The sequence below is a fragment of the Sporacetigenium mesophilum DSM 16796 genome (assembly GCF_059569055.1).
Genome location: NZ_JCANUR010000010.1, coordinates 1 through 57,671, shown reverse-complemented (window position 1 = coordinate 57,671; position 57,671 = coordinate 1). Strand labels below are relative to the sequence as shown.

Below are 57,671 nucleotides of genomic sequence, written 5' to 3'. Positions count from 1 at the left end.
GTGTTGGAACCCAAACTATTTCTTTTTCCTTTATCTCTTGTAATTGTTCTTTTGTAATAAAGTATCCATGTTCTATAGTGTCAACTCCACAACTTATAGCCATATCTATTCCTCTTACTGAATTCACATGAGCCATTACAGGTAAGTTGTTATCTTTTGCAAGTTTCACAATATAATCTAATTCACTATATTTAAAACCACTATCTCCTACCTTTTTATATTCATCAAAACTAACAATACCACTTATTATTATCTTTAAGTGATCTATTTTTTTATTCTTTAATTCTTTAAACAAGCTTTTGAAATCGTCTATACCCGTTACTCCTTTTCCCAAGAAACTTCCGTAATATCCCTTTTTATATACTCCATACAAAGGGGTTTTTAGTGTTATACCCTCTTCTTTAGCTATATCTCTTGCTATATATGATATACCTAAATTATCGCCTCCATCTCTTAATACAGTTATCCCTCTATTTTTATATTCTAAAAGTACATTTTTTATATATTTTTTTGTATCTTTCATTAACTCTTCTCTAGACTTTTTAAAGTCCATTCCATTTAAAGACATATGAACATGACAATCTATCATATAAACACCTCTATAATAAGAAATTTGCTACAATGTCCTTAATATAAATAAAAGGCTGCATTAAATGCAGCCTTTCGTTTTTATTTAAAATTTATAGAATTCGATATTATTAATACCATCCTCTTAATTTCATAGCATCTGCTATTCTCTTAATAGACATCATGTAAGCAGCAGTTCTCATATCAACACCGTGCTCAGTTTTTAAGTTCCATATTTCTTCAAATGCTTTAACCATTAATACTTCTTGCTTTTCTTGAACTTCTTCAAATCCCCAAGAGTATCTCATTAAGTTTTGTACCCACTCGAAGTAAGAAACTGTAACTCCACCACTATTAGCTAATATATCTGGAACTAATATTATTCCTCTTTCAGCGAATATTTTATCAGCGTCTGGAGTTGTAGGTCCGTTAGCACCTTCAGTTACTATTTTAGCTTGTACATCAGCTGCATTAGCTCCAGTTAATTGGTTTTCTAATGCACATGGCATTAATATATCTACTTTCATAGTTAATATATTTTCATCAACCTTTGTTGCTTTTGGATATCCTATTATACATCTCTTATTTGTCGCAGCATAAGCAGCTAAATCTTTTACATCTATACCATCTTCATTGTATAATGTAGCTGTATGGTCAGATATTGCAACTACTTTAGCTCCCATTTCTTGTATGTATGTTGCAGTGAAAGTTCCAACGTTACCAAATCCTTGAACAGCTACTGTAGCGTCTTTTAAATCTAATCCTGTTTTCTTAGCAGCTTCTCTTGCCATCATAGCTACACCATATCCTGTAGCTTCATTTCTTGCTAAAGAACCGTAGAAATCAACTGGCTTTCCAGTGAATACTCCAGGAGCAAATTCTCCTGTTACGTTTGCATATTCATCAACCATCCAAGCCATTATTTGACCATTAGTGTTTACATCTGGAGCTGGTATATCTTCTTTTTCTCCTATTACTGGAGCTATAGCTTTTGCAAATCCTCTAGATATTCTTTCTAATTCTGCTGTAGAATAATCTGCTGGATCTATAGCCATACCACCTTTACCACCACCGTATGGTATACCAGTTACTGAACACTTGAATGTCATCCAAGTAGATAAAGCTTTTACTTCATCTATGTTTACATCTGGATGGAATCTTAAACCACCTTTAAATGGTCCACAAGCGTTATTATGTTGAGATCTATATCCTGTAAATGATTTTACAGTTCCATCATCCATTTTAACTGGGAATGATACTTCTAATACTCTCATTGGGTTTTTTAATATTTCGTAAACTGCTGGGTCTGCACCTAATTTATCACATGCAGTTTTAACTTGAATTCTTGCAATTTCAAATGGATTTAATTGTTCAGACATTTTTAAAGCCCCCTTTATATATTTTGTCGCTTAACGACATCTAATTTTAAGCCCCTGAAAACGATTGCTAACGTCTTCGATTAGATTATATCATATTTTGTCATAGTGTGAATAGATTTTTTTTAAATTAGTTTGATTTTATTTTAACGCATTTTATTTAAGTAAATGTCGATTTTTGTCACATTCATTAAAGTCATTTGACTTATTATATTATGTATACTTTTTTGAAGTGACTCACAATTTTTTGCTATATCGCAACTTTTAATATCTATATTTAAGCTTATCTCAATGTCCTGCTTTATATTATTAATGTTTATATTGTTTATCTTGCATATATATTCATATTTACTTATTTCATAGCTAACAATTTGTTTTATTGCAGAAGATGTTATATAGTATTTGCCCATATAGCTAAAAGTAGGCCTAACTACAGTCTTTTCAACTTCTCTTGTCTGTTGATTATTTTTACTTTTTAAAAATAGCTTTATAGGATTTGTAGTTATTCCAAAAAAACTTTTCTTTACTTCTAATGTCGGTACAGGGATTATGTGGTTTCCTTCCTCTAGCCTAGATTTCTTCGCTCCTTCTATTTCTTCTATTGTAGCTATATCATATATACTTATTTCTATATTTATAGGCCCTAATTCTAACCTATTTGCTATTTGATTTACCATCTTTTTAGAAGTACCTATTAATAATATTTTTTTAATACCTTGTGATTTTATTATTTTTTTTACTTCTTCTTTATGTTGTTCATTGTCGAATATTGCCCTTCTAACAGCTTCCATTTTAGTATCTGCCTGCTTAGCTGACTTTCCACCTAGTATCTTATTTTTATGTATTAATATTCCATCATCAATTATGTATTCTATATCATTTTCATATGCTACTTTTATGGCTCTATAACTTTTACCAGTTCCACTAGGGCCTACCAACGCATAGACTTGCATAATATTCCTCCTCTTTAGAACAAAAAACTATAGTATATATTTCTATATATACTATAGTTTTTCATTTATTTTATTTAATTAAATTTATTTATTATTATCGCTTAGCGGTTCGCTAAGACTTTTTATCTTATTCAATACTCTATCTTTTTCCAATCCTTCTAAAATAGTAGGTCTATAGTCATTTCTAGAGTTTATAGAAGATATAGAGCAAGGAATTATATTAGGTTTAGATGTTTCTGTTAATTCATTTTCATGGAAAGTAAAGGTTTGCTGATATATAAATGTATCCTTGTCTTTTGGATTTTTGTTACCTCCAAAAGAGAAATTTCCTAAACTATATGCTATAGTTTTTCCTCTATATTGTTCTATCCCTTGAACTACATGAGGATGCCCTCCTAATACTATATCTGCACCATTATCTATTACATAGTGAGCAAAGTCTTTTTGTGCTTTTTCTGGATAGTATTGATTTTCATTTCCCCAATGAAAAAATACTATAGTCATATCTGCATTTTCTTTCATATAATCTAAGTCACTTTTTATCTTTTCTAAATTTTCTTTAGTATAGTACTCCGGCCATCCCTTATAGCCTAACATCCCTACCTTGACGCCTTTTATATCTACTATGTCTTTTTCATTTAAGCCAAAATAGCTTATATTGTTTTGGTCTAATATATTTTTAGTGTCATTAAATCCTTTGTCATAATAATCATTAGAATGATTATTTGCCAAATTTGTCGCCTCTATGTCTCCTTCCTTTAGTATATTTACATATGAAGGATCTCCTTTAAATGCAAACTGTTTAATTTGAGCCTCGCTAGACTTAGTTAATGGACCTTCTAGATTTACTATTGATAAATCATCATTTTCAAATATAGATCTTACATTTTCAAGAAAGTATGTGAAATCTCCATTTTGTTTCTCAAATTCTTGATCAAAACTTCCATAATAAGATCCGCCTTTATAATTTCCCATAGTTACATCACCTGCAGCACTTATTGTTATGCTAACTGGCTTAATATCTTCTTTTTTATCTTCTATATGTGTCTCTTGTTTTTTTGCATCAGCCAATCTATCTTCCTTAAGTTTTTTATTAAAATTTACTATTGTAAAATAACATATTCCTACCAACGATACTATAACTAAGCACACGAAAAATAACCTAAGTTTATTTGTTTTTCTCATATAAATATTCTCCTTTATAACTCTATGACCTATAGTATCTATTATAGATAATTGTGTTTTATAATTAAATTACAATTTTGTAATTTAATATAAAATAATTTTTTCGATTTGGTAATATAATTCCATTGTTATTTATTAAAAGTTTTGTTATAATGATAGCGAATAAAAATTTTTATTACTAAGGAGGAATTTAAAATGTCTTACATAATATCAGATGCTTGCATAAGCTGTGGAGCTTGTGAACCAGAATGTCCAGTTAACTGTATAAGTGCAGGAGATGACAAGTACCTAATAGATGAAAATGTTTGTATAGAATGTGGAGCTTGTGCTGGAGTTTGTCCAGTAGATGCACCTCAACCAGAATAATAATAAAAAAGCTACCTACTTTGTAGGTAGCTTTTTTAATTTTCTTCGCTCATTAAATAAGATAATGTAAATAAACTTTCTGTTAGATTAACATTTTCTACAACAATATCTTTTGGAACTTCTAAATCAACAGGTGCAAAATTCCATATACCTTTTATACCTGCATTTATAAGCTTTTCAGCTACTTGTTGTGCTCCGTGTTTAGGTATACATAGAACACCTATAGTTATGTCATTTTCTTTTATATAACTTTCTACGTTTTCTATATCTAATATTTCTAAGTCTCTCATTTTTAGACCAATCATTCTTGGATTTATATCAAAAAGGGCTTTTATCTCATACCCAGACTTTGTAAATCCAGCGTAATTTGCTATAGCATGACCTAAGTTCCCCGCACCAATAACTATAGTGTTATACTTTTTATCTAATCCTAATATTTTGCTTATTTCTCCGTGCAATTCTTCTACATTATATCCATATCCTTGTTGACCAAAGCCTCCAAAGTTATTTAAATCCTGTCTAATTTGAGATGCTGTAAATCCTATTATCTCACTTAATTCTTTTGAAGATATTCTATATATCTCTTTTTCTAATAAATCTCTAAGATATCTGTGATATTTGGGCAGCCTTCTTATTACTGCCATCGATATGTTCTTGTTACTCATACTTAAAGCCTCCCGTCAGAATATTAACATAATTATTATATTAAAAAATATAACAGATATTATTTTATTGGTCAATCATTATTCTATGCAATTACAACCTTGATTATATTGTATCCAAATATTATAATTTAAAATAGCCAAGGAGGTATAAAATGATAATTTTAGCATGTAATAACTTAAATAAAAGTTTTGGCATAGATACTATACTAGAAAATATTAGTTTTACTGTAAATGAAGGTGATAAAGTAGGAATAATAGGAGTTAATGGTACAGGTAAAACTACATTATTTAAAATACTATCTGGAGAATATGGATACGATAGCGGAGAAATCTATACTTCTAAAAATATAGAAATAGCATACCTACAACAAAATACAAACTTCCAATCATCTAATAATATATTAGATGAAGTTTTAGAAGTATTTAGCGACCTCACGAAAATGGAAGAATATCTTAGACAGTTAGAACTTAAAATTGCTGAAGAAAGTCAAAAAAACAATTCAAATATTCTTCAAAATCTTATGGATGAATACTCGAATAAATTAGAGTTATTTTCAGAGCAAAATGGATACGGTTATAGATCTGAAGCAAAAGGCGTTTTAAGAGGATTAGGATTTAGCGAAGAAGACTTTTCTAAGCCTATTAATATACTTTCTGGTGGAGAAAAGACAAGAGTTCTTTTAGCAAGGTTGCTTTTAAAGAAGCCTAACTTACTTCTTCTTGATGAACCTACTAATCATCTAGATACAGATGCCATAGAATGGCTAGAGATATTTCTTAAGCAGTACAAAGGCACTGTCCTTATAATATCCCATGATAGATATTTCTTAGATCAAGTAGTAGGTAGGATATTTGAAATACACAATAAAAAACTAAAGACTTATAATGGTAACTATACAAATTTTATAGGATTATCTCAAACACAACGAGATATAGAATTAAAAAAATATGAAGATCAACAAAAAGATGTAAAAAAACAAGAAGAATCCATTCAACAATTAAAGGCTTTTGGAAGAGAAAAACATGTAAAAAGAGCTCGTAGTAAGGAAAAGGCCTTAGATAAAGTAGAATTAATAGATAAACCCGAAGAGTATCGCAAAAAATCAAAAATAAAGTTTGACCCTGCAGTAATTAGCGGCAATGATGTACTTCAAATTAGAGACTTGACTATGGCATATGGGACTAGAATATTGTTTAAAGATATAAACTTAGATATATATAGGGGGGAAAAAGTGGCATTAGTAGGTGCTAATGGTATAGGTAAATCTACATTGTTCAAGATAATAACTAATGAAATAACCCCTTTATGCGGAGAAATAAATTTAGGAGCTAGTGTAACTGTTAACTATTTCCACCAAGAACAAAAAACTCTAAATTTAGACAATACAATAATAGATGAAATATGGGCTGATAACCCTAGGCTAACTCAAACTACTATAAGAACTATGCTTGGAGCATTATTATTTGAAGGTGATGATGTATTTAAAAAAATATCTACTTTAAGCGGTGGAGAACGTGCTAGAGTTGCTATATTAAAACTTATATTATCAAAATCCAATTTATTATTACTTGATGAGCCTACAAACCATTTAGATATAGATTCTAAAGAAGTATTAGAGGATGCCTTAGTAAATTATAGTGGTACGCTATTTGTTATATCTCACGATAGATATTTTTTAAATAAAGTTATAGATAAAATACTTGTTTTAGATGAACTTGGAATTACTGAATATCACGGAAACTACCATTACTATACAGAAAAGAAAAAACAGTTAGAAGAACTTAGCCAGCCTACAGCATTAGAAGAAAAGACCAAAACGCAAATAAAAGAAGAAAAAAGAAAAGAAAGAGAAAAAAGAGAAGAAGAAAAGAAGCTTAGAATGAAAAGGCAAAATATTGAAAAAGAAATCATGGAAACAGAAGAGAAAATTGAAGAATTGGATAATCTTTTGTGTAACGAAGAAATTTATTCTAATCCAGACAAGTCTAGAGAAGTTAGTCAAACTAAATCTGAGCTTGAGCAAAAATTAGAAGGACTTTATGGGAAATGGGAAGGGCTTATTGAATAATAAGCTCTTTTTTATACTTAATTTGTTTTTACTTGATAATCTAATCAAATATGTATTATATTGTATAGATGAACTAAATAATATTAAACTGTTGGAGGTGATGTGGTGCAAAATATATTATCATGCAATGAGGAAAATAAAAAGTTCTATAAGGCATTGTTTTTTTTATGTATACCAATAATAATTCAAAACCTTATATCTAACTCAGTTAATGTTATAGATACAATTATGGTAAGTAATTTAGGGGAAAAATCTATAGCTGCAGTAGGTGTGGCCAATCAATTTTTCTTTTTATTTGCAATGGTGACTGGAGGTATATTTAGCGGAACAGGTATATTTATATCCCAATTTTATGGCAAAGGAGATTACAAAAATATAAAAAAAGTAACATCTTTATCAGTTACTTTAGGCTTAATATTTGGCTTATCTTTTGCAATTCCTGCTATATTCTTTCCAGAAGTTATAATTCATTTTTTTACTTATGATGAAACTGTTGTAAGTTTATGTTCGTCTTATTTAAGGATAGTAGGTTTTTCTTATCCTTTAACTTGTATAAGCCTTGCTTTTTCCAATGGTTCAAGAAGTATAAGAAATCCTAAATTAGGAATGACATGTAGTGTGGTAGCTATTGTATTTAACACTATGCTTAACTATATGCTTATATTTGGTAATTTTGGGGCTCCAAAACTCGGTGTCTCAGGTGCTGCTGTTGCAACCCTTATTGCTAGAGCTATAGAATGTTCTCTTATAGTTTCATATGTATACTTTTATAAAAAAGATTATGTTTTAAAGTTTAACCTAGAAGATATTAAGAGTATAAATAAAAGCTTTATAATTTCATTTTTCGATAAAAGTTCTCCTGTAATATTAAATGATGCAACTTGGGCATTAGGAACTGTTTTATATTCTGTAGCCTATTCAAAGGTAGGTACTTCTGCAATAGCAGCTAGCCAAATAGCTACTAGTGTCCAAAACTTTTTTATAATGACATCTGTATGTATAGCAGTAGGAAGTTCTATTATGATAGGTAATGAGTTAGGTGCAAATAATAAGAAGGTTGCGATAGATTATGCTAAAAAACTTTCAGTACTCATATCAATAGTTGGTTGTGTATTTGGTCTTATTTTATATTTAAGCATACCTTTACTTCTAAAGTTATTTAATGTAACTAATAATTTAGAGGGTGACATAAGTAAAATATTCATTGTCATGGGATTATTTATGGGGCTTAGGGCATTTAATACATTCCTTATCATAGGAATGCTTAGAAGTGGCGGAGATACTAAATTCTCCTTATTCTTGGAATTAGGGTGTATGTGGTTAGTTTCAATACCTCTAACCTTCTTAGCTGCATATAAAGGTGCTCCAGTATATATCTTAGTATTAATTAGTTATTCAGAAGAAGTAGTTAAATTTATATTTGGAATACCTAGAGCAATATCTAAAAAATGGGCAAATAATATCGTGGAACACATGTAAAATTCGCTTTGCTCAAGTTTATATGTTAGTTATTAAAAAAGGTATCTCAATTGAGATACCTTTTGAAACTAATTTAATTTATCTAATATACTTTTTATATCATTCTTTAAAATTGATAATTTGTCACTAGAAGAGTCTTCTGCATTATCAGATACAGCTAAATAAAACTTTAATTTAGGTTCTGTTCCTGAAGGTCTTATAGCTACCCAAGAATCATCTTCAAGTATATATTTTATTACATCAGATTTTGGAAGATTATCTATTCCAAGACTATAATCTTTAACTTCTTTTACATTTAATCCGCCTATATTTTCTAACTTATTTTCTCTAAAGTACTTTATTATCTCTTTTATTTTTTCCATTCCTTCTATGCCTTTTAATGTAACAGATATCATATCTTCTTTGTAATAACCAAACTTATTGTATAACTCTATAAGTCCTTCATATAAACTCATATTTTTAGAATTATAGTAAGCAGCCATTTCTGATATAAGCATCGAAGCTACAACTCCATCCTTATCTCTAGCATGAGTACCTACTAAGTATCCATAACTTTCCTCATATCCCATTATAAAAGAATATTCATTAGTTACTTCAAATTCTTTTATCTTATCTCCTATAAACTTAAATCCAGTTAAAACATTTAAGCAATCTACATCATAATGCTTTGCTATTTTGTATCCTAATTCAGATGTAACTATAGTTTTTATTATAGTTCCATTTTTAGGCAATTCATTTTTTATTGATAAATTTTCTAGTATATAATTAGCTAATAGAGCACCTATTTGGTTCCCTGTTAATAATACGTATTCTCCACTATTATTTCTCACTGCTACCCCAACTCTGTCACAGTCTGGATCTGTTGCTATAACTATATCTGCATTTTCGCTTTTAGCTAACTCTATCCCTTTATTTAAAGCTATTTTTTCCTCTGGATTAGGGTATTGTAGTCCTGCGAAGTTAGGATCTGGAATTGCTTGCTCTTCTACAACAATAACATTTTCAAATCCTATTTCTTTTAATACTCTTCTTATAGGTATATTTCCAGTTCCACTTAATGGAGTATATACAATTTTAAACTCTTTTCCAACTTTATTTATTATATCTTTTCTCAGCGATTTCTTTTTAACTTCTTCCATAAATGCACTATCTATTTCTTTATCTAGAACTTGTATTAATCCATTTTTTATACCTTCTTTTTCATCTAAAGTTGGTATTATACTATAATCAGTTATACTGTTAACTTCTTCTATTATATCTTTTGCTATATGAGGCATCACTTGAGCTCCATCTTCCCAATATACCTTATATCCATTATACTCAGGTGGATTATGACTTGCTGTTATAACTACTCCTGCTATCGTATTTAAATGTCTTACTGCAAATGACAATTCTGGAGTTGTTCTTAAATCATCAAATATATACGCTTTTATTCCACAAGCGGCTAAAGTCTTTGCAGTTTCCAAACAAAACTCTCTTGATTTATGTCTATTGTCGTATGCTATTACTACTCCTCTTTTTTTACCTTCTTCTCCAACATTCTTTATTATATAGTTAGAAAGTCCAAAGCTTGCTCTTCTAACAGTGTATTGGTTTATTCTATTGCTACCAGCACCTATTATTCCCCTTAATCCTGCTGTTCCGAATTCTAAATCCTTATAAAATCTTTCTCTTATTTCTTTTTCATCTTCTTTTATATCTAATAGTTCCTTTTTTGTAGTTTCATCAAAGTAATCATTTTCTAGCCATATATTATAGCTTTCTATATGTTTCATATCTCTACCTCCAACACTAGTTATATCAATTCTACTATTTTAAATGATTTTCCTTTTATTATCAACTCATTGATGTTTTCTTCTTTATTAGAAAACAGATTTTTTATAGCATTGATGTTATTAATAAAAGTTAAATTTAAATTATAGCTATGACCACTTCTGTTAAATACAACTAGTATACGTTTTTCATTAGTATATCTTATATAAGAAAATACATTAGGATCATTATTCAAAAACTTAGTTTTTCCTTCTATTAAGACTCTGTGTTCTTTTCTTAAATGTATAAGTTTTTTGTAAAAACTAATTAATTCTTGATCTTCTTTTCCCCAAGGATATGTTCTTCTATTGTCTGGATCTTTTTCTCCACAGATCCCAGTTTCATCTCCATAGTATACATATGGAACCCCTTCAAATGTCATCTGTAGTGCTATAGCCATTTTAAATAGATCTCTATCTTCATTTAACTCACTATTTAATCTTCTAACATCGTGACTTCCAAGTATATTTAAATTTGATTTAAACTTTTCCTCAGGATAATTTTCCATTATTTTCATAAATTCATTATACATATAATTAGAATCTTTCTCTCCTTTTAGGAATGATAGAACTAAATCTCTAAATGGATATCCAGTTACACTGTCTAATTGATTTCCTAAAAGATAATTTCTTCTTGTTCCATAACTTATCTTATTAGAGGCATCTTCCCAAACTTCTCCAAATAAAATAGAATCTTTATCTATTTTTTTTATCTCTTTTCTAAATTCTTCTATAAACTTAGAAGGCAATTCATCTGCTACGTCAAATCTCCATCCTTTTATTTTAAGATTCATCCATTTTTTCAAAACACTGTCGTTATTATATATAATATAATCCATGTATGACGGGTTTAATTCATCTACATTAGGCTGTGCTTTTATGCCCCACCAACAATCGTATTTATCTGGATAATCCTCGAATTTATACCAATCATAATACTCAGATTTTTTTGATTCATATGCTCCAATAGAGTCATAATTTTTATATTTATTAAAGTAGATACTATCATCTCCAGTATGACTAAATACTCCATCTAGTATTACTGATATATTCCTTAACTCACATTCTTGAATAAATTCTTTAAAAATTATTTCATTACCATACATTGGATCTATCTGCTTATAATCTCCTGTATCATACTTATGGTTACTTACAGCTTTAAATATTGGACTTAAATATATTATTGTAATGCCCAGGTCTCTTAGGTAGTCTAATTTCTCAGTTATTCCCTTTATATTTCCTCCATAAAAGTCCCATCTTATTATGTCTCCTTTGTTGTCTTTTATATACATAGGTGTATCGTCCCAATTTGCATATATAAAACTATTTGACTTAGGATTATCTACTTTTCCATTTTTATTTCCATTATTAAATCTATCTACAAATACATTATAAAGTATGCCTTCCCTGAACCAATTAGGAACTTTCTCATCTTTGTAAATTGTTAACTGATATAAATTTAAGTCATTTAAAGATTGGCACCTACGAACTCTTCCATCAATACCATTTTTCCCATAGTAATGCATTTTTTCATTTTCTTCTATTACTTCAAAATAATAAAAATATAAATTTTCTTTATCACTTATCTTGAAGTTTAATTTAAAATATCCATCATACTTTTCCATTTGAAACTTTTTAATTTCTTTTATAACTTCTATATTTTCGTTTATAATATTTTGATTATCTTCAATTAAAACTAAGTTTATTGATTTAATAATAGAATTATTTATTCTTACCTTTATACCTATATTCTCATCAATTTTTACAGCTCCAAATGGATATTTAAAATCCTCACTCCATGAATCAAAGCTTATTAAATTATTCATTTGTTTCCCCCCTTTTGAACATCTCTTATGTCGTCACTCCAAAATTACTTATGTTTTTATACCATATGTCATCTGCATATTCTTGTATAGTTCTATCAGTGGAAAATATTCCTGATTCTGCTATATTAATAAGTGCCATCTGATTCCATTTGTGCTTATCTTGATACAAGTCACCTATATTTTGTTGTGCTAATCTATAGTCATCAAAATCTCTCAAAACAAAAAACTCATCGTTATAGGTTATAAGCGAGTCGTATATCTCCTTACCTTCTATTCCTATTGAAGGTATAAAACCATTTATAAGGTCATCTATGGCTTTCTTTACATTGTTATCGGATATATACACATCTGTAGATGAATAACCTCCATGCTTATAATAGTCTAGTACTTGTTCTGATGATAATCCAAATACAACTATATTCTCATTTCCCACTTGTTCATATATTTCTATATTAGCTCCATCCATAGTAGCTAATGTAATTGCACCATTCATCATAAATTTCATATTACTAGTTCCTGAAGCCTCTTTAGTTGTAGTAGATATTTGCTGACTAACATTTGCAGCTGGTATTATCTTTTCTGCTAATGAAACACCATAATTTTCTATAAATACTACCTTTAATTTATTTCTAGCTATAGGGTCATTATTTATTTTTTCCGCTAGGGAATTTATAAACTTTATTACACTTTTCGCAAAGTGGTACCCAGGAGCTGCCTTAGCTCCAAATATAAATGTTCTTGGTTGCATTTGTATATTTGGGTTTTCAAGTATTTGATGATATAGATGTAATATATGGAGTGAATTTAGAAGTTGTCTTTTGTATCCGTGAAGTCTCTTTACTTGAACATCGAATATAGATTCTTCGTTTATTATAATATTATTTTTATTGTATATTAGTTTCGCAAGATCCATTTTATTTTGTTGCTTAATCTTTTCAATTTCTTGTATTACAGTTTTATCATTTTCATATTTTCTCAAGCTTTTCAATTCCAATGTATTAGTTTTCCATGATTCTCCTATTAGTTCTGTAATCAAATTAGATAACCTTGGATTTGAAAGCATTAGCCATCTTCTATGTGCTATACCATTAGTTTTGTTGTTAAATTTATCTGGTGTATAATAATAAAAGTTGCTAAGTACTTGTTTTTTTAGTAATTCTGTATGTAACCCAGCAACTCCGTTTACGCTATAACTACCTAAAATTGATAAATTAGCCATATTTATATAATCATGTGATATTACAGCCATATTATTTACTTTTTCTTGTTGATTATAATATTTTCCTAACAATTCCATACAATGTCTTCTGTTTATTTCTTCTATTATCATGTACATTCTAGGTAAAATATTTTTAAACATATCTACAGGCCATTTTTCCATAGCCTCAGCCATTATTGTATGATTTGTATAAGATATAGTATTTCTAGTTATATCCCATGCTTCATCCCATCCAAGACCTTCTTCATCTATTAAAATTCTCATAAGCTCAGGTACACATAAAGACGGATGAGTGTCATTTATATGTATCCCTATTTTTTGTGGAAATTCTTTAAATGAAAGTTTTGAAACTTTAAATTTCCTTACTATACTTTGAACTCCAGCTGAAACTAAGAAGTATTCTTGCTTTAATCTAAGTAACCTTCCTTCATGATTAGAATCATCTGGATATAAAACTTGAGATATAGCTTCTATATCGTATTTATGTTGTAGTGCTTTTTGATAAGAACCAGACATTTTTTTAGCGTCTTTTAAGGATAAATCAAAATCTTCTCTAGGTATTTCTGCACTCCAAAGCCTTAGTGTATTTATTGTTTCATTTTCATAACCTATTATAGGTATATCATAAGGTATAGCCATTACTGGAATATAATTTTTGTGAATAGCCTTTAATTTGTTATCTTCATTTATTAATTCTATATCTCCACCAAACTTTACTATTATTGACTTATTTGGCCTTCTTACTTCCCATGGATAATATCCTTCTTTTAACCAATACTCAGGCATTTCCATTTGATATCCATTTACAAATTTTTGTTCAAATAAACCATATTTATATCTTATACCACATCCATGACCTTTAATTCCTAATGAAGCCATTGAATCTAAAAAACAAGCTGCTAATCTTCCTAATCCGCCATTCCCAAGGGCAGGATCTACCTCTGAGACTTTAATTTCTTCAAAATTCAACCCAAGTTCTTCTACCGCTTCTTTTACTGTATTTTTAATACCTAAATTTAAAAGATTCGAACTAAGTTGTCTTCCTAATAAAAATTCAATGCAAAAGTAATATACTTGCTTTCCTGTCTCTTTATTTATATTAGCTTCAGCCCAATCCTTTGATATATAATCCTTTATTACACAAGATAATGTTGTGAAAAGTTGTTCATTTGTAGCCCCTTCAATTGGCTGAGCATATAGACTGTACATTTTGCTCTTAAAATCATTTTTGAATTCTTCTTTATCTAAATTAATCAATCAATACCCCCCTTTCTATATAACTATAGAATAGTTAATTTGATTTTATATTTTCATAAAGCTTTATATATTCTCTTGCAGATCGTTCCCAACTGTTATCCTTATTCATTGCATTTTTCACTATATCATTCCACTTTTTCTTATCATTATATATTTCTATAGCCCTTTGTATGGCATCAAACATCTCATGAGCATTATAATTTTCAAAACTAAATCCGTTACCTTCTCCTGTATACTGATTATATGGGTCCACGGTATCCTTTAGGCCTCCTGTCTCTCTTACTATAGGTAAAGTCCCATACCTCATAGCTAGCATTTGCCCTATGCCGCAAGGCTCAAATAAAGATGGCATTAAAAACATATCTGAACCTGCATAAATTTTTTGAGCTAAAGCACTATCAAACATTATTCTAGAAGCTACTTTATCTGGATAATTCCATGAATGATAGTTGAACATAGATTCATATCTTTCATCTCCTGTTCCTAAAACTACAAGTTGTAGTTTTTTTCCTATTATCTCTGGCATCATATATGATATTAGATCCATTCCTTTTTGAGATACTAATCTAGATACCACTCCTATTAATGGAATATCCTCGTCTACTTCAAGAGCCATTATTTTTTGTAATTCGATTTTATTTTTTGACTTATTTCCTATAGTGTCAAAATCATAGTTTATATATATATTTTCATCTGTAAGAGGATTGAATATATCATAATCTATTCCATTTAATATGCCCTTTAATTTGTATGAATGTTGTTTTAATAGACCCTGAAGCCCTTCTCCATAATATTCCGTTTGTATTTCTTCAACGTATGTAGGGCTTACTGTTGTAATCACATCTGAGAATACAATTCCAGATTTCATAAAATTTACTCCACCATAAAATTCTAGGTAGTCTTCATCTAAATACCAATTTGGTAATGACAATACATCACTAAGAACTCTTCTTGGGAATACTCCTTGATATTGTAAGTTATGAATTGTAAATACAGTTTTTATATTTTCAAATCCAGTTCTATGTCTATAGTGTTCATTTAGTAGGGCAGGTATTATACCTGTGTGCCAATCATTACAATGCATTACATCAGGATAAAAATCTATTCTAGATATAGTTTCTAACACTGCATTACAGAAAAATGTAAATCGTTCTGCATCATCTCCATATCCATATAAATATGTGTATGGACCTTCTCTTTTAAAATAGTATTCATTATCTATAAAATAAAATATAATTCCATCATGCTCTAGTTTATATAATCCACAATATTGGTTTCTCCAACCTACATTTACATTAAATATAGCTACCTCTTCCATTTTTTCCTTTAAATAATTTGGTATGTTCGCATATTTAGGCATTATTACCCTTGCATCAATACCTTCTTGTTTTAGAGCTTTTGGTAAAGCATAAGCTACATCCCCTAGGCCGCCTGTTTTTGCAAATGGCCAACATTCTGCTGTTACAAAAAATACTTTCACAAACATACCCCCTTAAATCCTTGCATTTTTATCAACTATAATAGGCATCTTTTTATCACCTTTTAACTCTTTCCCCTCTGAAACAATTACATTCTTATCAAAAACTACATTGTCTAACCTAACATTTCTTCTTATTATTGAGTTTTGCATTATTATTGAATTTTCAATAACGGCGCCTTTTTCCACATTAACTCGTCTAAATAATATGCTATTTTTAACAGTTCCTTCTATTACACATCCATTAGATATAAATGAATTTTCCACCTCTGCATCTGATGCATAAAATGTAGGAGGTTCATCTTTCACCTTTGTTAATATCTTTCTATCTGAATAAAATAATTCTTCAGAAACATTAGTTTTGAGAAAGTCATTATTAGCTTCAAAGTAAGATTGTATAGAGTTTATACATTTTAAATATCCACCAAACTTATAACCTCCTAAACTAAGATTATCTACATTACTTGCTATTAAATCATCAATAAAACTATATTCACCCGTTGATACCGCTTCATATATAAGATTTAAAAATAAGTCTTTAGACATAACATACATTTCCATAAATATGTTACAATCTTTCTTCGATCCATTATTATTTCCTATACTTATAACAGTCCCTTTTTCATCTATATTTAATGTACTACATTTTATAAAATCATCATTTGCATTATTTACTTGTTTGTAAACCACTGTTATATCATGATTAGATTTTTTGTGTTGCTCTAATATATCTTTGTAATTTATATTACAGACCATGTAACTTGGAGATATTAATACATACTTTTGTCTACTTTTTTCTATATAGTCTATATTTGAAAATACATTGTATATATCACCCTTTTTCATACCATAAGAATTATTTTTCGACCTATTTTCTGGGCTAAATAGGAAAAGTCCATCAATTTTTCTATTTAAGTCCCAATGCTTTCCATTATCCAAATGATCTATTAATGACCTATGTCTATCATCTGCAAATATCCCTATATTCTGTATCTCTGAATTTACCATATTTGATAATGCAAAATCTATGATACGGTATCTTCCACCTATAGGTATAGATGCTACAGGTCTGTTATAAGTTAACTTATTTATATAACTTCCTCTTTTATTTAAATTTATTATTCCCATACACTCTTTGTTCATTTTTTGTCCCCCTTAAGCTAACTCAGTTTCCATAGATAGTTCTTGTTTTTCCCCTATAACGGCTATTTCTCCATTGCCACTATCTATATTGCAATTATCCTTTATAACAGCTCCTTCTCCTATCATAGCCTTATTTATAATAACATTTTTACCTATTTTTACATTTGGCATTATTACTGAATCCTTTATTATACTTCCTTCTCCTATACGAACTCCATATGATATTACCGAGTTTTCTATATCTCCTAATACAATAGATCCATCAGTTAAGATTGATTTATTCACTTTAGAATTTTTGCCTATGTATTGTGGTGGCATAGCCAATCTGTCAGTATATATCTTCCAATCTGAATCATATAAATTAAATTTGTTTTGTGTATTTATTAAATCCATATTTGCTTGCCATAAGCTATCTATAGTCCCAACATCTCTCCAATATCCTTCAAAAGGATAAGCTACCATATTTATTTTATCTTCTAACATTTTTGGAATTATATCTTTACCAAAATCGTCATAAGGTATTTCTTTACTTTCACCTTCTAATAAATATTTTCTTAATAGTTGCCAATCAAATATATATATTCCCATAGAGGCTAGATTACTTTTTGGATTTTCTGGCTTTTCATCAAACTCATATATTTTCCCATCAGATTCCGTATTCATTATCCCAAACCTAGATGCTTCTTCCCAGTCAACCTCTATTACTGCAATTGTAGCCTTTGCATTTTTCTCCTTATGATATTCTAGCATCTTGCTATAGTCCATCTTATATATATGGTCGCCTGATAAAACTAAAAGATATTCTGGATTATATCTATCAATAAAATGCATATTCTCATAGATAGCATGTGCTGTTCCTCTGTACCAACTTCCTTCTTTTTCCCTTGTATATGGCGATAATATGGATACCCCGCCATTTTGTCTATCTAAATCCCATGGGCTTCCTATTCCTATATGAGAATTTAGTATCAATGGTCTGTATTGAGTTAATACCCCTACTGTATCTACCCCTGAGTTTGAACAGTTACTCAATACAAAATCTATAATTCTGTATTTCCCTCCAAAAGGAACTGCTGGTTTTGCTAAATTCTTTGTAAAACTTCCTAGCCTTGATCCTTGACCCCCTGCCAATATCATAGCCATCATTTCTTTTTTTATCATATACTAAAATTCCCCCTCTACGTCATCTTTCATTTTATCTTCGTTTATATCTATTCCCTTTATAAATGTAACCCCCAATGGAGGTACTTTTATCGTTATTGAATAATCTTTGTTATGCCATTTTTGTTTTTGTGAATATAATTTAGATTCATTCATAATTTGTCCTGATCCCCAGTACTTCTCATGGTCACTGTTAAATACCTCTTGATATACTCCCATATAAGGAACCCCTATCCTATAGTCATAATAAACTACAGGAGTAAAGTTTATCACTGCTATTATAAAGTCTTTCTTATTTTTTCCTATTCTCATAATAGTAAATACACTTTGTTCATTATTATGAGGGTCTATAAAATCAAATCCACTATTGTTGTAATCTATTTCATATAAAGCTTTTTCATTTATATATAATTTATTTAGATCCTTAACGTAATCTTGAATTTTCTTATTTTCTTCTTGTAATAGTAGTTCCCAGTCTAAACTATATGCATATCTCCACTCTAAGTATTGTCCAAATTCACTACCCATAAATAGAAGCTTCTTTCCAGGATGAACAATCATATATGAATATAGGAGTCTGAGTCCTGCAAACTTTCTCCATTTATCTCCAGGCATTTTATCTATTAAAGATTTTTTGCCATGTACAACTTCATCATGTGAAAGTGGTAGCACAAAGTTTTCTGAAAAAGAATATGTAAATGAAAAAGTAATTAATTCATGATGATACTTTCTATATATGGGATCCATTTCAATATATCTCAATGTATCATTCATCCATCCCATATTCCATTTATAATTAAAACCCAATCCGCCTTTATATGTAGGTCCTGTAACCATCGGCCACGAAGTAGACTCTTCTGCTATGATAAGAGGGTTTTTAATATTTTTGAAAATAACTTCATTAAATCTTTTTAAAAAGTCTATAGCCTCTAAATTTTCTCTTCCTCCGTATTTATTTGGTTTCCAATGTCCTATGTCATAATCTAAATAAAGCATACTTGCAACAGCATCTACTCTTATTCCATCTATATGAAACTTTTCAAACCAAAATAAAGCATTTGATATTAGAAAATCTTGAACTTCTGGTTTTCCTAAGTCAAAGTGTGCTGTACCCCATCCTATATTCTCAGCTTTTGTAGGGTCTTCATATTCGTATTGAGAAGTTCCATCAAATTTATAAAGTCCATGGTCATCTTTACAAAAATGACTATAAGCAAAATCTAAAATTATTCCTATACCATTCGTATGACATATATCTATAAATTCCATGAAGCCCTTTGGGGTTCCATATCTACTTGTTACGCTATAATATCCTGTAGTTTGATAACCCCATGACTCGTCTAATGGATGCTCAGTTATTGGCAATATTTCTATATGGGTATAACCCATATCTTTTACATAATCTATCATTTCATGAAGTTCTTCAAATTTAAAAAATTCTCCATCCCATTTTCTTTTCCATGATCCTAAATGAACTTCATATATATTTATAGGTTTTTCATATATATTATCTTTTTCTCTACTCTTCATCCATTCAATATCATTCCATTTATAGCCCTCAATATCATATACTATAGAAGCGTTATTAGGCCTTTTTTCACTGAAAAATCCATATGGGTCAGATTTCATTCTTGATACTCCATCTTTCCCTATAACTTTATATTTATATGCAACACCTTCATTTATATTCCTAATAAATATATGCCAGTTGCCGGAATCTATCTTTTTCATTGGATGAGAGTTTTTATTCCAATTGTTAAATTCTCCAACTAAATATACTTCTTTTGCATTAGGCGCCCACACAGTAAAGCTTACCCCTTGTTTATCATCGTTATCCACTAAATGAGCCCCCATAAAATCATAAGATTTAAAATTGTTTATTTTATTTGTTTTCATAATTTATCCCCATCTTTTCTCTATGTTTATCCCGTGATACATAAAGGTATTATAATATATACCTTCTGTCGAAAAAAAATATAACGTGCGAAAATAATTAATAAATTTTTGTTGAAATTTAAATTTTAAAAAAATTCGCAAAAAAGCACCCATATTGAATGGGTGCTACTGACCTAATTTTAGGTTTGATATTGCGTTTAAACTCATATCATGAGTTTTTCCTTTTATATAGTTATAATATCCTGCACAACCTATCATAGCTGCATTATCGGTGCATAAATCTATAGGTGGATATTTTATAGCTATATTTTTATTACTTCCTAACTCTTGTAATTTTTCTCTCAATCCTGAGTTTGCTGCAACTCCTCCAGCTAAAACAACTTTATCATATCCTTTTTCTAGTGCTGCTTTTATAGCTTTATTAGCTAATACTTCAACAACAGCTTCCTGAAATGATGCAGCTACATCTTCTACTACTATTTCTTCATCTTTCATTTTTTTAGAGTTTATATAGTTCAGTACAGATGACTTTAATCCGCTAAAACTAAAATCATATCCATCATTTATATAAGCCCTTGGAAATTCTATTGCATTTTTATTTCCAATTTTAGATAGTTTATCTATTATAGGTCCGCCTGGATATCCTAAGTTCAAAGCTCTAGCTATTTTATCAAATGCCTCACCTGATGCATCATCTCTAGTTTTTCCTAATATTTCGTAGCTACCATAATCCTTAACTTCAACTAAATGGGTATGTCCTCCAGATACTATTAAACATATAAATGGTGGTTCTAACTTTTTATCTTCTATGTAATTAGCACTTATATGTCCTTCTATATGATTAACTCCTACTAAGGGTTTACCTAGAGTATAAGCTAAAGCTTTTGCAGTAGATAATCCAACTAGTAATGCTCCCACTAACCCTGGTCCATATGTCACAGCTATATGGTCTATATCATTAAAACATACATTAGCCTTATCTAAGGATTCTTGTACTACCATATCTATATTTTCTATATGTTTTCTAGAAGCAACTTCAGGAACTACTCCTCCAAACTTTTTATGTAATTCAATTTGAGTAGATACTATATTCGACAATATTTCTCTACCATTTTTTAAAACTGCTGCTGAGGTTTCATCGCAGCTAGTTTCTATAGCCAAAGTTATTATATCTTTCATAAATACACTTCCTTTTTTATAAATGTTTCCACATTATAAGAGCATCTTCTTTATTGTCACTGTAGTACTCTTTTCTAACACCAGCTAACTTAAAACCATACTTTTTGTATAAATTTTGAGCTACAATATTGGATACTCTAACTTCTAAAGTCATAGCTTTTATTTTATTTTCCCGACATTCATCTATAAGAGATTTTACTATTTTATCCCCTATTTTTTGACCTCTATATTCTGGGCTTACAGCTACATTAGTTATATGCGCTTCATCTATTACAAACCAAGCTCCAACATAACCAACTACCTTGTCCTCTATCTGTGCAACTAAATACTTTGCTAACTTATTTTGTATTTCTTTTTTAAATGATTCTTTGCTCCATGGGTCTGGAAAACAAGATTTTTCTACGTTATATACTCCATCAATATCTTCAAGTTTCATATCTCTTATAATTAAGTTATTGTTCATTTTGCTGCATCCTCTTCATTTTTTCATCGTATTGGACTTCTGCTTGAGATTTTCTTATATACATTGGATTTATAGTATAACAATTATGGACATCTATTTTGTTATTATATTTATTAATAGCTAGTTGACATAAGCTACTTGCTCTAGATATATTATTTGAACTAGGTGCTATATTTATATTTTTTGCATTTTCAATTTTTTCTTTATATAAACTTATAGCTTCTCCTAATAATATTACTTCTTCAGGTCCATTTTTTGCATTTTCTATTAACTCATCTATAGAAATTACATTTATATCATCTTTAGATATAAGTTCATTATTTTCCCATGAATAACTGTTAGTATATACTTGATTTCTTTGGGCATCAATTATAGGGCATATAGTGTATTTAGAAAAGCTCATATTAAATGCTAACGATTCTAATGAGTTCACTCCAACAATTGGTATGTTTCTAACATGGGCTATAGCCTTTGCCGTTGACATCCCTATTCTAAGTCCTGTAAACGACCCTGGACCAATGCAAACTCCTATTAAATCTATTTCTTCTATTTTCATATCGCTTAAATTAAACATTTCTTCTATCATTATCATAAGCTTTTGAGAATGAGTTTTCTTAGTATTTATAGTATATTCTGCTATTAATTTTTCATTTTCCATTATTGCAATACTAGCAGCTTGTGAAGATGTATCTATTCCTAGTACTTTCATTATTTTAACAGCTCCTTAACAATGTCTTCATATTTATATCCTTTTGGATTTAAAGTCATTTCTCGTCCATTTTCTTTGTATTTAATATCTATATATAAATACTCATCTGGAAGTATATCCTCAATTAAATTTGCCCATTCTATTATACAAACTCCATCTGAATTTATGTACTCATCAAACCCTATATCGTACATTTCATCACTACTTCCTATTCTATATACATCAAAGTGATATAGTGGAATTCTTCCTTCATATTCATTTACTATTGTAAATGTAGGACTTGTTATATAATCACCTATCTCTAATCCCTTAGCTATATTTTGCGTTAATGTAGTTTTTCCAGCACCTAAATCTCCTACTAAACATATAACACTTTTTTTGCTTAATAACTTTCCTAATTTATATCCTATATCTTTTGTTTCTTCTTCATTTTTTAAATATATTTTAAACATTTAACCATCTCCATTATAAAGATTAACTATACTATTATATTATAACCAATTACTATAATAAAGCTTTACAAAATAAAAAAAGCGCTTTGAGCGCTTTTTTTATCCTTTTCTTAATATATATTCTACTTTTTTATATACAAGTACTACTATTATAGACATTAAAATTCCTTTTATTATATTAAACGGTGTTACCATCCACATTATATAAGTAGCTAAATCTACTACTTTAGGATTTAATGCACTTCCCATGCCTATTATAGCTTCAAGTGGCATAAAGTTTGTATAGAATGGTATTAATATAAAGTAATTAGCTATTGCTCCTACTGCAGTCATAAATATAGTACCTACTATAAGACCTATTATAGAACTTTTTAAGCTTTTACCTTTTCTGTATATAACCGATGTCACTAATACAAATGAACCACCGATTAAAAAGTTAGCTAATTCTCCAACTCCACCTGTTGTAGAATTTGTTAAAGCTTGTAATATATTTTTTATAAGTTCAATTGTTATTCCAGCAACAGGCCCTAATGCCATACCACCTAATATAGCAGGAACATCAGATATATCTATCTTTAAAAAATCTGGAAAGATTGCTGGTATTGGAAATTGTATAAACATAAGAACATAACATATTGCTGATAGTACAGCCACCTTTACTAAAGTTGGTGTTGAAAAGAATCTAGTTTGATGTTGATTTGTTGTGCTTTGCATTGTCAATTCCTCCTAATTTAAATTTTATTAGAAAATAAAATAAGTCCGAAGATAAATCTTCGGACTTTTGTTTGCAATCAATATAAACACATAATTATAAACATTATAATTATTAATAAAACTATAATTATAACAATAACCATGTATTTAATCCTCTTTCATCCAGACTTTACTGTCGGCCTTGGAATTTAACCAAGTCAGCTACATAGTAGCTCGCGGGCTATACCGCCGGTCGGGAATTACACCCTGCCCCGAAGATTATCTTTATTTACTTTTCTTCTTCTATGATTATATTCTATACTGAATAAGACTATTCGTCAATTAAAATTTTTTATATACTATTTTTCCGTCTATTAATGTATATTCTACGTAGCTTTGAACATCTAAAGGTTCATTATTCCATATAACTATATCAGCATCTTTTCCTACTTCTATAGATCCAACTCTGTCTTCTATTCCTAAAACTTTTGCAGGATTTATAGTTATAGATTCTATAGCCTTTTCTTTTTTCATACCATGCTTTATAGCAATAGCAGCACATACAGACAAATAGTGAACAGGTATAACTGGATGATCTGTCATTAAACATACATCAAGTCCTGCGTTAGATAATATTCCTGCAGTATCAAATGTTAAATTTCTTAATTCTATTTTTGATCTTTCAGATAAGCTTGGACCTACTACAACAGGGTATCCTTCTTCAACTAATTCATCTACTATAAGATGCCCTTCAGTACAATGGTCTAACGATAATCTTAGATTAAATTCCTTTGCTATCCTTATAGCCGTAAACATATCATCGGCTCTATGAGCATGGACTTTAAACGGTATTTCTCTTTTTATAACAGGTAATAGTGATTCCATTTTTATATCGTATTCTGGTTCTTCACACTCTTCATCTTCATCTTCTTCAAATGCAACCATGTCTTCTAAATAAATCTCTGCTTTTTTAAGAGTTTCTCTTAAAAGTGCAGCTATGGCCATTCTAGTTTGAGGCATTTTTTCATCTCTTCCATATACACTTTTTGGATTTTCACCAAAAGCTATTTTGGAAGCAACAGGGTTTTTTATAATCATTTTATCTATTCTCTTGCCATGAGTTTTTATAGCTATACATTGCCCCCCCATAACATTGGCACTTCCAGGAGTAGTACATACAGATGTTATTCCTCCAGATACAGCTTCTTCAAAAGTTCTATCCATAGGATTTATCCCATCTATAGGATTTAAATGTGGCGTTATTGGGTCTGTTTCTTCGTTTCCATCTGCACCTTCAAATCCCATACCATCTTCCCATAAACCTAAGTGTGTGTGTGCATCTATAAATCCAGGGTATATATCTTTTCCTGTAGCATCTATAACTTCAGCATCTAGTGGGGCTACTATATCTTTTCCAATTTCAACTATTTTGCCATTTTCTATAAGAATATCTCCATGTATAATCCCATTGGTCACTGTATTAATAATCCCATTTTTAATAAATAACATTTCAACCCTCCTGATTTAACTATGAATACTAATATTATAACATATATACATAATGTATTATCTTATATAGACTTCATAGATAAAGCTACTCTTTGTTTATTTAAATCTACAGATATTACTTTAACATCTACGATATCTCCTATAGATACTATATCCATAGGATTTTTTACAAATTTATCACTCATTTCTGATTTATGAACTAATCCATCATTTTTAATTCCTATATCTATAAATGCACCAAAATCTACAACATTCCTAACTGTTCCTTTAAGTATCATACCATTCATTATATCTTCTATTTTTAATACATCACTTCTAAATACTGGCTTCATACCTTCTTCTCTAGGATCTCTACCTGGTTTTTTTATTTCGTTTATAATATCCTTTAATGTAGGTATACCTACATTAAGTTCTTTGCTTAAGTTTTCTATCCCTACCTTATTAATTTCAGAATCTATATCTTTTATATTTTTATTTGATATATCATCTAATTTATATCCTAGTTTTTCTATTAATGTTTTGCATGTATCATAACTTTCTGGATGTACTCCTGTAGTATCTAGTGGATTTTTAGCATCCGATATTCTCATAAATCCTGCACATTGTAAAAATGCTGAAGGCCCTACCCTTTTAACCTTTTTTAATTGAGCCCTTGAAGTAAATACTCCATTTTCTTCTCTATAATCAACTATATTCTTAGCTATAGATTTAGTTATCCCTGCAACATATTGAAGAAGTGAATAAGACGCCGTATTTAAATCTACACCTACACTATTTACAGCATCTTCTACTACTCCAGATAAAACTTCCTCTAACCTTTTTTGGTTTACGTCATGTTGATATTGACCTACTCCTATACTCTTAGGATCTATTTTAACAAGTTCTGCTAATGGGTCTTGTAGTCTTCTACCTATTGATATGGCACCTCTCAAAGATACATTTATGTCTGGATGTTCTTCACTTGCAAGCTCTGATGCGGAATAAACTGAAGCGCCAGCTTCACTTACTATTATATATTTTACTTCACTATCAATTTCTTTTAACATGTCTGCAGCAAATATTTCAGACTCTCTTGAAGCTGTTCCATTTCCAATGGCTATAATATCTACTTTATATGTTTTTATTATATCGATAAGTTCATTTTTTGCTTTTTCTACATTATTTTGAGGTGCTGTAGGATATACAGTTGTAGTATGTAGTAGTTTCCCATTTTCATCAACCACAGCTATTTTACATCCAGTCCTAAAAGCTGGGTCAAATCCCATTACAACTTTATTTTTTATAGGAGGCTGTAATAATAAGTTTTTAACATTTTTACCAAATACACTAATAGCTCTTTCTTGAGCTATATCTGTTAAATAAGTTCTTATTTCTCTTTCAATAGATGGATATATAAGCCTTTTATATGAATCTTCTATAGCATTTTTTATAAATTCTTCACATTTTTTGTTTATATCTTTTATGTATCTTTTATTTATATTTTCTATTATTTTATCATTGTTAATTTCCATTTTAACTTTTATGTATTCTTCTTTTTCTCCTCTATTTATAGCAAGTATTCTATGAGGTGCCATAGTTTTTATATTTTCACTATAATCATAATACATATCGTAAACTGACTTTTCATCTTTAGAATTTTTAGTATTTATTACTCCCTCATTTAAGGCAAGATTTCTTATATACTTTCTAACATATGAATCTTCACCTATTATTTCAGCTATTATATCAGATGCACCTTTTATAGCATCTTCAAAAGTATTTACCTCTTTTTCAGGATTTATATATTTATTTGCTTCAGTATATATATCTATATTTTTGTTTAATACATCTAGAGCTAAAGTCTCTAGTCCTTTTTCTTTTGCAATAGTAGCTCTAGTTCTCTTTTTAGGTTTGAACGGTGCATATATATCCTCTATTTCTTGAAGTGTAGCCGCTTTTTCTACATTAGTTTGTATATCTTCATTTAATTTTCCCTGCTCTTTTATTAATCTAATTACATCTTCTTTTCTACTTTTTAGATTTCTTAGATATGTGAGTCTATCATATAATTGTCTTAAGACTACATCACTAAGTTCACCTGTTACTTCTTTTCTATATCTAGCTATAAAGGGTATTGTATTTCCTTCATCTATAAGTTGAATAGTGTTATCTACTTGGAAATCCTTTAAGTTAAATTCACTTTTTAATATATTATTTATATTCATAACTTCCTCCTATTACAAATTTAAAAATGGGACTTAAGAATACTCTCTTAAGCCCCATTTAAGCTATTTTTTACTCATCTTCAGATACTCATTAATAAATAAGTCTATATTTCCATCCACAACAGATTGAACACTACCTATTTCAGCATTAGTTCTATGGTCTTTTACTAAGGTATATGGTTGAAAAACATATGATCTTATTTGGCTTCCCCATGCTATTTGAGAATATTGACCTTGTAGGTCTTCTATTTTTTCTTTTTGCTCTATTTCTTTTATTTCTATAAGTTTTGCCATAAGCATCTTCATAGCTCTATCCTTGTTAATGTGTTGCGATCTTTCGCTTTGACATTGAACAATTACTCCAGTTGGTATATGTGTTATTCTAACTGCAGATTCAGTTTTATTTACATGCTGGCCACCTGCACCAGAAGCCTTATATGTGTCTATTTTTAAATCACTAGGATTTATATCTATATTTATACTGTCATCTAATTCTGGAATAACATCTACTGATGCAAAAGATGTATGTCTTTTCCCAGATGAATCAAAAGGAGATATTCTTACTAGCCTATGGACACCTTTTTCACTTTTTAAATATCCATAGGAGTTTAATCCTTCTACTAATATAGTTACGCTTTTTATCCCTGCTTCAGGATCTGCGATAATATCTAGTGTATTGACCTTATATCCTTTTGATTGTGACCATCTATCATACATTCTTAGAAGCATTTTTGCCCAATCTTGAGCATCAAGTCCTCCTGTTCCTGCATGTATAGATATTATGGCATTATTTCTGTCGTACTCTCCATTTAAAAGAGTTTTTATTTTAATATTACTTATTTTGTTCTCTAATTGTTCTATAGATTCAATTACTTCTTTTTCTAAAGATAAGTCGTTTTCTTCTTCTGATAGCTCCATAAGAACTATTATATCCTCTAGTGAATTTTGTAAATCTTTATATTCATCTAAGGTATCTTTTAACGACTTATTTTCTTGAAGTGTTTTTTGTGCCTTTTCATTATCGTTCCAAAAATTCTGATCGCTCATCTCATTTTCATAGGTTTCTATTTTTTCAGTTATAGTTTCTATGTCAAAGAGAAGCCCTCAATTCTTTTATACTGTCGTTCATAGTATCTATTTTTTGTCTATATTCTTGTATATTAAGCATACAATACCTCCAGATGCCTTATTTGCCACAACATTTTTTGTATTTTTTGCCACTTCCACAAGTACATAGCTCGTTTCTTCCTGATTCATCTTCTTTTGTTATAGTTTTATTAACTGGCTGATCTGATGCATTAGAAGATAGATGATCTACATCTATAACTTGTTTTCTTTGCACAGGCTCTTCTATTGTAAAGTTAAATAGATATTTAATAGTCTCATCTTGTATAGACTTAGTCATAGCGTCAAACATATCAAATCCTTCTAAAGTGTATGCTCTTACAGGATCCTCTTGACCTATTGCTCTAAGACCTATACCTTGACGTAACTGATCCATAGCATCTATATGATCCACCCAATGAGAATCTACTACTTGAAGAAGTATAACTCTTTCTATTTCTCTCATTCTATCAGAACCTATTGTGTTTTCTTTAGCTTCGTATATTTTAATAGCTAAATCTAATATTTGTTGTTTTATATCTTCTCTAGAATAATTATCTAAACTTTCTATTTCTATACTTCCCTTTGGTAAGAATGTTTGATAAAGGTGATTTTTAAGATCCTCTAAACTCCAAGAAGATTTATCTTCTCCCATGTATACATTTAGCGCATCTTCTATTGTGTTTTCTATCATGTTTTCTACTTGTTCTTTTAGGTTTTCACCTTCTAATACACGTCTTCTTTCTGCATATATTATCTCTCTTTGTTTGTTCATAACATCATCATATTGAAGTACGTGTTTTCTTATGCCAAAGTTCTTTCCTTCTACTTTCTTTTGAGCATTTTCTATTGATCTAGATAGTATTTTATGTTCTATCGGCATGTCGTCTTCCATACCTAACTTATCTACAACACCTAATACTCTCTCAGTTCCAAACAGTCTCATTAAATCATCTTGTAAACTTATATAAAATCTTGAATTACCTGGGTCTCCTTGACGTCCAGCACGACCACGAAGCTGATTATCAATCCTTCTAGATTCATGTCTTTCTGTACCTATTATAGCAAGGCCTCCAGCTTCTCTAACCTTTACTTGTTCTTCTTCAGTTTGTTTCTTAAATTGTGTATATAATTTTTCGTAAGTTTCTCTGGCTTTTACTAATTCTTCATTTTGTAAATCTTCTTCGTCTTCTAATGGATTAGCTACTTTATATAAAACACTTTCATCATATCCAATTTTTTTCATTTGTTTCTTTGTTAAGAACTCTGGATTTCCACCTAGCATTATATCCGTACCACGACCAGCCATATTAGTAGCGATAGTTACAGAACCTATTCTACCTGCCTGAGCTATTATTTCAGCTTCTTTTTCATGATACTTGGCATTTAATACCTCGTGCTTTACTCCTCTTTTCTTTAACATAGATGACAATAATTCAGATTTTTCTATAGATACAGTACCTACAAGCATAGGTTGTTGTTTTTTGTTTCTTTCTACTATTTCTTCTACTACTGCTTTAAACTTACCTATTTCGTTTTTATATACAGCATCTGCCACATCATTTCTTAGAATAGGCTTATTTGTAGGTATTTGAACAACATCCATTTTATATATAGATCTAAATTCTTCTTCTTCTGTTTTAGCTGTACCTGTCATCCCTGATAACTTTTTATACATTCTAAAATAATTTTGGAATGTTATTGTAGCTAACGTCTTAGACTCTCTTTGAACTTTTAGTCCCTCTTTTGCTTCTATAGCTTGGTGTAGCCCTTCAGAGTATCTTCTACCAAACATAAGTCTTCCTGTAAATTCATCTACTATAACTATTTCGCCATCTTTATCTACATAATCTACATCTCTTTTCATTATCTTATGTGCTTTTAAAGCTTGATTTATGTGATGAGATAATTCTGTATGTTTTATATCAGTTATATTTTCTACGTTGAAATATTTTTCTGCTTTGTCTACTCCTGAGTCTGTTAAAGATACCGATTTTTGTTTTTCATCTATTTCATAGTCCGATTCTTTTAATGTCAAAATAAAGGTATTTGCATCTGTGTATAAATGAGTAGATTTGTCTCCAGGTCCAGATATTATAAGTGGAGTTCTTGCTTCATCTATTAAGATAGAGTCAACCTCATCTACTATAGCGTAGTTAAGTTCTCTTTGTGCCATCTGTTCTTTATGTATTACCATATTGTCTTTTAGGTAGTCAAATCCATATTCATTGTTTGTCCCATAAGTTATATCACAAGCATATTGTTCTCTTCTTTCTTCTGGTGATTGGCCGTGTACTATAACTCCTACGCTCATTCCTAAAAACTCGTATAAGCTTCCCATAGTTTCTTTATCACGCTTTGCAAGATAATCATTTACTGTGATGACATGAACTCCCTTGCCTGTTAATGCATTTAAATATACTGGACTTGTCGCAACTAATGTTTTACCTTCCCCTGTTTTCATTTCAGCTATTCTTCCTTGATGTAATACCATTCCCCCTATTAGCTGAACTCTATAATGTCTCATACCTAAAACTCTTTTTGAAGCTTCTCTAACTACAGCAAAAGCTTCAGGAAGTATATCATCTAATGTTTCTCCACTATTTAATCTTTGTTTAAATAGATTAGTCATATTTTTAATTTCTTTGTCACTCATAGTTTCAAATTTAGGTTCTAAAGCATCTATTTTATCAACTATAGAATTATACTTTTTTAGTTCTTTCTTTTCTGCCATATTAAATATGTTATCCAAAAAACTCATAATTGTTCCCTCATTCCATATATTTTTATATACGATATATATATATATTTTACCATAAAATAAAAGCTATATCATAAAAAGCTACAGACAATTTTTTTATTACTTTAAATAGTCATATATAACTTAATATATATGAGTTATATTATTAAAACAAGATTTTTTAAAATAAATGTTAATAATTTCAGATAAATTATAATATCCTTGTAATTAAAAAAGCTACTGATTATATAATCAGTAGCTTTTGCAAAAATTATTCATGCTCTATAAGACCATATCCACCAATTTCACGCTTATATACAGTACTTATTTCATCTGTATCCATATTTCTAAACATATAGAAATTATGCCCTAAAAGCTCCATTTGAAGCACAGCTTCTTCTGAGCTCATAGGCTTCATATCGAATTTCTTTCTTCTCTCTATAACTATATTCATTGATTCTTCATCTGTATTGTGATAGCTATCATCATCCATATCTTTAAATTCGCCTAATTCTTCTACATTTCCATATCTTATACTTCTATGGTCTTGATGTTTATTTAGCATTTTTGTTTTATACTTTCTTATTTGTTTATAAAGCTTGTCATGTACTATATCTATAGCTGCATATAGATTTTCTTGTCTATCTTCTGCTCTTAATATTGGTCCACTTATAGGAAATATCGTAACCTCTATTGATTGTCTAGCTTTTTTAGCACTTACTGTGACTTTAACTTGAGTTTCAGGATGAAGGTATTGCTCTATTCCTCCTAATTTTTCTTCTATTGCATTTCTTATACTATCTGTTACTTCTAATTGTTTTCCAGATATAATTAGATTCATAACAACATCTCCCTTCAGTTATTATATACCACAGATATTACCTTTTAAACTAATATTTCGATTTAATATAGTATGAAAGTTTATGCTTTATAATTATTTCTATAAAAACATAGTCATTCCTTTAATTTTTATTTTTAACTTTTGTAAGATTTATATTCTCTATATATTTTATTAATTTTTGTTAATTAGCATTGTTAATAATTTAAAAGTTATATTGATGAAAAATGTGGATAATGTGTATAACTTTGTTAATAACTTAAAATTTCAATATCTGTAGCTATTTATGTTTATATACATTTATCCACAAATTAAACACATTTATGTTAATTATTTGTTGTTTTTTGTTGAAAAAAAAAAGCACCTGTTAAGGTACCTTTTGGATATTATAGCTGACCTGATCTTTGCCCCCACACTCGCCTGCTGGGGATTTCGCTTGGGGTTGCCGCACTATTAACCCTCTCGATTTTATATCGGCAGGACTTACTTCTAAGCCGCACCATGCTCATTAACTCAATTTTTAAATTAACTTACGTGGGTCCTTTTGCCTGCGACTGGCATGGACTTTCAACCACAGACCTATAACATCACTTACTTATTTTAATAGCATCTAATATTTATGTCAATATAAATTTCTTCCAGTTAATACACAACATACATATATATTATTAGCATTATTATTTTTTAGAAGTTTACTTATTTCATTTGTAGTACTTCCCGTTGTAAATATATCATCTATTAATAATATATTTTTATTATATATATCTTGAATACCTTTTTTTACTTCAAAGGCACCCCTTAATTCTTTGCTTCTTTCACTTTTACTTAGTTTAGATAAGTATTTAGTCTTATTTTTTCTATATAAACAATCGACTGCTTTTTTATCAATAAGATTCTCCAAGTTTTTGGCAATTAATTCGCATTGGTTAAATCCACGTTTTTTATATCTGCTTTTGTGAAGAGGAACATATAATATATAATCAAATTTTATATTTTCATACTCTATTTTATCTCTTATTATCTGTGCCATATGATAAGATATATATGTTTTTCTACCGTACTTCAAGTTATATATAAGTTTACTTGTAATTTCATCATATTCTATACACGATATAGCCTTATCGAAGTAAAAACTCTTATCACTACAATAGCTACATTCATCAATAGAACTTATGTTATCGTTATTCTCAATAGGCTTTCCACATTTTATACACCCATCTTTTATAAAAGAAATATTATCAAAACAGCTTTTGCATAATGAGTAAGTGTTATTTTTATCTATCGGATTATTACATAATATACACTTTATATTTTTAGGATATATATAATCCAATATTATACTTATTACATTTTTAATTTGATACCAACAGCCCTTCTCTTTTAAATCTAGATAGCTTTCCATGTAGGTTAGAATACCTATTATGTGTTTTGTTATTTTTTATCATATATTCAAGATACTTAGTCTGTCCTACTAGTATAACTAATTTCTTAGCGCGTGTTACAGCTGTATATAATAAATTTCTACTCAATAACATAGGAGGTGCCCAAGATATAGGTATTACAACTACTGGAAATTCACTTCCCTGGCTTTTGTGTATAGTAGTACAAAAGCTATGCTCTATTTCATCTAGTTCATTATAATCATAATTAACTATCTTAATTTCATCGTATATTACATATATATTTTTATTTTCCTTATCTATGTGATATATATATCCTATATCTCCATTATATATGCCTTCTCCAGTTTCACTTTTGTCTTCATTTTCCCATTTTTTATTATAGTTATTTTTTACTTGCATTACCTTGTCCCCAACCCTAAGTATTCTTCTTGTAAAGTTTTCTTCTGTCTTAAATTTTCCAGGTGGGTTTAAATATTTTTGTAATTCTATATTTAAATTTGTAACTCCTAAATCTCCTTTTCTCATAGGAGATAATATTTGTATATCTCTTATTTTATCTACCTTATAATATTCTGGTAGCCTTTTATCTACTAAGCCTATTATTTCACTTATTATATTCTCATTATCTTCTTTTTGAATAAAATAAAAATCCTTATTTTTTGAATTTAAAAATAATGGTTGTCCTTCATTTATTCTATGTGCATTTACTACTATCATACTCTCCTGAGCTTGTCTAAATATTTCTGTTAGTCTAACTATCTTTATAACATCAGAGTCTATAATATCCTTTAGAACGTTTCCAGCACCTACTGAAGGTAATTGGTCACTGTCTCCAACTAATATTACTCTAGTACCAGGTTTAATAGCCTTTAATAGACTATACATAAGATTTATATCTACCATAGATACTTCATCGACAATTATTACATCAGCTTCTATAGGGTCATCTTCACTTTTCATAAATACCATCTCTTCATCATTATTAGAATATCCCATCTCTAATAATCTGTGTATAGTTTTAGCTTCTTTATTAGATGTTTCACTCATTCTCTTAGCAGCCCTTCCTGTAGGAGCAGCTAAAATAACTTCCATATTATTATTTTCAAATATTTGTATTATTGTATTAATAGTTGTTGTTTTTCCTGTTCCAGGCCCTCCTGTTATAACCATAACTCCATTATGTATAGCCTGTTCAACAGCCATATATTGATTTTGCGCTAATTTTATATTATTTTTTTCCTCTAAATTTATTATTTCCTTATCTATACATATATCTAAGTTTTCAAATTCGAATTGAGATAACCTTATAAGTTGTTTGCATACTCCATTTTCTGATATATAATACGGTATTAAATATATAATATCTTCTGTAAGATTTTTTTCAATTTGTATTTTTTGATCTAAAGCTAATTTCAATATCCCTTCTTCTATATATCCTTTTTCTATACTTAAAAGTTGACTAGCTTCATTTATCAACAAGCTTTTAGGTAAATATGTATGCCCATTTGTAAGAGCGTGATTTAACGTATATATTATACCTTGGGCTATTCTATCTTCCGAGTATTTATCTATTCCAATTTTTGATGCTATATTATCAGCTAATTTAAATCCTATTCCTCTTACATCTTCTGCTAGTTTATATGGATTTTCATGTATTATTTGAATAGACTTAGATTTATATTTTTTATATATTTTTAAGCAATAATTAGGACTTATCCCATATTTGGATAATTGAATTATTAAATTTCTTAATTCTCTATTCTCCTCGAAACCTTTTACTATTTGATCTACTTTCTTCTCTCCTATACCTTCTACTTCTTGTAATCTTTCTGGATTATTTTGTATTATTTCTATAGTATGTATTCCAAACTTTTCTATTATCTTTTTTGCCATTTTATCCCCTATGCCTTTTATCATACCAGATGTTAAATAAGCATATATGCCATCTACTGATGAGGGAATAATTGGAATAAAATTATCTACTTCAAATTGTAAGCCATACAACTTATGACTTGTCCATTTTCCTTCTATTTCTATGCTTTCACCTATTGTCAACGTAGGCATACAACCTACTATTGTAACTTCATCGTTTTCATTTGTTAAATTTGCTATTGTATATCCATTTTCTTCGTTCTTAAATATTATATCACTTATAGTTCCCTGCAATTTTTCCATACCGATTCTCCTACCATCTTAGTGATAAGGTTATAATTTACATAATTTGTAACTATTATACAGGTATATTAACATAAAATAAAGCCCTGTATAATATACAGGGCCTTAAATAATTTATATTATTCACCTAAAGCTTCTTTTCTTAATATATCAGCTTTATCTGTTCTTTCCCATGTTAAATCTACATCAGTTCTACCAAAGTGGCCATAAGCTGCAATTTTTCTATAGATAGGTCTCTTTAAATCTAAGTCTCTTATTATTGCACCTGGTCTTAAGTCAAAATGTTTCTTAACTAATTCTACTAATTTTTCTTCACTAACTTTTCCAGTTCCAAAAGTTTCAACTAGTATAGATAGAGGTTGTGCAACACCTATAGCATAAGCTAATTCTATTTCACACTTATCAGCAAGGCCAGAAGCTACTATGTTTTTAGCAACATATCTTGCAGCATAAGCAGCAGATCTATCAACCTTTGTTGCATCTTTTCCTGAGAATGCTCCACCGCCGTGTCTAGCATATCCACCGTAAGTATCTACTATTATCTTTCTTCCTGTTAAACCAGTATCACCTTGAGGTCCACCTATAACGAATCTTCCTGTTGGGTTTATATATACTTTAGTTTCAGAATCCATTAAGTTATTTGGTACTACTTTACTTATTACGTGATCTCTTAAATCTCTTTCTATTGTTTTATTATCTACTTCTGGGCTATGTTGAGTAGATATTAAAACAGTGTGTACTCTAACTGGCTTGCCATCTTCATATTCAACAGTAACTTGAGTTTTTCCATCTGGTCTTAGATAATCTAACATTCCATTTTTTCTAACTTCTGTTAGTCTTCTAGCAAGTTTGTGAGCTAAAGATATTGGTAAAGGCATTAATTCTTCTGTTTCATTACATGCGAAACCAAACATTATACCTTGATCCCCTGCTCCTACATTTTCTAGATCTGCATCTGTATCTTCGCCTTTTTTACTTTCTAGAGCTTCGTCTACACCCATAGCTATATCAGAAGATTGCTCGTCTATAGAAGTTATTACGGCACAAGTATCAGCGTCAAATCCGTATTTAGCTCTAGTATATCCTATATCTTCTATTGTACTTCTTACTAATTTTGGTATATCAACATATGCTGAAGTAGATATTTCTCCTGCTACTAATACAAGCCCTGTAGTAACTGTAGTCTCACATGCAACTCTGGCTTGAGGATCTTTTGCTAATAATGCGTCTAATATAGAATCTGATATTTGATCGCATATTTTGTCTGGATGTCCCTCTGTAACTGATTCTGATGTAAATAAGTGTCTTGCCATTTTTTGTTCCTCCTCTTATGTATATAAATTATAGATTTATACTATCTATAGTCTCTACTATATTATTGACAATTATTACGTTTTATTTCTATGCATTGCGATTTTTTCTAATAAAAAAACCTCTTTAAAAATAAAGAGGTTAATTACATAGTTAATTAACTAACCTCATCTTCCAGAATAAAATTCTGTAGGATTTAGCACCATTTCCCAATAGGGTGGTTGCTGGGCTTCATAGGGCCTATCCCTCCGCCGCTCTTAATAAGGTAATTAAGATTTAATAAGTTTTTAGTACAAAAATTATATTACTATTTTATTTATTATATGTCAACATTTTTTTTACTATTTATCAACTTTTTATAAAATGTATTATATAATCTTTAAAGATATAGCTGATACTATTAAGCCTGAGAGCATATTTCCTAGAAATATCCCAAGTAGCGCATCTCTAATTCTCATTCTTAGTATAGATGCTATTGCCGCTGCAGTCCAAGCCCCTGTAGTAGGAAGTGGTATTCCTACAAATAATACAATACCTAATATAGTTACGTTTTTCATTTTTTCCATTCTTCTATTTATTTTATTGTCTATAAAATTTCCTAGCTTATACATCTTTTTATGTCTTTTTATCCCATGTAAAATCTGTCTGAAAGTTATAATTAATGGTATTGATATAAGTGTGGATCCTATAACACAACATATGTACACATAACCAAAATTTAGCCCCCATGATATTCCTACCGGTATAGCTCCTCTAAGCTCTATAACAGGTACAGATGACATTATCATAAGTAGTATATATTTCAAATTTTATACCTCCCTTGCTACATCCTTTATATATTTTAATTATATGATTAAGTAAACTAGTAATTGCTTAAAAATTACTAACTAGAGTGGGTATAGGTCTTTTTTCACCTATAATTTCATATATTTTAGGTAAGGGGGTGTATCGATGTATCTAGTTAAAACGAATTATAAAGAAGAGAATGTCATACAAAATCTTAGTGAAGTTTTAAAAAATATAATAAAAGAAAATACAATAATCGTTTGTATAGGAACTGATAGGGCCATAGGCGATGCTTTAGGTCCTTTAGTTGGAACTATGCTAAAAAATAGTGATTTTAAATATCCTGTGTATGGTACATTGGATAAACCTATACATGCGTTAAATATATTTGAGTCTTTAGAGTATATAAAAAATAAGTATCCAAATGGAAATTTTCTAGCTATAGATGCATGTTTAGGATCAAAAGACAATATAGGAAATATTCAAATACGAGAAGGCCCTATACTTCCTGGAAAAGGTGTTGGCAAAAAACTTCCTGAAATAGGTAACTATTCTATAGTTGGTATAGTTGATAAAATAGATGAAAACAATAAGTTTTCATTTAACAATATAAGGCTGAGCTTTGTAGTTGAACTAGCTGAGATAATTGCCTTATCAACTATACTTGCAACATAGAGGCTATTACCCCCTTAATAAAAAAGTCCCAATAATTTATTGGGACTTTTGATTTGAAATTTATTTTTGTTTTTCAACTAATGCAAACATTAATTCTCCACTACAAACTAATTCTTCACCTACATATGCACTGGCACTAGCTTTTCCAATACTTCTTCTAAATGAATTTAATTCAACTTCCATTCTCAATGTATCTCCAGGTCTTACTTCTCTTTTAAATCTAACACCGTCTATTCCTGCAAATACTCCTAATTTACCCTTATTTTCTTCCATAGACATCATTGCAACTGCTCCTACTTGTGCCATGGCCTCTACTATTAAAACTCCTGGCATTAGTGGATAACTAGGGAAGTGACCTTGGAAAAACGGTTCATTAGCTGTAACATTTTTTATACCAATAGCCTTTTTTCCTGGATCTAATTCAACTACTTTATCTACTAATAAAAACGGATATCTGTGAGGTATTAATTCCTTTATTTGATCAATATTTAGCATAATTACCCTCCCTTTTTCTTTTCGTATATTATCTATTCTTTCTAAAAGGAATAGTTCCTCCTGTTTCCAATAATTTTAATGATTTTAAAGCTTCTCCAGTACCTTTTGCAACACAAGATAGAGGATCATCAGCAATGTGTACTTTAACTCCAGTTCTTTGTTCTATAAGTTTGTCCAAGCCATATAATAAAGCTCCCCCACCTGTCATTATTATACCTCTATCGCTTATATCTGCTCCTAGCTCAGGTGGTGTTTTTTCTAGAACTGCATGAGCAGTTGTAGCTATTTGCTCAACACTTTCTTTTAATGCTTCTAGCACCTCTGTAGAGCTTATTTGTATAGTTTCAGGAAGTCCTTTAACTAAGTTTCTACCACTTACACTCATAAACTCTTCTTCTTCTCTAGGGAATGCTGTTCCTATTTTTAATTTTACTTGTTCTGCAGTTCTTTCTCCTATTAGTAAGTTATGTTGCTTTCTCATATATCTTACTATAGCCTCGTCAAATTTATCTCCACCCATTTTTATAGATTCACTTACAACTATACCTCCTAGAGATATTACAGCTATATCAGCAGTTCCTCCACCTATATCTATTACCATATTTCCATCTGGCTGTGCTATATCTACACCTGCCCCGATGGCTGCAGCTATAGGTTCTTCTATAATATATACCTCTCTAGCTCCAGCTTGTCTTGTAGCTTCTTCCACAGCCCTTTTTTCTACTTCAGTAACTCCTGATGGCACACACACCATAACTCTAGGCATGAAAAATCTTCCAAAACCTTTTTTGTCTACTACTTTGTCAACAAAATGCTTTAACATCTTTTCTGTAATATCATAATCTGATATAACCCCATCTTTTAACGGTCTTATAGCAACTATATTACCTGGAGTTCTACCTATCATTCTTCTAGCATCTTCTCCAACTGCTAATACTGAATTACTCCTTGTTTCTATGGCAACTACAGACGGTTCTGTTAAAACTATTCCTTTGCCACCAACATAAACAAGAACATTAGCTGTGCCCAGGTCTATACCTATATCAGCTCTCGCCATTAATCCCAACTCCTCATCTTCTGTTTATAATCTATATGAACTACACTTAGTTATTTACTTATAATAGCCCTACCTACAAAAATATACAAAAATCGAACTTTAGTCAAGAAAAAAATGTAGGTATTATTAACCTACATCTTTTTGATCCTTAACTTCATACTTTAATTTTGTAGCCATTCCGCCTCTTAAGTGACGTTCAGATTTATTTTTTTCTAAAACCATCTTCACTTCTTTTGCTAAGGATGGATTTATTTCCTCTAATCGCTCAGTTACATCTTTATGTATAGTGCTTTTGCTTACCCCAAAGGTTTTTGCTGTCTGTCTAACAGTTGTTTCTTTCTCTAGTATATATTTTGCAACAACTATAGCTCTTTCTTCTATATGGGATCTCAATTCTTCCCCCCCCTTACATATTTCCTTAATCATATATATGAGATTTCTAAAAAAAATAGAACAGACTTGATCAAAATTGATCAAGTCTGTTCTAAAAAGTTATTTCATTAAATTCATTGGATTTATAGATTTTCCATCTTTAAACGCTTCTAAATGAAGATGTGCTCCCTCAGCACTTTCAACTGTAGAAGTATTTCCTATTTTTCCTATAGCATCTCCTGCTTTTACAGTTTGATTAACTTTAGCATCAACATTTTTATCTAAGTTACTATAAGTTAAAACTGTTTTATTGGCAGATTCTATTTTTACAGTTGTGCCATACTTATCGTCGTTAGATACATCTATAATCTTTCCGCTTGCTATAGATTTAACAGTTGACCCAGCTTTTGCTTGTATATCTACTGCTTTATGTATTTCCCATTGGTCTAATGTTTTATTGTAACTAGGTATTTTTTCAGCATATTCTTTTGTAACTTCACCTTGAACAGGCATTGTTCTTTTTGCTACTTCTGTACTTTCCTTAGCTTTTTGCTCTTTCGCTTTTGCTAGGTTTTGATCTGAATTAGTTGTAGTTGGAACTGACTTATCTTTTTCCTTAATTAGATGTACTTCATCATCACCTTTTGCTAATTCACCATTACTATAGTTTACAAAACCATTTGTAGCTAAATCGTCTATGCTATTCTTAGTAACCCAAACGGCACCTACAGCCACTAGACATACGCATAAAAATAGAGCTAAATAAAACCCATCTCTCTCTAGTATTTTTTTGTTTTTCATACTACACCTCCATATGTATTTCTACATTTGTATTGTGTACTTTTTTTTCTATTTTTATACATTTTATAAATATTTTTCATAAAAAAATGGAAAAGTATTAATACTTTTCCATTTTATATGATATTACTCTTAATATTTATCTTCTATGTCTGCTCCAGTGTAGTAGTGTTTAAGTATCTTATAATATTCATAGCCTGCATCAGCCATTCCATCAGCTCCCCATTGGCTCATTCCAACACCATGTCCATAGCCCTTAACTAAAATATCTATATAATCACTTTTTATGCTTATATCAAAATTAGTAGAATTTAATTTAAATAGATTTCTCATATCTCTTCCACTTATTTGTTTTTCTCCTATTTTTATCTTCTCTACAGAACCGCCCTCTGTTCTCTTTAGAATTTTTATATCAGAGTTTAGTGTAGAAATAGATAAATTTATGTTATATGATTTTTTTATATGTTTTATAAATTCATTTTTAGTTATTTTTAAATTAGATATATATTTAGGTGATGATTTATCATATGGACTTGCAACAGATCTTAAATATGGCTCTTTGCTACTAAATACCTCTTCACTATTTTCTGTTTTTCCTGCTGCTGTTGAAAAGTACATTGGCAATATAGCTTTATCATTATACACTAGTATTTGTCCTCTTGTATCATTTACAGCTTTCTTAATTTTTGTCCAAGAATTTTTCATCCATTTGTCCCCATGACTTCTTTTCAATTCTTTTTCACTTAGGAATTCTTGACAATGATTGAAATCAGTACAAACATCTGCGCCCTTATGTTTAGGGTCTTTGTTTGAATTATGTTCTTTTTTGTAATATACATATGTTCTTGCTGCAACTGCTTGAGCCTTTAGAGCTTCTTCATCAAAATCTGAAGGCATTTCACCTGCAACTACACTATATAAGTATTCTTCTATATCTATAGTCTCAACTTTACCTTCTTTATGATTATAAACCTTTATTTTTGGAGATTCCTTATTTATTTTTTCATATATATTGTTTTCTACATATTCTGTATCTTCTTTAGATTTCTGGCTTTTCGTATTAATCTTAAATTCATCCTTATCATCATATACGGTTATACTCAATATTATAGGTACAGCCACCATAATTATTATTGAGTATACTAAAATTAATAAAGGGTTCTTCATATACTTTCCTCCTTAGATAGTTTCTAATCAGTAAAGTATATGAACAACCCTAATAAAATATCACATTTCTAGTCTTCTATTATTTCTATATTTCCACCTAATGCTCTAATTTTTTTATCTATATCTACATAGCCTCTTTGTATGTGATATATTTCTCCAATTGTAGTTTCACCTTCAGCTAAAAGCCCACATAATATAAGTGCAGCACCTGCTCTTAAATCCGTTGCATTTACATTAGAACCATGTAGTTGTTTTACTCCATGAACTACAGCACTTCTTCCTTCAATCTTTATATCTGCTCCCATTCTATTGAATTCAGCAACGTGCATAAATCTATTTTCGAAAACAGTTTCTATTACAACACCTGTTCCATTAGCTACAGTTAACATAGCCATAAATTGTGCCTGTACATCTGTTGGGAACCCTGGATGTGGTAATGTCTTTATATCTATTGGTCTTATAACTTCAGGCCCTATAACCCTAACGCTATTTTCCATTTCAATAACTTCACAACCAGCTTCCTTTAACTTTGCTATAACCGGCTTTAAATGCTCTAGAATTACATTTTCTATTGTTATATCTCCTTTAGTCATAGCTGCTGCAACCATATACGTAGCAGCTTCTATTCTATCTGGTATAACTGTATGCGTAGTTCCTTTTAGCTCTTTTACACCTTTTATTCTTATTGTATTAGTACCTGCACCTTTTATATTAGCTCCCATTTCATTTAAGAAATTTGCTAAGTCTACTATTTCTGGTTCTTCTGCTACATTCTCTATTATAGTTGTTCCCTCAGCTAAAGTTGCTGCCATCATTATATTTTCCGTAGCTCCAACAGAAGGGAAGTCTAAATATAATTTAGCTCCAACAAGTTTATCAGTTTTTGTTTCAACAAATCCATGTTCCATTATAACCTCAGCACCTAAAGCCTTAAATCCCTTTAGATGTAGGTCTATAGGTCTAGTACCTATTGCACAGCCTCCAGGCATAGATACCTTTGTACTATTAAATCTAGCAAGTAATGGACCCATAACTAAAAATGAAGCCCTCATCTTTCTTACTAACTCATAAGGAGCCTCACATGTATTTAAGTTAGTTGCATCTACTGTTAAAGTATTGCCATTATACTCTACCTCAGCTCCTAGATGTCTTAATAAATCAGATATAACATGTACATCTTTTAAATCTGGAACCCCTTTTATAGTTGATGTTCCTTTAGCTAACAGAGTAGCCGCTATTATAGGCAAAACTGCATTTTTTGCACCATCTATTTTAACTGAACCCTTAAGTGGGTTACTTCTTTTTACAAGTATTTTAGCCATAAATTTCATTCCTTTCTTAGTAATCTAGTCTTATCAATGGAGTCGCAACGTATATAAGTGTTTTCTGGTCATATTCGCTGTATCTCATTCCAATATTTAAATTAACTTTTTTCCCAAGGTATTGTATGTTTGTTCCATTTAACTTTTTGCTATATGCCGTTATAGACATAAAATTATCATCTTCTATTCTTTCTATCTCTTTTGCGTTTAAATTGTTTAATATATTTGTAATTATATTATTACTTATATTTAAAGTTATTTTTTTATCGTATTCTCCTATTAAACAAGTATATATATCTACTTTGTCTGAATACTTTTCTAAGCTTTTTTGAAGCTTAGCATAATTGCCCACTATATTTTTATATACTTTATTTTCATTTATGTCAACTATTATATAAGATTCTCCTTTATTTTCTTTGGGATTATTTTCTATAATAACTGACATATTCATATTATCTTTAGCCGATTGAGCATAAATTTGATTTAGTCCTTCTTCTGTAATTTGACCCCACTTAACACTATCCTCACTAAATCCCAATTCTTGATTTAATTTTATGGCTATATCTTTCATCTCTTGTAAATTTAAATTTTTATCTATATTTATCGATGCCTTCATATTGTAATATTTAAATTTTGAATTACTCTTTTCAAATGTACTTATTAAATTATCATATCCGTAATTTTCACTATTGCCTGCATAAGAATTTATTATTCCGAAAAATAATATTAACACAATAGATATACTAAAAAGCTTTTTCATGAAAATACCCCCTTAAAAATCAATAATTATATTTTAATTATTGACACTTTTAAGGAGGTTATACATTATTTTATATTATATAAACTTAATATTATTGTTGCTTATTAAAAATATTATTCAACTGTTACTGATTTTGCTAAATTTCTAGGTTTATCTACATCACAGCCTCTTATAACTGACACATGATAAGATAACAGCTGAAGAGGTATAACAGTTAATATACTAGATAATATATCATCTACTTTTGGTATATATATTACTTTGTCCGCAGCATTTTCTACTTCTTTATTTCCTTCTTGAGCAATTGCTATTACATAAGCTCCTCTAGCTTTAACTTCCTGCATGTTTGAAACCATTTTTTCAAATAAATTTTCTTGACTAGCTATTGCTATAACTGGAGTATTTTTTTCTATTAAGGCTATTGTTCCATGTTTTAATTCTCCAGCTGCAAATGCTTCTGCATGTATATAAGATATTTCTTTTATTTTTAGAGCACCTTCCATAGCTATATTATAATCAAGACCTCTTCCTAAATAAAAGGCACTATTAGCTTCTTTTATAGACTCTGCTACTTCTTTTAGATACTCATCTAACTTTAACACCTCATCTACTTTTGAAGGCATATCTTTTAGTTTATTTATCATATCTCTATAGAATTCTTTTGTAATAGTTCCTTTCTTTATAGCGAAATCTAAAGCTATCATGTATAAAGAAACTAATTGTGTTGTATATGCTTTTGTAGATGCAACTGATATTTCTGGTCCTGCCCAAGTATAGAATACATCATGTGATTCCCTAGCTATAGAAGACCCAACAACGTTAGTCACAGCTAATATTCTAGCACCTTTATCTTTAGCTTCTCTTAGCGCTGCTAAAGTATCTGCAGTTTCTCCAGATTGGCTAACAACTATCACTAAAGTGTTTTCATCTACAAATGCATCTCTATATCTAAATTCTGATGCTATATCAGTTATAACTGGTATCTTAGCAAATTTTTCTATTGCATATTTCCCAACTAAACCTGCATGGAAAGCTGTACCACATGCAATTATATAAACCTTATTTATTTTATCTAAATCTTCTTTTGACATTTTTATATCATCTAATTTTATATTTTCGTTTTCATCTAATCTTCTTATTAATGTTTCTTTTACTCCACTTGGTTGTTCATATATTTCTTTTAACATAAAATGAGGATATCCACCCTTTGATGCTGCTTCAACATCCCAAGTTACTTTAAATACATCTTTATTAACTTCTTCTCTATTTTCATTGTATACTTTTACATTCTCTTTAGTTAAATGAACAACTTCTCCATTTTCTAAGAAGTATACATTTCTAGTATATTTTAATATCGCTGGTATATCAGATGCTATAAAGTTCTCATTTTCTCCAAGTCCAACTACTAATGGGCTATCCTTTCTAACCGCTATAAGTTCATCTGGATTGTCCTTACAAATAACACCTAATGCATAAGCCCCTCTTAGTTTATCTAGCGCCTTATATACAGCCTCTAATAAGTTTCCTTCATAATATTTATCCACTAAGTGAGCTACAACCTCTGTATCTGTTTGTGATTTAAATATTACTCCTTGAGCCATTAATTCTTCTTTTAACTCCATATAGTTTTCTATTATACCATTGTGAACTACAGATATTGTTCCAGCCATATTTGAATGCGGATGTGAGTTAACATCTGAAGGTGCACCGTGAGTTGCCCATCTAGTATGACCTATGCCTAAACAACCCTTAATAGGATTTTGTATTAGGTCATCTGCTAATACAGCTAATCTTCCTTTAAATTTTCTAACTTCTAATTCTTCATTTCTATTTATTGATACTCCAGCTGAGTCATATCCTCTATACTCAAGCTTAGAAAGCCCTTCTATAAGAACTTCTGTAGCCTCTCTAAATCCTACATATCCAACTATTCCACACATATCAATTTTTCCTCCTCAAAATATAATTATTATATAATAAAAGAGAAAAGGTCAGTTTACCCAACTTCATTTGTCCATACAATCACTTGTATTATTTGTGAAGTCTTTATCGGTGGTAAAACACCGCAGAGCATCCGCCGATTACTCGATTAACTCTGTCCTCGTCAACTTAAAATAATATATTTTAAGTCCTGGCGCTTATATGTGAATACACACCTATAGTGTATTCACTATTATTATCATTAAGATAATTTACTGTGTATAAGATTAGCTAAATTTGTAGCTAATTCTCTTAATTGACCTTCCTCTTTACCCTCTAACATTACTCTTACTAATGGTTCTGTTCCTGATGGTCTTATCAATACTCTTCCTTCACCAGATAATAAAGACTCTATTCTTTCTATTTCAGCCTTTATTTCAGGATCATCCATATACTTATCTTTATTTTCACTTTTTATCTTAGCATTTACTAACACCTGTGGGTAATTAGTCATAATAGATGCTAATTCTGATAATGATTTATTTTCTTTAGCTACTATTGATGATAATATCAGAGAACTTAGTATTCCATCTCCTGTAGTATTATAATCTAGGAATATCATATGTCCTGATTGTTCTCCTCCTAAATTATAACCACTTTTTTTCATTTCTTCTAATACATACCTGTCTCCAACTGATGTTGTTGCAAGATTTATATTATTCTCTTTTGCCGCTATAATAAGTCCTATGTTACTCATAACTGTTACAACTAAAGTATCCTTAGCCAATTTGTTTTGTTTTTTTAGAGATAATGCGCTCAATATCATTATATGGTCTCCATCTACAATTTGACCCTTTTCATTTACAGCAATTAATCTATCGGCATCTCCATCGTATGCAAGACCTATATCAGCATTATTTTTTATTACTTCTTCTTGTAACCCTTTTGGATGAGTTGAGCCACAGTTCAGATTTATATTATTCCCATCTGGATTATTATTTATTGCTATAACCTTTGCTCCTAGTTCTTCAAATATTATAGGAGCTGATTCATAAGCTGCTCCATTTGCACAGTCTAATACCACTTTTAAATTGCTGAAATCAACATCTATTGTTGACTTTAAAAAGTTTGTATAGTCTTTTATTGCATCGTGCTTATAAACCTTAGTTCCGACTTCTTTTCCAGTGGGATAGTATTCTATTTTATCTAAATTATCTATATACTCTTCGATATTCAATTCTATTTCATCATCTAATTTATATCCATCTTTATTAAAGAACTTTATTCCATTATACTCTACTGGATTATGAGAAGCAGATATAACGACACCACAATCAGCATCATATAGTCTAGTTAAATAAGCCACGGCAGGAGTAGGCGCTACACCAACACACACTACATTGCCTCCTACAGACATTATCCCTGCTATAAGAGCAGCTTCTAACATATCCCCTGATATTCTAGTATCTTTTCCAACTACAACCTTTAAGTTTTTCTTTCCCTTTGAAAGAACATAGCCACCAGCTCTTCCTAATTTATATGCAAGGTCGCAAGTTAATTCAGTATTAGCTATTCCTCTTACTCCATCTGTACCAAAATATTTTCTCATTGAGAAATCTCCTTTCAAAAAAAGAAACAATGCATAATATCATACTTAGTAATAATACCATATATATTATGAATAAATCAATGATATAGTTACTTTGCAAAGTTTGTATAAATATTAACAATATATAAAAAAAGGCAATAACTCAAATGAGTTATTGCCTTTTATATTTAACTATTTTCTTACAGCTTCAGCACCTTTTAATAATGCTTCTCTGTTTAATGGAACAAACTTTTCTTTGCTTGGTCCGAAAACTTTTTTGAAAGCGTCTAAAACTGATTCAGTTTCTACAGCTTTGTTTACTTCAAGGAAAGCACCTAACATAATCATGTTAGCAACTTTTGGGTTTCCAAGTTCAGCTGCTAATTCATTAGCTGGTATATAGTAAGCTGTTACGTCAGTTCTTTCAACTTTTTGCTCTATTAATGAAGTATTTACTAATATATTACCACCAGCAACTACATCATTTTCGAATTTTATTAATGAAGGTAAGTTCATAACTACTGCGCTTGTAGCATCATTAGTTATAACTGGAGATCCAACTGGAGTATCAGATACTATAACTGCACAGTTAGCTGTTCCCCCACGCATTTCTGGTCCATAAGATGGTAACCAAGAAACTTCTTTACCTTCTAACATACCTGCATATGTTAATAATTGGCCCATAGACATTACACCTTGTCCACCAAATCCTGCACATATAACTTTATTAACTGCCATATTATTTCGCCCCCTCATTAGTAATATCTTTGAAATTTCCTAATGGGTATTTAGGCATCATGTTATCTCTTAACCATTGTAATGAATCTACTGGATGCATACCCCAGTTAGTTGGACATGTAGATAATACTTCTACTATACCAAATCCTAATCCAGATAATTGAACTTCAAAAGCTTTCTTTATAGCTTTTTTAGCTTTTCTTACGTTAGCTGGTGTATCAACAGAAACTCTTTCTACAAATACTGCTCTATCTAAAGTAGATAACATTTCAGATACTTTTATTGGAGAACCTTGAGTTTCTAAATTTCTACCAGTAGGAGCTGTAGTAGCTTTTTGGCCAACTAATGTAGTTGGAGCCATTTGTCCACCAGTCATTCCATATATAGCATTGTTTACGAATATAGTAGTTATTTTTTCTCCTCTAGCAGCAGCATGAACTATTTCAGCCATACCAATAGAAGCTAAGTCTCCATCTCCTTGATAAGTAAATACTACTTTATCAGGGTGAACTCTCTTAACACCAGTAGCAACTGCTGGTGCTCTACCGTGAGATGCTTCATGCATGTCACAGTTGAAGTAATCATAAGCTAAAACTGAACATCCAACTGGAGCAACTCCTATAGCATCACCTAATACGTTTAGTTCTTCTAAAACTTCACCTACTAGTCTGTGTATTAAACCATGAGTACATCCTGGACAGTAGTGAGTTTGCTTATCTGTTAAACCTTGAGTTTTTTGAAATAAAACTGCCATTATTTAGCACCCCCATTTACTATTTCTTTAGCTTTATCAGCTATTTCGTCTGGAGTTGGTATTATACCACCAGTTCTACCGAAGAAGTGAACTGGAAGTTTTCCAGCGATAGCTAATTTAACGTCATCTATCATCTGTCCCATACTCATTTCTACAGTTAATAAGTCTTTAGCTGCAGGTATTTCATCAAAAGCTTTCCATGGGAATGGCCATAATGTCTTAGGTCTTATAAGACCAGCTTTTACTCCTTCTGCTCTTAATGCTACAACAGCATTTTTAACTATTCTTGAAGTAGTTCCGTATGCAACAAATACTAATTCAGCATCTTCAGTTTGGTACATTTCGTATTGAGTTTCATTAGCTTCTATTTCTTTGTATTTAGCATCTAATTTGATGTTGTGATCTTCTAATTGTTGAGCATCTAAGTATAAAGAGTTTATTACATTAGGTTTTCTTTCTCCTTTAGTACCTGTTGTAGCCCAAGTTTTTGCTTCTAAATTTCTAGCTTTTGGAGCATTAAATTCAACTGGCTCCATCATTTGTCCTATCATACCATCAGCAACTATCATAACTGGAGTTCTGTAGTAATCAGCAACATTGAAAGCTTCCATAGTCATATCAACAGCTTCTTGAATTGTAGCAGGAGCGTAAACTGGAGTTCTGTAGTCTCCGTTTCCTCCTCCTCTTGTTGACATAAAGTAGTCAGCTTGTGATGGTTGTATTCCACCAAGTCCTGGCCCACCTCTCATTATGTTAACTATAACACATGGAAGTTCAGCACCAGCTATATATGTTATACCTTCTTGCTTTAAGGCTATACCAGGAGAAGATGATGAAGTCATAACTCTAGCTCCAGAACCAGCACCACCATAAACCATGTTTATAGCAGCTACTTCTGATTCAGCTTGAACGAAAGCACCGTCTATCTTTGGTAATTCCTTTGCCATATATTCAGGTAATTCATTTTGAGGTGTTATTGGGTAACCGAAGAAATATTTACAACCAGCTTCTATAGCTGCTTTACCTATAGCTTCGTTACCTTTCATTAATATCTTAGCCATTTTTTTTCCCCCTATCTATTAGTCTATTTTTTCTACTGTTATAACTACATCTGGACACATTAAAGCACAGCTTTGACATGCTATACACTTGTCCATTTCTTTTACAGTTGCAGGATTATACCCTTTTTTGTTCATCTTTTCTTTGTCCAGAGATATTATTTTAACTGGACATACAGCTACACAAAGCTCACAACCTTTACAAATATCTTCATTGAAAGTAACTTTTCCTTTAGCCATTACTAGACCTCCTTACTATTATAGTAGTATATATTAGTAGTATATTACTTACATCCAAGGATCCCTCATATATAACTTTATAGGGAATACTTGGCCCTCTATATTTTGAGGTAATTTATCTATAAAAGTTTCTAGACATGCAACATATTTTATTGGTATGTTTGTCATGCTAGATACTTTTTTAGCTAGTTCTTGTCCTTTTAATACATCATCTATAGTTGTTTCTCTTACAAGATGTGTATTATTTATAAGTCCTGTAACCTTTAACTTAGAAGTATTTTCTATAGATCTTATATGTTCTATTACCTGTTCAGGTGTAGTAGTTTCTTCTCTATTTGCATTGATTACAAAGAACATATCATAATCTTCATTTGTTATATGACTACTGAATCTTCCAAGAACCCTTGCTCCTACAGAGTCTCCACCTACATCCATTAGGTAATTATAATTTGGGTTACCTGCTGTAGATGCTATTTGAGGAGATACTGCTGGAAGATCTAAAGTTGAAGCCTTTACTGAACTATCTATTACTGTTATTCCTTTAGACTCAAGAAGTTCTCTTTTTTCTCTAGTTCTAAAGTATACATTAACTACATCTAAATCTGCAATAGCAACTTTGCCATCGACTAATTCTCTTAATTTAGTTATATAGTTCATGGAAAATTCTGATTTTCCACTTCCATAATGTCCTGTAATGATTCTTATTCTTTTATCATCAGTTATCATATAATCACCTACTAAAGTGTGTCTTTTATATTAAATCCTATGCTTCAGGATATATTTGAGCTTCTTCTTCACCTTTAAGAACTCTAAGTCCACCTTGTGCTAAAGCTAACATTTCATCTTCACCTGGATATACCTTTATGTCTGCTATGAATGCTACTCTTTCTTTTATCATGTCTACGAACATCTTAGAGTAAGATATTCCTCCAGTTATTAATATAGCATCAACATTACCTTTTAGTACAGCAGCACAAGCTCCTATTTCTTTTGCAACTTGATAAGCCATAGCTTCATAAACTAATTCAGCTTTTTTATCTCCTGCTTCTATCATAGCTTCTACATCTCTACCATCACTAGTTCCAAGGTATGCTACTAATCCACCTTTACCAGTTATCTTCTTCTTTATTTCATCTAGCGTGTATTCTCCACTAAAGCACATTTTTGCTAAATCTCCAACAGGAAGTCCTCCACTTCTTTCTGGAGAGAATGGTCCTTCACCATCTAATGCATTTGCAACTTCTACAACTCTTCCATTTTCATGTGCACCAACAGATACACCACCACCTAAGTGAGCTACTACAAAGTTAGATTCAGCATATGATTTTCCCATTTCCTTAGCTGCTCTTCTTGCAATTGCTTTTTGGTTTAATGCGTGGAATATACTAACTCTTTCTAGTTCTGGCATACCAGATATTCTAGCTACATCACTTAATTCATCTACAACAACTGGATCTACTATATATGATGGTATATTAACTGAATCAGCTATTTCTTTAGCTATTACCCCACCTAAGTTAGAAGCATGTTCTCTTGGTCCTTCCATTAAATCATGCGTCATGTTTTTGCTTACTGCATAAGTTCCACCCTTTATAGGTCTTAAAAGTCCACCTCTACCAACAACAGCATCTAATTCTTCTGCTTTGATATTAGCTTCATTTAAAGCATCTTCTATAACATTTTTTCTGAACTCAAATTGATCTGCTATTTTAGCATATTGACCTATTTCTTCTGCTGAATGTCTTAAAGTTTTTTCAAATACTTCTGTTTCGTTGTCATATACAGCTATTTTAGTAGAAGTCGAACCTGGGTTAATAGTAAGTATTCTGAATACATCTTTCATATTGGTGTTTCCTCCCGTTGAATATATTAGTTTGTAGCCTTAGCCGCAATTAATACGCCTAGTGCTATAGAGTTTAGTTTTGTTTCTTCATTATCTGCTCTAGATGTTAATATTATTGGAGCTTTTGCACCAACTATAACTCCTGCATTTTTAGAGTTACCAAAGAATACCATTGATTTGTATAATATATTTCCAGCTTCTATATCTGGAGCTAAAAGTATATCTGCCTTACCTGCAACTGGATGATCTATTCCCTTATGTTTAGCCGCTTCTACTGATACAGCATTGTCTAAGGCAAATGGACCACCAACTAAGCATCCTTTTATTTCTCCTGAATTACACATATCTTCTAATGCTTTTGCATCTACTGTGTCAGGCATTTTAGGATTAACTTTTTCCTTAGCACATATAACAGCTACTTTTGGTTCTTCTATATCTAATGCATTGGCTATTTGACAAGCATTTTCAATTATTAGTTTTTTAGCTTGTAAGTCTGGAGCTAGGTTCATTGCTGCATCAGTTACAAAGAACAGTCTATCATATCCTGGCACATCAAACACAGCAACATGACTTAGTACACTACCTGTTCTAAGTCCTATTTCTTTATCTAATACAGCCTTTAATATTATAGATGTATCAACAAGCCCCTTCATAACCATATGAGCCTTACCAGTAGATACTAGTTCAACAGCTTTTCTAGATGCTAATGCTAAGTCTTTTTCCTCTATTAACTCGTAGTTATTTAGATCTATACCTATTTCATTAGCTATTTCTTTAGTTTTCTCTATATCTCCAACTAATATAGCATTAGCTATTCCTTCTTTTCTAGCCATTTCTACAGCCATTAAAACTTCTTTATCTTGAGAACAAGCTACTGATATAGTTTTAGGGCCTCTTTCTCTTGCAAATTTTATTACCTCTGAAAAACTTTTCATTACAGTCTCACCTCATGTTCATATATTTTGGCTATTTCTTCATTATTTATGACTCTAAGAGCACCTTCGTTTAATGCTCTCATTTCATCTTCACCAGGCTCTATGTAGACTGGAGCTATAAACTCTACCATATTCTTTATATAATTAGTTAAATATTCTGAATAGGCAAGTCCACCTGTTATAACGATTGCTTTAGCTTCTCCGTTTAACACTGTAGCCATAGCACCAATTTCTTTTCCTATTTGATATCCCATAGCATTAAATACTAATTCTGCATTATTATCTCCATCTTCTATCATTTTCATGACTTCTCTTGCGTCATTAGTGCCTAGATATGCTGTAAGACCGCCTTTACCTCTTAGCTTTGATTTTATTTCTTTTTCTGTATATTTTCCACTAAAACACAATTTAGTTAAGTCTCCAACAGGTAATCCGCCAGTTCTTTCTGGAGAAAATGGACCCATTTCATTTGCATTGTTATAATCTATTGCCTTGCCATTTTTAAGAGGCGCTATACTTATGCCCCCACCTAAATGTGCAACTATCATATTTATATTATCAAAGTCTTCCCCCAGTGATTGGGCTACTCTTCTTCCGACTGCTTTTATATTAAGTGCATGTCCTAATGATTTTCTTTCTATATCAGGTATTCCTGATATTCTAGCAACATCTTCAAATTCATCAACAGCAACAGGATCTACTATATAACTTTCTATATTCTCTAGATCTCCTATTGATTTTGCTATTAATCCTCCTAGGTTTGAAGCATGTTCACCTTGTACACCTATTTTTAAATCATCTAACATTTTTTCTGTAACTTTATATGTTCCCCCTGGCATAGATCTTAAAAGACCACCTCTACCAACAACAGCAATTAACTGTGATATAGAATAACCTTTTTCATTGATCCATTCCAATATGGTATTTCTTCTCATATCTAGTTGATCGTATATTTTTTCATATTTTGAGATTTCTTCAGAAGAGTGATTTATATTTTCTTGAATAACGTTTTCTGAAGATTTGAATAGTGATACTTTTGTAGATGTCGATCCTGGGTTTATAACTAAAACATATTCCCTTTTCATCATTATTCCCTCTTTAATAGTTTTCTTTTTTTCTGTATACTTTATACCTCTATAATATACCTAAATCAAAAAAGATGCAACACAAAAGGACATATTTTGAATCCCTTTTTTGTCGCATCTTAAGGTTACTTGTCTATTATTGAACTATCGTAACGTTTTCAGGCTCTATATTTATTTTATTTAACTCATATGGTATATTGTACTTTATTTTATACTTATTATCTCCTATGGAATTATCTGCTAGGTCAACATATAGTTTTATATCACTACTATTTAACCTTTCTATTTCATCTGAGTAGGTTATAGTTACCTTTATCTTATCTGGAAGATTATTTTTACTTGTAGCTATATTTCCACTATTATTTATAAAAGAAACATCCCCTTTAGGTATCTCAAATGTATTAGTCATGTCTTTAGATATATCTATATTCACAGATATATATTTACTATTTGACAAAACTCCCTTTGGCAATTGTAATTTTATATCTATATTAGTATCTTTAGAAATATTATTTAAGTTTATTGGCTCTGTATTTATAGCATCGATTTCAGCTAAAACATCTTCTTTGCCTCTTATTTGTATATTTTGTTGACTTAATTTATATTCCTTTAATTCATATCCATCAGGTAAATTTCCATCAAGTTTTATATTTACTGCTACTTGTTTTGATTTCAACACAGTTGCATCAACTATAATAGAATAATCTTGTATATCTATATTTTTTATTTCTTTTCCATATATGTCTACTGCTTTTATGTATACCTTAGACGAAATTTTTTCTACTTTGTCTTCTACCTTTAAAACTCCTACTACTTTATCAACCTTTGAAACTAAACTTTTAGGCCCAGATACACGTGTAGTTCTCTTACTAGTTTGTATATCACCTATTTCATTAGCCATTTTTCCTTCTACTTTTATTTCTATCTCTTTATTAATACTAATTTCCTTTTCTAAATCTACAGTTATCATTTGTGGATTAAGTTGATAAGTTGCTCCATTAGGTAAATCCGCTTTTAGATCCACAATGTTTTTCCCATCTTTTGGCTGGTCTACATTTCCATGTATATATATATCTGATTTCTTTATTCTTTTTAGTGATGACATTCTGCCTTTTATGTATATGTCCGTATTTAGATCTGAAGTAGAGTATATGGATAAATTATTATTTTTTATATCATCCATATTAGTTATATTAACAGATACATCTTTGTATGATTGAACTATAACAGGATCTACAACAGTCATAACATACAACCATAAAACTACTGCACTGAATAAAGATATTATCTTTATACGTGTATTATGTTTTAATTTATTTATCATTTAAATATACCACCTTTGAAAAAACTTTTTTCATCGTTAAATTTCAGATTACTACGTAATATATTTGTTAATCTTTCTTTAGATAAATTTCTATATAGTTTGCCTGATTTAGCAACAGATACCGCACCTGTCTCTTCTGATACTGTAAGAGCTAAACAATCAGATATTTCGCTTATCCCTATTGCAGCTCTATGTCTAGTGCCAAGGTCTTTGCTTAAGTCTTTACTTTCAGTTAATGGTAAGAAACAAGCCGCTGCCTTTATCTTATCACCTCTTATTACTACTGCTCCATCATGTAAAGGCGTATTCGGTATGAATATATTTATAAGCAACTGTGTAGATATCTCTCCGTCTATTATTGTTCCTGTGTTAATTATTTCACCTATCTTTGTTTCTCTCTCTATAACTATTAAGGCTCCTATCTTTTGTCTTGAAAGAGAGTATATCGCTTCTACCATTTCTTCAATATTTTGTTTTAACTCATCCTCTGAGATACTAATACTATTCTTTCCTATAAAGCTAAATCGTGTTCTACCTATATGTTCAAGTCCTGCTCTTAATTCCGGCTGGAATATAATTAAAAATGCTATAACTCCCACCTCTAGAGTATATACTAATATCCAATTCAAAGTGTGCAGTTGTAAAATTTCACTTGCCTTTGTAGTTACAAGTAAAAATAACATTCCTTTTAAAACCTGCTCGGCTCTTGTATCCTTTATAAACATAAATATTTTATAACAAATATAACATACAATAGCGATATCTATAATGTCTGTTATACCCATATTGAATATAAGACTTGTTAAATCATACCAAATGGCATTTATATTAGACACTTTTTAATCCTCCTGTTTTATATCTATTTAACACATATATTAAATATTATAATATAATTACAATACTAAATTCAATTTATTTAAAATTTATTATTTACAAATGAAATAGCCTGTAATTTCTTAGTAATTAAAAAATTAACTTCGCTCATGTCGCTAACAACCTTGAAAAACAGGTCCGTTGCTCAAATCTATCAGTTCGATATTATAACTTATCCATATACCGGATAAATTATAATATCCTTGTAATTAAAAAAGAGTTTCACATGAGTGAAACTCTTTTTTACTGGCGTGCCGGCAGGAATTCGAACCCGGACACATGCCTTAGAATGGCGTTGCTCTATACAGCTGAGCTACAGGCACATATAATTGGAGCGGGAGACGAGATTCGAACTCGCGACTTCAACCTTGGCAAGGTTGCGCTCTACCACTGAACTACTCCCGCATTTTTGGCGACCTGGAAGGGACTCGAACCCTCGACCTCCAGCGTGACAGGCTGGCATTCTAACCAACTGAACTACCAGGCCGCAAATGGTGGGATTAACAGGGCTCGAACCTGTGACCCCCTGCTTGTAAGGCAGGTGCTCTCCCAGCTGAGCTATAATCCCAAATTTTGGTGACCCATAGGGGAATCGAACCCCTGTTACCGCCGTGAAAGGGCGGTGTCTTGACCGCTTGACCAATGGGCCTT

The 57,671-nt window shown here is 30.4% G+C and carries 49 protein-coding genes, 4 tRNA genes and 2 riboswitches (1 of these 55 running past the window's edge); of the genes, 4 read left to right on the top strand and 49 right to left on the bottom strand.

The genetic code is table 11. From position 1 onward, the window contains the following. The 4 genes from BS62_RS09430 to BS62_RS09415 form a co-directional block, all read right to left on the bottom strand. On the bottom strand, positions 1-589 hold the 5' portion of the coding sequence (locus BS62_RS09430) for an amidohydrolase family protein (protein WP_496491015.1). It extends 275 nt beyond the left edge of the window; the window shows 589 of its 864 coding nt (coding positions 1-589); its start codon is at positions 587-589; its stop codon lies off the left edge, out of view. A 109-nt stretch (positions 590-698) separates the two neighbouring features. After that, positions 699-1,946 carry a Glu/Leu/Phe/Val family dehydrogenase gene (locus tag BS62_RS09425; protein WP_496491014.1) on the bottom strand — a complete coding sequence of 416 codons (1,248 nt, stop codon included), beginning with the start codon at positions 1,944-1,946 and terminating at the stop codon, positions 699-701. Between the two features lie 143 nt (positions 1,947-2,089). Then, positions 2,090-2,896, bottom strand: coding sequence for an ATP-binding protein (locus BS62_RS09420; protein WP_496491013.1), 807 nt, complete (start codon positions 2,894-2,896; stop codon positions 2,090-2,092). An 84-nt stretch (positions 2,897-2,980) separates the two neighbouring features. After that, positions 2,981-4,081: a CapA family protein gene (locus tag BS62_RS09415; protein WP_496491012.1), complete on the bottom strand. Its 1,101-nt coding sequence runs from the start codon at positions 4,079-4,081 to the stop codon at positions 2,981-2,983. Between the two features lie 195 nt (positions 4,082-4,276). Between BS62_RS09415 and fdxA the strand changes: the two genes are divergently transcribed. After that, entirely contained in the window at positions 4,277-4,447 is a 171-nt protein-coding gene (gene fdxA / locus BS62_RS09410) for a 4Fe-4S ferredoxin (RefSeq protein WP_490142498.1), read from the top strand. Between the two features lie 35 nt (positions 4,448-4,482). Here fdxA and BS62_RS09405 read toward each other — a convergent pair whose 3' ends face one another. Beyond that, complete coding sequence (locus BS62_RS09405) at positions 4,483-5,112, bottom strand: redox-sensing transcriptional repressor Rex (protein ID WP_496491011.1); 630 nt, start codon at positions 5,110-5,112, stop codon at positions 4,483-4,485. Between the two features lie 152 nt (positions 5,113-5,264). On the opposite strand from BS62_RS09405, the gene BS62_RS09400 reads away from it, so the two are divergent. Together BS62_RS09400 and BS62_RS09395 are read left to right on the top strand one after the other, a co-directional pair. After that, a complete protein-coding gene (locus tag BS62_RS09400) occupies positions 5,265-7,181 on the top strand; it encodes an ABC-F family ATP-binding cassette domain-containing protein (RefSeq protein WP_496491010.1) in 1,917 nt (638 codons plus the stop codon). A gap of 105 nt (positions 7,182-7,286) precedes the next feature. Further along, positions 7,287-8,660 carry an MATE family efflux transporter gene (locus BS62_RS09395; RefSeq protein ID WP_496491009.1) on the top strand — a complete coding sequence of 458 codons (1,374 nt, stop codon included), beginning with the start codon at positions 7,287-7,289 and terminating at the stop codon, positions 8,658-8,660. Positions 8,661-8,728: 68 nt separating this feature from the next. Here the strand turns inward: BS62_RS09395 and BS62_RS09390 are convergent, their stop codons facing one another. The 21 genes from BS62_RS09390 to BS62_RS09290 form a co-directional block, all read right to left on the bottom strand. Further along, positions 8,729-10,435 (bottom strand): phospho-sugar mutase, encoded by a 1,707-nt coding sequence (locus BS62_RS09390; protein WP_496491008.1) that lies wholly within the window; start codon positions 10,433-10,435, stop codon positions 8,729-8,731. Positions 10,436-10,455: 20 nt separating this feature from the next. Next, positions 10,456-12,297 (bottom strand): glycoside hydrolase family 13 protein, encoded by a 1,842-nt coding sequence (locus BS62_RS09385; protein ID WP_496491007.1) that lies wholly within the window; start codon positions 12,295-12,297, stop codon positions 10,456-10,458. Between the two features lie 25 nt (positions 12,298-12,322). Next, positions 12,323-14,773 carry a glycogen/starch/alpha-glucan phosphorylase gene (locus BS62_RS09380; protein ID WP_496491006.1) on the bottom strand — a complete coding sequence of 817 codons (2,451 nt, stop codon included), beginning with the start codon at positions 14,771-14,773 and terminating at the stop codon, positions 12,323-12,325. Positions 14,774-14,807: 34 nt separating this feature from the next. Next, on the bottom strand, positions 14,808-16,253 hold the full coding sequence (glgA, locus tag BS62_RS09375) for a glycogen synthase GlgA (protein ID WP_496491005.1): 1,446 nt from the start codon (positions 16,251-16,253) through the stop codon (positions 14,808-14,810). Between the two features lie 12 nt (positions 16,254-16,265). Then, positions 16,266-17,393 (bottom strand): glucose-1-phosphate adenylyltransferase subunit GlgD, encoded by a 1,128-nt coding sequence (glgD, locus tag BS62_RS09370; RefSeq protein ID WP_496491004.1) that lies wholly within the window; start codon positions 17,391-17,393, stop codon positions 16,266-16,268. A gap of 12 nt (positions 17,394-17,405) precedes the next feature. Next, positions 17,406-18,551, bottom strand: a complete 1,146-nt coding sequence (locus BS62_RS09365) for a glucose-1-phosphate adenylyltransferase (RefSeq protein WP_496491057.1) — start codon at positions 18,549-18,551, stop codon at positions 17,406-17,408. 6 nt (positions 18,552-18,557) lie between these two features. Then, positions 18,558-20,450, bottom strand: a complete 1,893-nt coding sequence (glgB, locus tag BS62_RS09360) for a 1,4-alpha-glucan branching protein GlgB (RefSeq protein WP_496491003.1) — start codon at positions 20,448-20,450, stop codon at positions 18,558-18,560. Positions 20,451-20,615: 165 nt separating this feature from the next. Then, positions 20,616-21,629, bottom strand: a complete 1,014-nt coding sequence (gene tsaD / locus BS62_RS09355) for a tRNA (adenosine(37)-N6)-threonylcarbamoyltransferase complex transferase subunit TsaD (RefSeq protein WP_496491002.1) — start codon at positions 21,627-21,629, stop codon at positions 20,616-20,618. A gap of 16 nt (positions 21,630-21,645) precedes the next feature. Then, positions 21,646-22,092, bottom strand: coding sequence for a ribosomal protein S18-alanine N-acetyltransferase (rimI, locus tag BS62_RS09350; RefSeq protein WP_496491001.1), 447 nt, complete (start codon positions 22,090-22,092; stop codon positions 21,646-21,648). Beyond that, positions 22,082-22,801 (bottom strand): tRNA (adenosine(37)-N6)-threonylcarbamoyltransferase complex dimerization subunit type 1 TsaB, encoded by a 720-nt coding sequence (gene tsaB / locus BS62_RS09345; RefSeq protein ID WP_496491000.1) that lies wholly within the window; start codon positions 22,799-22,801, stop codon positions 22,082-22,084. Before tsaB ends, rimI begins: the two co-directional genes overlap by 11 nt. Continuing rightward, positions 22,801-23,253, bottom strand: a complete 453-nt coding sequence (gene tsaE, locus BS62_RS09340) for a tRNA (adenosine(37)-N6)-threonylcarbamoyltransferase complex ATPase subunit type 1 TsaE (protein ID WP_496490999.1) — start codon at positions 23,251-23,253, stop codon at positions 22,801-22,803. The genes tsaB and tsaE overlap by 1 nt, the downstream gene beginning before the upstream one ends. A gap of 99 nt (positions 23,254-23,352) precedes the next feature. After that, positions 23,353-23,967, bottom strand: a complete 615-nt coding sequence (locus tag BS62_RS09335) for an ECF transporter S component (protein ID WP_496490998.1) — start codon at positions 23,965-23,967, stop codon at positions 23,353-23,355. 146 nt (positions 23,968-24,113) lie between these two features. Then, positions 24,114-24,230, bottom strand: a riboswitch (FMN riboswitch). Positions 24,231-24,288: 58 nt separating this feature from the next. Further along, on the bottom strand, positions 24,289-25,455 hold the full coding sequence (locus BS62_RS09330) for an amidohydrolase (RefSeq protein WP_496490997.1): 1,167 nt from the start codon (positions 25,453-25,455) through the stop codon (positions 24,289-24,291). A 62-nt stretch (positions 25,456-25,517) separates the two neighbouring features. Next, the gene (locus BS62_RS09325; RefSeq protein WP_496490996.1) at positions 25,518-27,659 is read right to left on the bottom strand and encodes a Tex family protein; all 2,142 of its coding nucleotides are present in this window, start codon (positions 27,657-27,659) and stop codon (positions 25,518-25,520) included. A 63-nt stretch (positions 27,660-27,722) separates the two neighbouring features. After that, positions 27,723-28,827, bottom strand: a protein-coding gene (prfB, locus tag BS62_RS09320; protein WP_496490995.1) for a peptide chain release factor 2 whose coding sequence is annotated in 2 segments (ribosomal slippage) — positions 27,723-28,751 and positions 28,753-28,827 — 1,104 coding nt in all. Because the reading frame shifts where the segments join, the coding sequence is not laid out codon by codon here. 18 nt (positions 28,828-28,845) lie between these two features. After that, a complete protein-coding gene (gene secA, locus BS62_RS09315; protein WP_496490994.1) occupies positions 28,846-31,524 on the bottom strand; it encodes a preprotein translocase subunit SecA in 2,679 nt (892 codons plus the stop codon). Positions 31,525-31,774: 250 nt separating this feature from the next. After that, positions 31,775-32,344 (bottom strand): ribosome hibernation-promoting factor, HPF/YfiA family, encoded by a 570-nt coding sequence (gene hpf / locus BS62_RS09310; protein WP_496490993.1) that lies wholly within the window; start codon positions 32,342-32,344, stop codon positions 31,775-31,777. A 619-nt stretch (positions 32,345-32,963) separates the two neighbouring features. Further along, positions 32,964-33,743 carry a ComFC family protein gene (locus BS62_RS09305; protein ID WP_496490992.1) on the bottom strand — a complete coding sequence of 260 codons (780 nt, stop codon included), beginning with the start codon at positions 33,741-33,743 and terminating at the stop codon, positions 32,964-32,966. After that, positions 33,694-35,919, bottom strand: a complete 2,226-nt coding sequence (recD2, locus tag BS62_RS09300) for an SF1B family DNA helicase RecD2 (protein WP_496490991.1) — start codon at positions 35,917-35,919, stop codon at positions 33,694-33,696. The genes BS62_RS09305 and recD2 overlap by 50 nt, the downstream gene beginning before the upstream one ends. A 119-nt stretch (positions 35,920-36,038) precedes the next feature. Beyond that, a complete protein-coding gene (gene metK, locus BS62_RS09295; protein WP_496490990.1) occupies positions 36,039-37,232 on the bottom strand; it encodes a methionine adenosyltransferase in 1,194 nt (397 codons plus the stop codon). 162 nt (positions 37,233-37,394) lie between these two features. Next, positions 37,395-37,497: riboswitch (SAM riboswitch) on the bottom strand. Positions 37,498-37,598: 101 nt separating this feature from the next. After that, positions 37,599-38,036 carry a COG2426 family protein gene (locus BS62_RS09290; RefSeq protein ID WP_496490989.1) on the bottom strand — a complete coding sequence of 146 codons (438 nt, stop codon included), beginning with the start codon at positions 38,034-38,036 and terminating at the stop codon, positions 37,599-37,601. Positions 38,037-38,181: 145 nt separating this feature from the next. Between BS62_RS09290 and yyaC the strand changes: the two genes are divergently transcribed. Further along, positions 38,182-38,691, top strand: coding sequence for a spore protease YyaC (gene yyaC / locus BS62_RS09285; RefSeq protein WP_496490988.1), 510 nt, complete (start codon positions 38,182-38,184; stop codon positions 38,689-38,691). A gap of 60 nt (positions 38,692-38,751) precedes the next feature. Here the strand turns inward: yyaC and fabZ are convergent, their stop codons facing one another. From fabZ to BS62_RS09170, 23 genes are all read right to left on the bottom strand, one after another. Further along, positions 38,752-39,186, bottom strand: coding sequence for a 3-hydroxyacyl-ACP dehydratase FabZ (fabZ, locus tag BS62_RS09280; protein ID WP_496490987.1), 435 nt, complete (start codon positions 39,184-39,186; stop codon positions 38,752-38,754). A 28-nt stretch (positions 39,187-39,214) separates the two neighbouring features. Further along, entirely contained in the window at positions 39,215-40,243 is a 1,029-nt protein-coding gene (locus tag BS62_RS09275) for a rod shape-determining protein (protein WP_496490986.1), read from the bottom strand. 126 nt (positions 40,244-40,369) lie between these two features. After that, the gene (gene spoIIID / locus BS62_RS09270; protein WP_496490985.1) at positions 40,370-40,636 is read right to left on the bottom strand and encodes a sporulation transcriptional regulator SpoIIID; all 267 of its coding nucleotides are present in this window, start codon (positions 40,634-40,636) and stop codon (positions 40,370-40,372) included. Between the two features lie 99 nt (positions 40,637-40,735). Then, on the bottom strand, positions 40,736-41,416 hold the full coding sequence (locus BS62_RS09265) for a peptidoglycan DD-metalloendopeptidase family protein (protein WP_496490984.1): 681 nt from the start codon (positions 41,414-41,416) through the stop codon (positions 40,736-40,738). Positions 41,417-41,545: 129 nt separating this feature from the next. Beyond that, positions 41,546-42,580, bottom strand: a complete 1,035-nt coding sequence (gene spoIID / locus BS62_RS09260) for a stage II sporulation protein D (RefSeq protein WP_496490983.1) — start codon at positions 42,578-42,580, stop codon at positions 41,546-41,548. 68 nt (positions 42,581-42,648) lie between these two features. Continuing rightward, on the bottom strand, positions 42,649-43,902 hold the full coding sequence (gene murA, locus BS62_RS09255) for a UDP-N-acetylglucosamine 1-carboxyvinyltransferase (protein WP_496490982.1): 1,254 nt from the start codon (positions 43,900-43,902) through the stop codon (positions 42,649-42,651). A gap of 16 nt (positions 43,903-43,918) precedes the next feature. After that, the gene (locus BS62_RS09250) at positions 43,919-44,662 is read right to left on the bottom strand and encodes a YwmB family TATA-box binding protein (RefSeq protein WP_496490981.1); all 744 of its coding nucleotides are present in this window, start codon (positions 44,660-44,662) and stop codon (positions 43,919-43,921) included. A gap of 113 nt (positions 44,663-44,775) precedes the next feature. Then, positions 44,776-46,602, bottom strand: coding sequence for a glutamine--fructose-6-phosphate transaminase (isomerizing) (gene glmS, locus BS62_RS09245; protein ID WP_496490980.1), 1,827 nt, complete (start codon positions 46,600-46,602; stop codon positions 44,776-44,778). 242 nt (positions 46,603-46,844) lie between these two features. Beyond that, entirely contained in the window at positions 46,845-48,191 is a 1,347-nt protein-coding gene (gene glmM, locus BS62_RS09240; protein ID WP_496490979.1) for a phosphoglucosamine mutase, read from the bottom strand. A 171-nt stretch (positions 48,192-48,362) separates the two neighbouring features. Then, the gene (locus tag BS62_RS09235; RefSeq protein ID WP_496490978.1) at positions 48,363-48,908 is read right to left on the bottom strand and encodes a 2-oxoacid:ferredoxin oxidoreductase subunit gamma family protein; all 546 of its coding nucleotides are present in this window, start codon (positions 48,906-48,908) and stop codon (positions 48,363-48,365) included. 1 nt (position 48,909) lies between these two features. Further along, positions 48,910-49,662: a thiamine pyrophosphate-dependent enzyme gene (locus BS62_RS09230; protein ID WP_496490977.1), complete on the bottom strand. Its 753-nt coding sequence runs from the start codon at positions 49,660-49,662 to the stop codon at positions 48,910-48,912. Continuing rightward, complete coding sequence (locus BS62_RS09225) at positions 49,662-50,723, bottom strand: 3-methyl-2-oxobutanoate dehydrogenase subunit VorB (protein ID WP_496490976.1); 1,062 nt, start codon at positions 50,721-50,723, stop codon at positions 49,662-49,664. The genes BS62_RS09230 and BS62_RS09225 overlap by 1 nt, the downstream gene beginning before the upstream one ends. 18 nt (positions 50,724-50,741) lie before the next feature. Beyond that, the gene (locus BS62_RS09220; RefSeq protein ID WP_496490975.1) at positions 50,742-50,960 is read right to left on the bottom strand and encodes a 4Fe-4S dicluster domain-containing protein; all 219 of its coding nucleotides are present in this window, start codon (positions 50,958-50,960) and stop codon (positions 50,742-50,744) included. A gap of 48 nt (positions 50,961-51,008) precedes the next feature. Next, on the bottom strand, positions 51,009-51,686 hold the full coding sequence (locus BS62_RS09215; protein ID WP_496490974.1) for an ATP-binding protein: 678 nt from the start codon (positions 51,684-51,686) through the stop codon (positions 51,009-51,011). Positions 51,687-51,723: 37 nt separating this feature from the next. Further along, positions 51,724-52,803 (bottom strand): butyrate kinase, encoded by a 1,080-nt coding sequence (gene buk, locus BS62_RS09210; protein WP_496490973.1) that lies wholly within the window; start codon positions 52,801-52,803, stop codon positions 51,724-51,726. Between the two features lie 26 nt (positions 52,804-52,829). Further along, complete coding sequence (gene ptb, locus BS62_RS09205) at positions 52,830-53,738, bottom strand: phosphate butyryltransferase (protein ID WP_496490972.1); 909 nt, start codon at positions 53,736-53,738, stop codon at positions 52,830-52,832. After that, positions 53,738-54,826: a butyrate kinase gene (gene buk / locus BS62_RS09200; RefSeq protein WP_496490971.1), complete on the bottom strand. Its 1,089-nt coding sequence runs from the start codon at positions 54,824-54,826 to the stop codon at positions 53,738-53,740. Before buk (BS62_RS09200) ends, ptb begins: the two co-directional genes overlap by 1 nt. A 133-nt stretch (positions 54,827-54,959) precedes the next feature. After that, positions 54,960-56,147 carry a CdaR family protein gene (locus BS62_RS09195; protein ID WP_496490970.1) on the bottom strand — a complete coding sequence of 396 codons (1,188 nt, stop codon included), beginning with the start codon at positions 56,145-56,147 and terminating at the stop codon, positions 54,960-54,962. Further along, positions 56,144-56,932, bottom strand: coding sequence for a diadenylate cyclase CdaA (gene cdaA, locus BS62_RS09190; protein ID WP_496491056.1), 789 nt, complete (start codon positions 56,930-56,932; stop codon positions 56,144-56,146). The genes BS62_RS09195 and cdaA overlap by 4 nt, the downstream gene beginning before the upstream one ends. A gap of 418 nt (positions 56,933-57,350) precedes the next feature. Next, positions 57,351-57,425 (bottom strand) — tRNA-Gly (locus BS62_RS09185). A gap of 5 nt (positions 57,426-57,430) precedes the next feature. Continuing rightward, positions 57,431-57,507: transfer RNA gene (locus BS62_RS09180), tRNA-Asp, on the bottom strand. Between the two features lie 5 nt (positions 57,508-57,512). Beyond that, positions 57,513-57,588 (bottom strand) — tRNA-Val (locus BS62_RS09175). Between the two features lie 6 nt (positions 57,589-57,594). Beyond that, positions 57,595-57,669 (bottom strand) — tRNA-Glu (locus BS62_RS09170). Positions 57,670-57,671 lie beyond the last annotated feature (2 nt).

Bases quoted from the DNA above. Each gene is read 5' to 3' on its own strand.
- BS62_RS09425 (WP_496491014.1), bottom strand. From the start codon at position 1,946: ATGTCTGAACAATTAAATCCATTTGAAATTGCAAGAATTCAAGTTAAA.
- metK (WP_496490990.1), bottom strand. From the start codon at position 37,232: ATGGCAAGACACTTATTTACATCAGAATCAGTTACAGAGGGACATCCA.
- BS62_RS09250 (WP_496490981.1), bottom strand. From the start codon at position 44,662: ATGAAAAAGCTTTTTAGTATATCTATTGTGTTAATATTATTTTTCGGA.
- BS62_RS09275 (WP_496490986.1), bottom strand. From the start codon at position 40,243: ATGGCGAGAGCTGATATAGGTATAGACCTGGGCACAGCTAATGTTCTT.
- BS62_RS09400 (WP_496491010.1), top strand. From the start codon at position 5,265: ATGATAATTTTAGCATGTAATAACTTAAATAAAAGTTTTGGCATAGAT.
- cdaA (WP_496491056.1), bottom strand. From the start codon at position 56,932: ATGGGTATAACAGACATTATAGATATCGCTATTGTATGTTATATTTGT.
- buk (WP_496490971.1), bottom strand. From the start codon at position 54,826: ATGATGAAAAGGGAATATGTTTTAGTTATAAACCCAGGATCGACATCT.
- BS62_RS09415 (WP_496491012.1), bottom strand. From the start codon at position 4,081: ATGAGAAAAACAAATAAACTTAGGTTATTTTTCGTGTGCTTAGTTATA.
- BS62_RS09405 (WP_496491011.1), bottom strand. From the start codon at position 5,112: ATGAGTAACAAGAACATATCGATGGCAGTAATAAGAAGGCTGCCCAAA.
- BS62_RS09420 (WP_496491013.1), bottom strand. From the start codon at position 2,896: ATGCAAGTCTATGCGTTGGTAGGCCCTAGTGGAACTGGTAAAAGTTAT.
- hpf (WP_496490993.1), bottom strand. From the start codon at position 32,344: ATGAATCTAATTATATCTGGAAAACAATTAGAAGTAACAGATAGTATA.
- tsaE (WP_496490999.1), bottom strand. From the start codon at position 23,253: ATGTTTAAAATATATTTAAAAAATGAAGAAGAAACAAAAGATATAGGA.
- BS62_RS09225 (WP_496490976.1), bottom strand. From the start codon at position 50,723: ATGGCTAAGATATTAATGAAAGGTAACGAAGCTATAGGTAAAGCAGCT.
- ptb (WP_496490972.1), bottom strand. From the start codon at position 53,738: ATGAAAAGTTTTTCAGAGGTAATAAAATTTGCAAGAGAAAGAGGCCCT.
- BS62_RS09220 (WP_496490975.1), bottom strand. From the start codon at position 50,960: ATGGCTAAAGGAAAAGTTACTTTCAATGAAGATATTTGTAAAGGTTGT.
- tsaB (WP_496491000.1), bottom strand. From the start codon at position 22,801: ATGAAAGTACTAGGAATAGATACATCTTCACAAGCTGCTAGTATTGCA.
- BS62_RS09305 (WP_496490992.1), bottom strand. From the start codon at position 33,743: ATGGAAAGCTATCTAGATTTAAAAGAGAAGGGCTGTTGGTATCAAATT.
- BS62_RS09335 (WP_496490998.1), bottom strand. From the start codon at position 23,967: ATGCAAAGCACAACAAATCAACATCAAACTAGATTCTTTTCAACACCA.
- fdxA (WP_490142498.1), top strand. From the start codon at position 4,277: ATGTCTTACATAATATCAGATGCTTGCATAAGCTGTGGAGCTTGTGAA.
- tsaD (WP_496491002.1), bottom strand. From the start codon at position 21,629: ATGAAAGATATAATAACTTTGGCTATAGAAACTAGCTGCGATGAAACC.
- glgB (WP_496491003.1), bottom strand. From the start codon at position 20,450: ATGAAAACAAATAAAATAAACAATTTTAAATCTTATGATTTTATGGGG.
- glmS (WP_496490980.1), bottom strand. From the start codon at position 46,602: ATGTGTGGAATAGTTGGATATGTAGGATTTAGAGAGGCTACAGAAGTT.
- BS62_RS09230 (WP_496490977.1), bottom strand. From the start codon at position 49,662: ATGGCAGTTTTATTTCAAAAAACTCAAGGTTTAACAGATAAGCAAACT.
- BS62_RS09235 (WP_496490978.1), bottom strand. From the start codon at position 48,908: ATGGCAGTTAATAAAGTTATATGTGCAGGATTTGGTGGACAAGGTGTA.
- murA (WP_496490982.1), bottom strand. From the start codon at position 43,902: ATGGCTAAAATACTTGTAAAAAGAAGTAACCCACTTAAGGGTTCAGTT.
- BS62_RS09385 (WP_496491007.1), bottom strand. From the start codon at position 12,297: ATGAATAATTTAATAAGCTTTGATTCATGGAGTGAGGATTTTAAATAT.
- yyaC (WP_496490988.1), top strand. From the start codon at position 38,182: ATGTATCTAGTTAAAACGAATTATAAAGAAGAGAATGTCATACAAAAT.
- glgD (WP_496491004.1), bottom strand. From the start codon at position 17,393: ATGAACAAAGAGTGTATGGGAATAATAAATTTAAATAAAAGAGGAAGT.
- BS62_RS09195 (WP_496490970.1), bottom strand. From the start codon at position 56,147: ATGATAAATAAATTAAAACATAATACACGTATAAAGATAATATCTTTA.
- BS62_RS09215 (WP_496490974.1), bottom strand. From the start codon at position 51,686: ATGATAACTGATGATAAAAGAATAAGAATCATTACAGGACATTATGGA.
- fabZ (WP_496490987.1), bottom strand. From the start codon at position 39,186: ATGCTAAATATTGATCAAATAAAGGAATTAATACCTCACAGATATCCG.
- rimI (WP_496491001.1), bottom strand. From the start codon at position 22,092: ATGAACAATAACTTAATTATAAGAGATATGAAACTTGAAGATATTGAT.
- glmM (WP_496490979.1), bottom strand. From the start codon at position 48,191: ATGAGAAAATATTTTGGTACAGATGGAGTAAGAGGAATAGCTAATACT.
- buk (WP_496490973.1), bottom strand. From the start codon at position 52,803: ATGAAAGATGTATTCAGAATACTTACTATTAACCCAGGTTCGACTTCT.
- BS62_RS09325 (WP_496490996.1), bottom strand. From the start codon at position 27,659: ATGAATATAAATAATATATTAAAAAGTGAATTTAACTTAAAGGATTTC.
- BS62_RS09390 (WP_496491008.1), bottom strand. From the start codon at position 10,435: ATGAAACATATAGAAAGCTATAATATATGGCTAGAAAATGATTACTTT.
- BS62_RS09330 (WP_496490997.1), bottom strand. From the start codon at position 25,455: ATGTTATTTATTAAAAATGGGATTATTAATACAGTGACCAATGGGATT.
- recD2 (WP_496490991.1), bottom strand. From the start codon at position 35,919: ATGGAAAAATTGCAGGGAACTATAAGTGATATAATATTTAAGAACGAA.
- BS62_RS09265 (WP_496490984.1), bottom strand. From the start codon at position 41,416: ATGAAAAACAAAAAAATACTAGAGAGAGATGGGTTTTATTTAGCTCTA.
- secA (WP_496490994.1), bottom strand. From the start codon at position 31,524: ATGAGTTTTTTGGATAACATATTTAATATGGCAGAAAAGAAAGAACTA.
- spoIID (WP_496490983.1), bottom strand. From the start codon at position 42,580: ATGAAGAACCCTTTATTAATTTTAGTATACTCAATAATAATTATGGTG.